At 59.8% G+C, this 57,671-nt stretch carries 49 protein-coding genes and 2 pseudogenes (1 of these 51 running past the window's edge); 24 read left to right on the forward strand and 27 right to left on the reverse strand.

All coding sequences use genetic code 11. The features are described 5' to 3' along the window. Window positions 1–295: 295 nt before the first annotated feature. The 6 genes and pseudogenes from EWR20_RS04360 to EWR20_RS04385 all read right to left on the reverse strand — a co-directional run. Window positions 296–514: pseudogene (locus EWR20_RS04360) on the reverse strand (tyrosine-type recombinase/integrase); the annotation flags it as partial. A 426-nt stretch (window positions 515–940) separates the two neighbouring features. Beyond that, on the reverse strand, window positions 941–1,600 hold the full coding sequence (locus tag EWR20_RS04365; RefSeq protein ID WP_165000951.1) for an Ltp family lipoprotein: 660 nt from the start codon (window positions 1,598–1,600) through the stop codon (window positions 941–943). An 858-nt stretch (window positions 1,601–2,458) separates the two neighbouring features. Beyond that, window positions 2,459–3,325 (reverse strand): hypothetical protein, encoded by an 867-nt coding sequence (locus EWR20_RS04370; protein ID WP_129359440.1) that lies wholly within the window; start codon window positions 3,323–3,325, stop codon window positions 2,459–2,461. Between the two features lie 495 nt (window positions 3,326–3,820). After that, entirely contained in the window at window positions 3,821–4,525 is a 705-nt protein-coding gene (locus EWR20_RS04375; protein WP_129359441.1) for a benzoate/H(+) symporter BenE family transporter, read from the reverse strand. 529 nt (window positions 4,526–5,054) lie between these two features. Next, window positions 5,055–5,666 carry a hypothetical protein gene (locus EWR20_RS04380; RefSeq protein ID WP_129359442.1) on the reverse strand — a complete coding sequence of 204 codons (612 nt, stop codon included), beginning with the start codon at window positions 5,664–5,666 and terminating at the stop codon, window positions 5,055–5,057. Between the two features lie 175 nt (window positions 5,667–5,841). Then, entirely contained in the window at window positions 5,842–6,915 is a 1,074-nt protein-coding gene (locus EWR20_RS04385) for a GmrSD restriction endonuclease domain-containing protein (protein ID WP_129359443.1), read from the reverse strand. A gap of 316 nt (window positions 6,916–7,231) precedes the next feature. On the opposite strand from EWR20_RS04385, the gene EWR20_RS04390 reads away from it, so the two are divergent. Further along, complete coding sequence (locus EWR20_RS04390; RefSeq protein ID WP_129359444.1) at window positions 7,232–7,696, forward strand: SRPBCC family protein; 465 nt, start codon at window positions 7,232–7,234, stop codon at window positions 7,694–7,696. 263 nt (window positions 7,697–7,959) lie between these two features. After that, window positions 7,960–8,568: an ANTAR domain-containing response regulator gene (locus EWR20_RS04395; RefSeq protein WP_371811982.1), complete on the forward strand. Its 609-nt coding sequence runs from the start codon at window positions 7,960–7,962 to the stop codon at window positions 8,566–8,568. 67 nt (window positions 8,569–8,635) lie between these two features. Here the strand turns inward: EWR20_RS04395 and EWR20_RS04400 are convergent, their stop codons facing one another. Next, complete coding sequence (locus tag EWR20_RS04400) at window positions 8,636–9,106, reverse strand: hotdog fold thioesterase (RefSeq protein WP_366150735.1); 471 nt, start codon at window positions 9,104–9,106, stop codon at window positions 8,636–8,638. A 130-nt stretch (window positions 9,107–9,236) separates the two neighbouring features. Between EWR20_RS04400 and polA the strand changes: the two genes are divergently transcribed. From polA to rpsA, 3 genes are all read left to right on the forward strand, one after another. Then, the gene (gene polA, locus EWR20_RS04405; RefSeq protein WP_129360104.1) at window positions 9,237–11,903 is read left to right on the forward strand and encodes a DNA polymerase I; all 2,667 of its coding nucleotides are present in this window, start codon (window positions 9,237–9,239) and stop codon (window positions 11,901–11,903) included. 27 nt (window positions 11,904–11,930) lie between these two features. Next, window positions 11,931–13,277, forward strand: a complete 1,347-nt coding sequence (locus EWR20_RS04410) for a GNAT family N-acetyltransferase (protein ID WP_129359445.1) — start codon at window positions 11,931–11,933, stop codon at window positions 13,275–13,277. Window positions 13,278–13,520: 243 nt separating this feature from the next. Then, window positions 13,521–15,023, forward strand: coding sequence for a 30S ribosomal protein S1 (rpsA, locus tag EWR20_RS04415; RefSeq protein WP_129359446.1), 1,503 nt, complete (start codon window positions 13,521–13,523; stop codon window positions 15,021–15,023). A gap of 180 nt (window positions 15,024–15,203) precedes the next feature. Here rpsA and EWR20_RS04420 read toward each other — a convergent pair whose 3' ends face one another. After that, a complete protein-coding gene (locus tag EWR20_RS04420) occupies window positions 15,204–15,866 on the reverse strand; it encodes an IMPACT family protein (protein WP_129360105.1) in 663 nt (220 codons plus the stop codon). Window positions 15,867–15,987: 121 nt separating this feature from the next. On the opposite strand from EWR20_RS04420, the gene coaE reads away from it, so the two are divergent. After that, entirely contained in the window at window positions 15,988–16,602 is a 615-nt protein-coding gene (gene coaE, locus EWR20_RS04425) for a dephospho-CoA kinase (RefSeq protein ID WP_129359447.1), read from the forward strand. A 3-nt stretch (window positions 16,603–16,605) separates the two neighbouring features. On the opposite strand, the gene EWR20_RS04430 is transcribed toward coaE, so the two are convergent. The 3 genes from EWR20_RS04430 to EWR20_RS04440 are packed head-to-tail and all read right to left on the reverse strand — an operon-like array spanning window position 16,606 to window position 20,292. Continuing rightward, window positions 16,606–17,490 carry an NAD(P)-dependent oxidoreductase gene (locus EWR20_RS04430; RefSeq protein WP_129359448.1) on the reverse strand — a complete coding sequence of 295 codons (885 nt, stop codon included), beginning with the start codon at window positions 17,488–17,490 and terminating at the stop codon, window positions 16,606–16,608. Between the two features lie 30 nt (window positions 17,491–17,520). Beyond that, the gene (locus EWR20_RS04435; RefSeq protein ID WP_129359449.1) at window positions 17,521–18,876 is read right to left on the reverse strand and encodes a four-carbon acid sugar kinase family protein; all 1,356 of its coding nucleotides are present in this window, start codon (window positions 18,874–18,876) and stop codon (window positions 17,521–17,523) included. Between the two features lie 24 nt (window positions 18,877–18,900). Then, complete coding sequence (locus EWR20_RS04440; RefSeq protein WP_129359450.1) at window positions 18,901–20,292, reverse strand: GntP family permease; 1,392 nt, start codon at window positions 20,290–20,292, stop codon at window positions 18,901–18,903. Between the two features lie 134 nt (window positions 20,293–20,426). Between EWR20_RS04440 and EWR20_RS04445 the strand changes: the two genes are divergently transcribed. From EWR20_RS04445 to uvrB, 4 genes are all read left to right on the forward strand, one after another. Continuing rightward, window positions 20,427–21,134, forward strand: coding sequence for a FadR/GntR family transcriptional regulator (locus tag EWR20_RS04445; protein WP_165000952.1), 708 nt, complete (start codon window positions 20,427–20,429; stop codon window positions 21,132–21,134). Beyond that, window positions 21,131–22,096 carry a D-erythronate dehydrogenase gene (gene denD / locus EWR20_RS04450; RefSeq protein WP_129359452.1) on the forward strand — a complete coding sequence of 322 codons (966 nt, stop codon included), beginning with the start codon at window positions 21,131–21,133 and terminating at the stop codon, window positions 22,094–22,096. Before EWR20_RS04445 ends, denD begins: the two co-directional genes overlap by 4 nt. Window positions 22,097–22,296: 200 nt before the next feature. Beyond that, entirely contained in the window at window positions 22,297–22,791 is a 495-nt protein-coding gene (locus EWR20_RS04455) for a hypothetical protein (protein ID WP_129359453.1), read from the forward strand. A 223-nt stretch (window positions 22,792–23,014) separates the two neighbouring features. Beyond that, window positions 23,015–25,162, forward strand: a complete 2,148-nt coding sequence (uvrB, locus tag EWR20_RS04460) for an excinuclease ABC subunit UvrB (RefSeq protein ID WP_129359454.1) — start codon at window positions 23,015–23,017, stop codon at window positions 25,160–25,162. 91 nt (window positions 25,163–25,253) lie between these two features. Here uvrB and EWR20_RS04465 read toward each other — a convergent pair whose 3' ends face one another. Then, window positions 25,254–25,859 (reverse strand): NAD(P)-dependent oxidoreductase, encoded by a 606-nt coding sequence (locus tag EWR20_RS04465; protein ID WP_129359455.1) that lies wholly within the window; start codon window positions 25,857–25,859, stop codon window positions 25,254–25,256. Window positions 25,860–25,964: 105 nt separating this feature from the next. Here EWR20_RS04465 and EWR20_RS04470 point away from each other — a divergent pair, with 105 nt between their 5' ends. Further along, window positions 25,965–26,351, forward strand: coding sequence for a winged helix-turn-helix transcriptional regulator (locus EWR20_RS04470; RefSeq protein WP_238147583.1), 387 nt, complete (start codon window positions 25,965–25,967; stop codon window positions 26,349–26,351). Window positions 26,352–26,441: 90 nt separating this feature from the next. Here EWR20_RS04470 and EWR20_RS04475 read toward each other — a convergent pair whose 3' ends face one another. After that, a complete protein-coding gene (locus EWR20_RS04475; RefSeq protein WP_129359457.1) occupies window positions 26,442–28,013 on the reverse strand; it encodes a metallophosphoesterase in 1,572 nt (523 codons plus the stop codon). A gap of 11 nt (window positions 28,014–28,024) precedes the next feature. Further along, window positions 28,025–29,362 carry an MFS transporter gene (locus tag EWR20_RS04480; RefSeq protein ID WP_129359458.1) on the reverse strand — a complete coding sequence of 446 codons (1,338 nt, stop codon included), beginning with the start codon at window positions 29,360–29,362 and terminating at the stop codon, window positions 28,025–28,027. A gap of 265 nt (window positions 29,363–29,627) precedes the next feature. On the opposite strand from EWR20_RS04480, the gene EWR20_RS04485 reads away from it, so the two are divergent. Beyond that, window positions 29,628–31,235 (forward strand): long-chain-fatty-acid--CoA ligase, encoded by a 1,608-nt coding sequence (locus EWR20_RS04485; RefSeq protein WP_129359459.1) that lies wholly within the window; start codon window positions 29,628–29,630, stop codon window positions 31,233–31,235. A gap of 85 nt (window positions 31,236–31,320) precedes the next feature. Next, a complete protein-coding gene (locus EWR20_RS04490; protein ID WP_129359460.1) occupies window positions 31,321–32,346 on the forward strand; it encodes an LLM class flavin-dependent oxidoreductase in 1,026 nt (341 codons plus the stop codon). A gap of 75 nt (window positions 32,347–32,421) precedes the next feature. Here the strand turns inward: EWR20_RS04490 and EWR20_RS04495 are convergent, their stop codons facing one another. Continuing rightward, window positions 32,422–32,694 carry a hypothetical protein gene (locus EWR20_RS04495; protein WP_129359461.1) on the reverse strand — a complete coding sequence of 91 codons (273 nt, stop codon included), beginning with the start codon at window positions 32,692–32,694 and terminating at the stop codon, window positions 32,422–32,424. 274 nt (window positions 32,695–32,968) lie between these two features. On the opposite strand from EWR20_RS04495, the pseudogene EWR20_RS04500 reads away from it, so the two are divergent. The 7 genes and pseudogenes from EWR20_RS04500 to EWR20_RS04530 all read left to right on the forward strand — a co-directional run. Then, window positions 32,969–33,946: pseudogene (locus EWR20_RS04500) on the forward strand (TerC family protein); the annotation flags it as partial. Between the two features lie 247 nt (window positions 33,947–34,193). Further along, window positions 34,194–35,393, forward strand: a complete 1,200-nt coding sequence (locus EWR20_RS04505) for a TerC family protein (RefSeq protein ID WP_129359463.1) — start codon at window positions 34,194–34,196, stop codon at window positions 35,391–35,393. Between the two features lie 159 nt (window positions 35,394–35,552). Further along, on the forward strand, window positions 35,553–36,761 hold the full coding sequence (locus EWR20_RS04510; protein WP_238147584.1) for a M20 family metallopeptidase: 1,209 nt from the start codon (window positions 35,553–35,555) through the stop codon (window positions 36,759–36,761). After that, window positions 36,761–37,078, forward strand: a complete 318-nt coding sequence (locus EWR20_RS04515) for a hypothetical protein (protein WP_129359465.1) — start codon at window positions 36,761–36,763, stop codon at window positions 37,076–37,078. Before EWR20_RS04510 ends, EWR20_RS04515 begins: the two co-directional genes overlap by 1 nt. Continuing rightward, entirely contained in the window at window positions 37,075–38,529 is a 1,455-nt protein-coding gene (locus EWR20_RS04520; RefSeq protein ID WP_129359466.1) for a sodium:solute symporter family protein, read from the forward strand. The genes EWR20_RS04515 and EWR20_RS04520 overlap by 4 nt, the downstream gene beginning before the upstream one ends. Before the next feature lie 68 nt (window positions 38,530–38,597). After that, window positions 38,598–38,912 carry a hypothetical protein gene (locus EWR20_RS04525; protein WP_238147585.1) on the forward strand — a complete coding sequence of 105 codons (315 nt, stop codon included), beginning with the start codon at window positions 38,598–38,600 and terminating at the stop codon, window positions 38,910–38,912. A 39-nt stretch (window positions 38,913–38,951) separates the two neighbouring features. Next, on the forward strand, window positions 38,952–39,896 hold the full coding sequence (locus EWR20_RS04530; protein WP_129359467.1) for a fumarylacetoacetate hydrolase family protein: 945 nt from the start codon (window positions 38,952–38,954) through the stop codon (window positions 39,894–39,896). A 329-nt stretch (window positions 39,897–40,225) separates the two neighbouring features. Here the strand turns inward: EWR20_RS04530 and EWR20_RS04535 are convergent, their stop codons facing one another. The 12 genes from EWR20_RS04535 to EWR20_RS04590 all read right to left on the reverse strand — a co-directional run bounded on the left by EWR20_RS04535 (window position 40,226) and on the right by EWR20_RS04590 (window position 52,294). Beyond that, entirely contained in the window at window positions 40,226–41,674 is a 1,449-nt protein-coding gene (locus EWR20_RS04535; RefSeq protein ID WP_129359468.1) for a PTS ascorbate transporter subunit IIC, read from the reverse strand. A 19-nt stretch (window positions 41,675–41,693) separates the two neighbouring features. After that, window positions 41,694–41,984 carry a PTS sugar transporter subunit IIB gene (locus EWR20_RS04540; protein WP_129359469.1) on the reverse strand — a complete coding sequence of 97 codons (291 nt, stop codon included), beginning with the start codon at window positions 41,982–41,984 and terminating at the stop codon, window positions 41,694–41,696. Between the two features lie 31 nt (window positions 41,985–42,015). Beyond that, complete coding sequence (locus EWR20_RS04545) at window positions 42,016–42,459, reverse strand: PTS sugar transporter subunit IIA (RefSeq protein WP_129359470.1); 444 nt, start codon at window positions 42,457–42,459, stop codon at window positions 42,016–42,018. 18 nt (window positions 42,460–42,477) lie between these two features. Next, window positions 42,478–43,206, reverse strand: coding sequence for a GntR family transcriptional regulator (locus tag EWR20_RS04550; protein WP_165000953.1), 729 nt, complete (start codon window positions 43,204–43,206; stop codon window positions 42,478–42,480). Window positions 43,207–43,993: 787 nt separating this feature from the next. Then, window positions 43,994–45,421 (reverse strand): FGGY-family carbohydrate kinase, encoded by a 1,428-nt coding sequence (locus tag EWR20_RS04555; protein WP_129359472.1) that lies wholly within the window; start codon window positions 45,419–45,421, stop codon window positions 43,994–43,996. Beyond that, a complete protein-coding gene (locus EWR20_RS04560; RefSeq protein ID WP_129359473.1) occupies window positions 45,418–46,965 on the reverse strand; it encodes an FAD-binding oxidoreductase in 1,548 nt (515 codons plus the stop codon). Before EWR20_RS04560 ends, EWR20_RS04555 begins: the two co-directional genes overlap by 4 nt. Before the next feature lie 52 nt (window positions 46,966–47,017). After that, window positions 47,018–47,794: an SDR family oxidoreductase gene (locus tag EWR20_RS04565; protein ID WP_129359474.1), complete on the reverse strand. Its 777-nt coding sequence runs from the start codon at window positions 47,792–47,794 to the stop codon at window positions 47,018–47,020. A gap of 106 nt (window positions 47,795–47,900) precedes the next feature. Continuing rightward, window positions 47,901–49,169 carry an MFS transporter gene (locus tag EWR20_RS04570; protein ID WP_129359475.1) on the reverse strand — a complete coding sequence of 423 codons (1,269 nt, stop codon included), beginning with the start codon at window positions 49,167–49,169 and terminating at the stop codon, window positions 47,901–47,903. A gap of 233 nt (window positions 49,170–49,402) precedes the next feature. Then, window positions 49,403–49,990 carry a glycerol-3-phosphate responsive antiterminator gene (locus tag EWR20_RS04575; RefSeq protein WP_129359476.1) on the reverse strand — a complete coding sequence of 196 codons (588 nt, stop codon included), beginning with the start codon at window positions 49,988–49,990 and terminating at the stop codon, window positions 49,403–49,405. 291 nt (window positions 49,991–50,281) lie between these two features. After that, window positions 50,282–50,809 (reverse strand): formaldehyde-activating enzyme, encoded by a 528-nt coding sequence (locus EWR20_RS04580; RefSeq protein ID WP_129359477.1) that lies wholly within the window; start codon window positions 50,807–50,809, stop codon window positions 50,282–50,284. Between the two features lie 63 nt (window positions 50,810–50,872). Then, window positions 50,873–51,247, reverse strand: coding sequence for a hypothetical protein (locus EWR20_RS04585; protein WP_129359478.1), 375 nt, complete (start codon window positions 51,245–51,247; stop codon window positions 50,873–50,875). 147 nt (window positions 51,248–51,394) lie between these two features. Beyond that, the gene (locus EWR20_RS04590) at window positions 51,395–52,294 is read right to left on the reverse strand and encodes a LysR family transcriptional regulator (protein ID WP_129359479.1); all 900 of its coding nucleotides are present in this window, start codon (window positions 52,292–52,294) and stop codon (window positions 51,395–51,397) included. A 108-nt stretch (window positions 52,295–52,402) separates the two neighbouring features. Between EWR20_RS04590 and EWR20_RS04595 the strand changes: the two genes are divergently transcribed. From EWR20_RS04595 to dnaE, 4 genes are all read left to right on the forward strand, one after another. Beyond that, window positions 52,403–53,170, forward strand: a complete 768-nt coding sequence (locus EWR20_RS04595) for an enoyl-CoA hydratase/isomerase family protein (protein ID WP_129359480.1) — start codon at window positions 52,403–52,405, stop codon at window positions 53,168–53,170. A gap of 76 nt (window positions 53,171–53,246) precedes the next feature. Further along, the gene (locus EWR20_RS04600) at window positions 53,247–54,575 is read left to right on the forward strand and encodes an MFS transporter (RefSeq protein ID WP_238147586.1); all 1,329 of its coding nucleotides are present in this window, start codon (window positions 53,247–53,249) and stop codon (window positions 54,573–54,575) included. 48 nt (window positions 54,576–54,623) lie between these two features. After that, window positions 54,624–56,153, forward strand: coding sequence for an AMP-binding protein (locus tag EWR20_RS04605; protein WP_129359481.1), 1,530 nt, complete (start codon window positions 54,624–54,626; stop codon window positions 56,151–56,153). A gap of 115 nt (window positions 56,154–56,268) precedes the next feature. Then, window positions 56,269–57,671: the start of a DNA polymerase III subunit alpha gene (dnaE, locus tag EWR20_RS04610; protein WP_129359482.1), read on the forward strand. It continues 2,071 nt past the right edge of the window; only the first 1,403 of its 3,474 coding nucleotides appear in the window; its start codon is at window positions 56,269–56,271; its stop codon lies off the right edge, out of view.

Here is a 57,671-nt window from a genome sequence, read left to right on the forward strand (position 1 = left end):
GGGGGGGGGGGGGCTCCGAGGGTGACGGGAAAGTGGGCGTGACCGTCTGACGGTCACGTGACGGTCACACGGGTGATACATGGTGAGACGTGACCCGAATAAAACCTTGATATTTCGGGCGTATTGGACGCCCTGAGACATAATGAAACCCCGCTTTCCCGCACTCAAAATGCGGATCCTCACGGAGTGTGGGTTCAAGTCCCACCTTGGGTACTAGTCAATAAAACAGCGGACATAGCGTGGTACAAACTTTACTACGCAAGGCCCGCTTTCTTTGTCTCAGTTAGTCATTCGGCTACTCTCCGATCGCCCTCTCCACCGCGTTGGCCGCCTCCCTCGACAGCTCTGGCAGAACGTGCGAGTACGTGTTCATCGTCAATTGAATCGTCGAATGCCCGAGAACCTCCAACACCACATGGGCCGGGACGCCCTGCACCAACATCACCGTCGTCGCCGTATGGCTCGTGTCATGCAACCGGTATGGGGGCGGCTCTGCGAGTTCGAGGATCTTCTCCCACTCCCTTTGGCCGGGATTGTGCGAAACCGTACATCGTCAGGGCTGACCCGATTTTCGGTGTCCTCAACAGACTTCCCAACATGCGTGATCGACCCAACATCGACTCGGTAGACTGCTCGTCACGGTGACAACATCGAGTCCTCAAGAGGCCCTGGCGTGAGCGAGCTGGTCAGGACGCTATATGGGCGAAACCACCCCAACAGAGTTTGATAGACACTGCATCGACTTACACGCTGCGAGCGTTGTCGTCCGGTTCAAGGACGGAGACGTCCAGGCAAGAATTGAAGAGTTTCTGCCGGCAACTGAGCTCAACCTGGATCGAGCTGCTTCAGGGCAGACTGTTGCTGAGCTTGTCTAACGCCTGAATATTGAAGACCCCCACTCACCTTCATTGGTGGGTGGGGGTCTTTGTGTTGAACGTGCCTATTGGTCGAGGTGCTGTACGGCGTAGTCTGCTTCCTCCTGCGTGAACTTCTCGCCATACTCCGAAGTCAGCTGATCGCGGACCGCTTCAGGCGACATGTTCTGCTGAGTTTGGTAGTCCTTGGCCTTTGCCAGTGCGTTGGCATTCCAGTCTGCATTCATGTTGTCGATGGCATACTGTGCGGCTTCCGGGGAGAACTTCTCACCGTACTCTGAGGTCAACTGGTCGTAGATTCCTTGCTTCGACATGTGCATCATCTTTGAGTAAGTTTCCCCCTTTTTCAGCGCCGACTTGTATTCCTTCGGAACTGATGAGCCGGAATTGTCCGACGGAGTCGATTCCTCACTCGGTGCGCTGGCTTCGCTGGTCGCCTGGGGGGCTTCTGCTTCATCAGTGGCAGTGGACTGCGCTTGTGTCTCAGAGGATGAGGCAGCGGACTGGGAGCTGGAGGTCTTGTTGCCGGAATCGCTCGAGTTGTTGCCTGTTATTGCGGAGATTATTGCCCCAATGATCGCGATAACCACGATGAGTCCGAGGCAGCCGAGGCAACCAAATAGACCCTTGCGCTTCTTCTTCGGCGGTTGGTAGTTGCCGTTTTGTCCTTGCCATTGCTGGTTGGGGGACTGGTTGCTCTGAGGCTCGTTGGGGTAGGTTCCCACTTGGTGTCTCCTAGGTGTAGAGGGATAATAATCTGAGTATAAGCAGTGTGCCGAGTAAATGGAGACTGTATGCCTTTTGAGGCGACGGCGACCGAAAGCCTCTGCCGGTTCGACGACGGTCGCAGCGGGCGACGCGGTGCGATGTTGACTCCGGAACCACACGGAATTGAGGCGCAGCAAACCGCGTGAGTGGACATGTGTGGCACAGAAAATATGGCCTGGATTCAGGCGCTTGTAGACCAGAACGTGGTCTTGGTGGCGGTGATTTCAAGGGACCCTGACAGCATGGGGTTGGCCAATGAAAGAGACCCCCATGCACCGTTTGGCGCAAGGGGGTCTTTTGTGCCAATCTGGCCCTAACATGAGCCAACAGGGTGGTAAATCGCCAAATTGGCACTGTGTCGGTGGGTCCCCTCCTCTCTACGCGCTGAGGAGGGGACCCGGCATCACACGAGATGTCGACTCGGTACATGGAAGTCAAGCTGACACATAGCCGACTTCCCCGAGACGACGGTAATATATTACCCCAAGTTGCCTATATATTTCGGTGATTTGGGGCACTGTGTTATGAGGGCGATCCAATGGCCGAATCTGCAATCAAAAGTGATGCCTGGCCCGTTGAGCGCGCGGGAGACCCCTTGTTCTCTTTTCATTTTGTAGCGTCAGCGCTGTTTTCTCGCTTCAACGTCTGTTGATGAGACCCCTCAACCTGACGGCGGTGGTTCAGTTTTGCATAAAATTTGCCGGACGTGGGGAAGGGCCCTGCTCGGTAGAACATGGGGTTGGGTCCGATTCTCTCAAACGGAATTCAGCCCATGAGGCGTTTATTCACGCCAGTTTGTTTTGATTGCCCTGAATCTATTTGAATCCGAGACGCCAGGTGGCCGTGCCATCTGGGTTGACGGAGGAATGGTCCCCGTTCGGGCAGATGTCTTGAAATTTGAGCTTGAGATCCTTGAATACTGCTGTCTCTTTGGTGCCGTCCTCGGTGGTTGCCTGGGGGCGTTTAAGCAATACTTCGTAGTAGGGGAACGCTTTTGAGTTGCACTTTCCTTTTTGGGGATGTCGGCGGTAGTCCTCGTGCCAGGATTCTATGTCGGTGGAGGATATGCCTGCTGTCTCATCTAAGATTCTGTAGGCGCCAGCGCTGTATTCCTTGTGGGTAACGGTGTCGATGACTTTGCCACGGAAGGTGTGGTCCTCTTTCGTGAAAGTCAGAGTCAAATCGTATTGTGCGCCTGGGGTGAATGGGATATCCGATGCGCAGGTCACACCATCATCACCGTCGGCCCCGGGGCGACAGAGATCGGTGTCAACCGGAGCGGCGTTTTCGTTGAAGGAACTGAACCGGACGGAGACTTGGCGATGGCCGTCCTTGGTCGGTTGCATCGGTTGCAGGCCGAAATACCCGGTGCTGTCGGCCTCGGCGTATTGAAATTCATTTGAGAAGAAGAACTGGCGAAGATCGGGTGAATCCTTAATGATCATGGGGAAAGTTATGTCTTTAAAATGGTGTCGGGGCGTTTCGAATATTGGCCAGGTTACTCCGTGACGGTCGATGGTGGGGTCTTCAAGGGACGGTTCCTCGGTGTAGACTGTTGTCTTACTGTTTTGATCGTGAACGCTATCTGGTTCGAATTGGGTGTAAGCCTGTGTGGGCGTGGACGTCGCAATGGGAACAATAAGGGTCAGACAGAAAATTGCCGAAGTGATTTTCCATTTCATAAATATCAACTCCAATGCTGTATTTGTCGTACCGAGCTATGTGCTGGGCCTTGGCCACGCCAGGCGGGGCCCGCGAGAATGAGCATAATCTAACTTTCCCTGAATGGTGTGATTGGTGTGATTGGTGTGTCGTGTGGCTCGTTCACAAATAGAATAGACATTATATATTGTCAATTTTTGACTTTAGGAATTTTGATAACTTTACTGTTGGTTTATTGAACGTGATGGGAAGGCGGCGTGGCATTCGATGGTCCGGTCGAGGAGTCACCTGACGTGTGTTCGTCACGGAGTCCTCGTTGACCGCCGGAATCAGAATCGCGCTGAGTGCGATCTTGACCAAAGCGGATACGTGGCCAGGTCCCTGGCAAGGAATATCTGGTGTCGACTGACGACGCGGTGCGGTGATTCGAGGCCACGGCGGGCCCCCGTAGGAAGCCGGCCCGTTCGGTGGGACTCAGTTTGCAGGTTTTCAGGATTCAGAGGGTCGGGACAAGTTCAGTGACTGCCGATTTGGGGGAGCGGGGGTTGATTCCAGCATTCGCGGATACCGCTGTGGCTGCCGGCGCACGGTTCCCGCTGGGATTCGCTTTTCTCGTTCGAGGACAATCTGCTCGACGGAGATGCCTTGGCGGGGTCCGACGGGTCGAGCGCGGTTGAATAATCTCCAGGCTCGAGGAAGCGCGATGTCACGCATCTGATCAGTAAGCCCCAGAAAGCGGTGTGCATATTGAAGAGGTCGAAGCCGGAAATGGTCACGATGAACGCGGCCAGCGCCTCGGAGGTGCGATGAGTCGCACATGAGGCGACGAACGCCTGACGGAGCGCCTGGAGGGGGTAATCGTCGGATTCTCGGACGTAGAGCCAGCCGTCCATCTTGTCGGTTCGAAGGAATTCGAAAACAATTTCAGGCACCGACGAGATCTCTGGAGCGAGGGGCCAATTTTCCCGCCGGCCCGATCTGATAGCGGTGATTGTCCGTTCGAAGGAGTACGTGCCGAGGTTCGAGGCGGCGTCTCCCAGGTTGTTCAGCGCATCCTCGGTGAGATCGCGATCTAGGTTCCGATTTCCTTCGAACGCCAGCTCTGGGCGCGGTTGCGGGTCGCGCCAAGGATCTGCAATGCGGTGGAAGCGACGACCGCGGTGGAAACGATGGACATCGTTGCTCTTCTCTGATGCGCGAAGATTGTGATGGCTACTCACGGCAATCTAGGCCGACCACCCGGCAATGTACAGAACAGGAATCTTTTTCTTAAAATTCTGATTGCATAAATAACTAAATTTCCGGGTAATCCAGGCCACAATGCGGATCTTCTGATTATGGGGTGTCAGGGGTGCGTGTTCGGGGGAGGTCGCGTCCGGGAGGTCTGGAATCGGGACTCCTAGGCTTCGCTGTTGCTCACGCCGTGAATATCGGGCTGTCAGTTTCCGTGTCAGAGGGAGAAACGCGCTCGCTGGGCCATGCGGGTAAACTCCGAGGTCGGCTGCGCGTCGGCACGCCACGGGGAGGGAAGCGACGACCGCAAGGTCGATCCGCCATGCTGTTCGATTGCTCGAATACCTTCTAGCCCGTTCGCCCCTTGGGTTGTATGTCTGACCGAAACTCGATTTGGGAAATTATATGTCGGAGCCAGAGGCCAGTTTTGTGCAGGCCTCGTGCTCCGACAAACGGACCGTAGCGATATAGTGATTTGTTGAGTCGTACTGTCCTGAAATACGCCTATTTGTGGGACTAAGTAAGTGTGCTCTTTGTTTTTTTTGTGCGCACCACTCCGTCGACTTTGACCGATCTTATGGCGTGTGTAGTTACTGTGGCCCTGCAAAGGTTTTGAGGCCCATTGGCCACGAACTCCATCCCGGAAGTGGTCAATAAGATGCGGTTTCTCCCGTTGTACTCCCAGGTCCCGTGATAGGTGGTGGTATAGGCTCTGAATCCGTTAATTGTGGGTGCAGTGGAATCGTAAGTCGGGGTCGACCATAAACCGTTGTTCCGCTGCGCTCTCCACTTAAGGTCGCCGAGGTTCGTGGGGAAGTAAAATATTATCTTGGCGTCGGTGGCTTTGCTTGAGGCTTGTGCCTCCTCGACCCAAAATCCCCCTCTGGGGTAGTTCGCGACGTTGGAAATCCGGATGATGTTGTCGGTATTGAAGAAGCACTCACTCTTTACCTGCATATTCCCGCTGACCCGTGGGGTGGGTTGTGCGTTGGAAACTGCGTGACTAGGTACAAAAGCTGTTGCTGCCACTACGGGTGCTGCCCACATCGCCCCCTTCGCTAGGACCCTTCGGGAAACTATATTTTTGGCACGTGTTTTCATGGAATCCTTCCAGTGGTATTCGCCCATATGGCGAATCTACTTTACGGAAGAAGTTTTGATAGTCAAAAATTTAATAGCTATACGATCAAATGCTGAATATATAGATATGCGATCAAAAGCACTCGATGGGTCCCTGTTTGCCGCCGCGAAATCCTCCGAAGAAGGTGATGGGCCCCCATTCCACCAGGAGAAATGCAGTAGATCAGCCTTTTGTCTCGCATGCGACGCCGTCGCCGTCGCGGTCCAGGGCTGGCCGATATCCGGGGGAGTCGGCGTACAGGGGTGCTGCTCCGGCGGCTCGAGCCGCCGTGCAATTCGCGTAGTAGGCACCTTCCTGGGCGGGTGCAGCAGGTTCCGCGGGTGCAGCGGGTTCCGCGGGTGCAGGTGCGGCGGGCTCGACCGGAGCGGGAGCCGGAGCCGGTGCTTCGGTGGGTGTCGGTTGCTCTGATGCAGGCACTTCCTCCGGCGCGGGGTCTGCCGTTTGCCCGACCTCCGGAGCATCGGTACCGGACGGCAGGACTTCCCCGGGGCATCCTTCAAGAATGCCTTCGATGGCGTCCTTCTCGGCCTTCGTGACCCACAGATGGTAGTTGGTCTTTACCGCGATCTGCCGCGAAACGTAGTCGCATCGGAACTGTTTGTTGGACGGCAACCAGGTGGCGGCGTCACCGTCGCTCTTGCCTTGGTTCGTGGGGCCGTCGACGGCGAGGAGGTTCAGCGGATCGTTCGCCAATTGCTTCCTCTCCTTGCTGGTCAGTTGTTGAGCGCCTGTCTGCCATGCGTTCGAGAGGCTGACCACATGATCGATCTGGACCGCGCTGCTGGTGGACTTGCCGGCAGTGAAGGCGATGTCCTTGCCGGTGTAAGGGTCCACCAGGTTGCCCGAGGTCACTTTGCAATCCTGTGTGCCGGGCTTGTAGGACACCGCGGACAGATCGCGGCTCAGAACGTCGTTGCGCGTATCGCATCCGTTCTGGTCGGTGTCAGCCCACGCGCGGCCGAACTTTTTGCGCTTGTAACCCGTCTTCGGCGCTTTGCCCTTCACGGGTAGGGCTTCAAGTGCGGTGAGGGCGTCGTCGCCGGTTGCTTGGACATCGGAGACCTCAACGATCGGCGTCGTGGAGGGAGCTGCCGATGACTCCGCGGCGGCTTCGGAAGAAGCGCCCGTTGCGCAACCGGCAAGGGAGAGAACAAGGGCGACGCCGGCGCCTGCGATTCGCATTCCGCGACCGTGTCGAGAAGCGAATTCGGGCAGGGGGGATCTATGCAAAGACATGGGTGGCTCCAAGTGAAGTGAGGGACATTCGAAGTGTATGGGCAGGACACGCCGGAAACCGCATCTGACACGAACTCTTTTTGTCGTGTCCGGGGGGTATCGGCTGTCCGATTGGTTCATCCCGATGCGTCAGCCGAATGCAGCGGCTCACCCCGCGGACCCCGTCACTGCCGCAGTCGCCGAGGCTCTCGCCCTGGAAATCAGCTCTTGGCTGATCGTCAAGCGTGGTGGCGGCCACTAGGGTTGATGGTGTCCAGGTTTCCGCCGAAGGTCATTCCGACGCGGCAGCCACTGCAGTCAAGCAGAGGAGAACCATATGTCCGAGACGACTTCGATTACCGTTTCCCGCTCCATCGACGAGCCATCCGACAAGATCTTCGACCTCCTGAGCAATCCGGAGCGCCACCATGAATTCGACGGATCCGGCTACGTCGTCTCCGACGACAAGACCGACCGTATTCAGAAGACGGGCGACGTCTTCCGTATGAATATGAACGGCCCGCACATGGGCGGCGATTACAAGACGGACAATTACGTCACGGGATTCGACGAGAACAAGCTCGTAGCCTGGCAGACGGCACCTGCCGGTGAGGAGCCTCCGGGCTGGGAATGGACCTGGAGCCTGGAATCCACGGGCTCGTCATCGGCCGACGTGACGTTGACCTACGACTGGTCCAAGATGGATCCCAAGGCCGCCGAAGAGCTGGGCATGCCCTTGGTTTCCCAGGAGCAGTTGGAGGAGTCTCTCGAACAGCTCGCCAACGCCGTCTCCGGCGAATAACCCTGCCGACTCAAGTTTTTGGGTAGGATCACGAGCCCGGTGCCGCTTCGAACGAAGCGGCACCGGGCTCTGTTCTCTGCGTTCGCTGCCCCTTGGCGTGAAGCAATGTTCACAGGCAGCCACTCTGACGAGCACGGATTGACCAGTTGGACGTAAACTAGCGTTTGAGTAAGGACTTTAAGTCCGAGCCGCACGGCGGCACGGACAACTACGTGACGTTAGAGGAGAACAAGGTGACAGAGCCGACGCCCGATCAGGAGAATCTGGACCTCGAAGTGCCCGCTCCGGAAGCGGAGCAGGTCGACAAGCGCAGGGTCGTCGTCGCAGAAGACGAAGCCCTGATCCGGCTCGACATCGTGGAGATTCTCAAGGACCAAGGGTTCGACGTCGTTGCCGAGGCCGGCAACGGGGAAGAGGCCGTGGAACTGACGAAAGAACATGAGCCCGACGTGGTGCTCATGGACGTCAAAATGCCCAAGATGGACGGCATCAGCGCCGCAGAAGTGATTGCCAAGGAACGCATCGCCCCCGTGGTGTTGTTGACCGCCTTCAGCCAGAAAGAACTCGTGGATCGGGCCACGGAGGCGGGGGCAATGGCCTACGTGGTCAAGCCGTTCACCGAGAATGACCTGATTCCTTCGATCGAGGTGGCAGTCAGCCGCTTTGAGCAGATCAAGGCACTCGAGAAAGAAGTCACCGGTCTCAAGGAACAATTCGAAACCCGGAAGTTGGTCGAGCGAGCCAAATCGTTGCTCACCACCAAAATGGGCCTCACCGAACCGGAAGCATTCCGCTGGATCCAGAAGACCTCGATGGATCGCAGGCTCTCCATGCGAGAAGTTGCGGAGACCATCGTTTCCCAGGTCGCTTGAGCTACCTGATCAGGGATTGCCAGGGCCGTAGCCCGCTATGCGTCAAGCGGCTCGTGCGATCTCGGTTCTAGCGGCGGTCGACCAACAAGTTCGTGATCCGTGCCGTCGAGAGGCGACGGCCGGCATCGTCGGTCATCACGACCTCATGGATACAGAGCGTTCGCCCGACGTGGATCGGCGTACACGTGCCGGTGACCCATCCGCTCGAAGCGGCACGTTGGTGCGTTGCGTTGATATCCACGCCCATGGGCTGTTTGCCCTCTCCTCCGGCCAAACCTGACGCAACAGAACCGAGAGTCTCCGCCAGAACCAAATGCGCCCCGCCGTCGAGGAGCCCAAACGGTTGTTCATTCCCCTCAACCGGGAACTTGGCGACCATGAGGTCCGGGCCCATGGTTTCGAAGACGATCCCCAACTTCTCCGCCAAACCGCCCAAACCGTTCCGAGCGAAGCGTGAATGGTACTGTTCCGGCACTCCTGCCCTGATCAGAGAATCGGTATAGGGGTTATTCGTCATCGTCTCGCTCAAACTCGTCACTGCCTGTGATTAGGATTGGTAGGTGACTTCCGCATCCGAGACAACGCCCGCCGAGGAGGCCACCGTGGCCGAGCATACCCCTGAACCCGCCGATCCCGCCGAGAACGCAGGGGAGCGCAAACGACTCCTCATGATCGACGGCCACTCCATGGCATTCCGTGCATTCTTTGCGGTGCCCGTGGACCGTTTTTCCAACTCCGCTGGGCAGCACACCAACGCAATCCACGGCTTCACGTCGATGCTGCTCACCATGGTCCGCCAGCTTCAACCCACTCACGTGGCCGTGGCCTTCGACCTGAGCGGGCCGACATTCCGGTCCGAGGAGTACACCGAATACAAAGGAGGACGTGCCGAGACCCCCGAGGAATTCTCCGGGCAGATCGAGTACATCCAAAAGGTACTGGACACCCTGAACATCCCGTGGATCACGGTCGAAGGATTCGAAGCCGACGACATCATCGCGACCGGCTCCAAATTGGCCGAGAACGCGGATGCCGATACCGTCGTCGTCTCGGGCGACCGGGACGCTTTCCAGCTCATCTCTGAGACCACTCACGTGCTCTACCCGACCAAGGGGATCTCCGATATCCCGCCGAGGACGGCAGAGGACATCGAGGAGAAATACGGCGTCGGGCCGGACAGGTACCGTCACGTCGCCGCGCTGGTGGGGGAAACCGCAGACAATTTGCCCGGCGTACCGAAGGTTGGACCGAAAACGGCCAGCAAGTGGATTAATCAGTACGGGGATTTGCAGTCCGTGATTGACCACGCGGACGAGATCGGTGGGAAGGTTGGAGAGAACCTCCGTGCCCACCTCGATGACGTCCGTCGCAACTTCCGTCTTAACGAGCTCAAGCGCGACGTCGATTTGCCCGTCACCTTCGCCCAGATGGAGCGTCGGGAGCCGGACCTCGAGGCGATGGATGAACTGTTCGACGAGCTCGAATTCAATCGCCTCCGCAAGCGGGTCCGCGTGGACCTGGTCAAGGCCGAACCGGAACCTCAGATCGAGATACCCGGGCGTCACGAAATTCTCACGCCGGACGAACTGGCGCAGGTCGTCGCCGAGCCGGGAACATCTCTGGCTCTGACGCTCGAGCAGGACTACCGGGCAGGCGATGTCCTGTTCCTGGCCACGCGTGAGTCCGTCGGATCTGTGCGTCTGGAACAGGCCGATGCCAATCTGACCGAGGCTCTGTCTTCCACATTGAACGACCGCGCGGGCGACCTGCTGGTCTCCGACCTCAAAGAGCTGGTCAAGGCGTTGCGAGAGCTCGGTTACGAGCTTCCCGACGCCGGCCGGGATCTCGCCCTCGAAGCTTTCGTCCTGCGCCCCGGAGCACGCGGATACAGCCCTCAGGAACTTGCTGCCGAATTCACGACTTACGATTTCGGTACCAAACTCAAGAAACCGACCGCCGCGGCGCTGAAAAAGGAATCCGAGGAATCGAGGGAGAAGAACACCTCGGTAAGCCTCGATCGTTTCGCCTCTGCTGCCTGGCTGATGCACGAAGCCGCAGATGTAATAGCCGAACGCCTGGCCGAGCACGGGTGGGCCAAAAAGATCTTGGATGATATCGAGGTCCCGTTGTCGCATGTCCTGCTCGACATGGAGACCAACGGGATCGCGATGGACGTGCAAGAGCTGGACACCCTGCAAGGGAATTTTCAGGCTGAGATCGACACCGCGCAACGCAACGCGGATCAGGTGGTCGGAGAAGCCGTCAAACTCTCCTCGCCCAAACAGTTGCAGACGGTCCTGTTCGAGACCCTGGATCTGCCCAAGACGCGCAAGATCTCCTCGGGGTACACCACCGACGCGTCTTCGTTGCAAGAGCTCATGACCAAACTCGAGCCGGGCACCAAGGGCCATGATTTCATGGGGTATCTCCTGCGCTACCGCGAGTTCACCAAGCTCCAGCAATTCGTCACCGCGCTCAAGGACGCGACGACGGCGTCGAATCGGGTGCACACGACATTCGGCCAGACCACGGCGGCCACGGGACGGCTCTCCTCGATCAATCCGAACCTCCAGAACATCCCGGTCCGGACGGCCGAGGGCAAACGGATCCGCAATTCGTTCGTCTGCGGTGCCGAATACGAGACTCTGTTGACGGCGGACTACTCCCAGATCGAGATGCGCATCATGGCACATCTGTCCCAGGACGAGGGTCTGATCGACGCCTACAAATCGGGGGAGGACCTCCACCGATTCGTGGGTTCGCAGGTTTTCGGTGTCGCCCCGGAAGACGTCACCTCGGAAATGCGCTCGAAGGTCAAGGCCATGAGCTACGGGCTGGCCTACGGTCTGTCGAGTTACGGTCTGTCGAAGCAGCTGAACATTTCCGTGGACGAGGCGCGCGGGTTGATGAGCAACTACTTCAAACGTTTCGGCGCAGTGCGCACATACTTGCGTGAAGTAGTCGATGAGGCCAAGAAGGTCGGCTACACGGAGACAATGTTCGGCCGCAGGCGCTACCTTCCGGACTTGGATTCCTCGAACCGTCAAGTGCGGGACAATGCGGAACGTGCCGCGCTCAACGCCCCGATCCAGGGCTCGGCCGCCGATATCATCAAGATCGCGATGCTTGGCGTTGACCGGCGATTGCGCGAGGAAAAGCTTTCGACCCGAATGGTGCTTCAGATCCACGATGAACTCATCCTCGAGGTCACCGAAGGGGAATACGAGGCGGCGGAGGCCATTCTCCGCGAGGAAATGTCCAACGCCGTCACACTCCGGGTGCCCCTCGAGGTCCAGGTGGGTCACGGACGCTCCTGGAACGACGCCGCTCACTAGCTGAACCGTCAATCGAAGAGGAACCACATGAGTTTGAAGCCTTTTGAGATCAGAGAAGCACTCGGTGCCGATGGCAAGGCCACCGAGGCCTACCGGCGTTTCCACGGGCGGGTGCAACGCGGCTTCCACGAAGACCCGGGAACGCGAGACGTGCAGGACTACCAGGCACAGGAGTATCAGCACGAAGGATTCGTCTACCGAGGATACGAAGAGACAGATCCGGCACCCGAATGGGCCGGTACGACCCCGAGGCCAGTTTCGACGATCGTCGGCTTTCCCCGGGCCATGAACGTAGGCGCTGCAACCATTGGAACGTGGGCTATTTCGGGTGTAGGTGTTGCTTCCTCCCATCGGCGCCGGGGTCTCCTGCGGACGATGATGACCGAAGAACTCCAGACTGCCCAGCGTGAAGGCTTTGCTCTCTCGGCGTTGACCGCTTCGGAAGGCGGAATCTACGGACGCTTCGGGTACGGGGTGAGCACTCGGTTCTGCGACTACGAGTTGGATATTCGGCGTCGCCCGCAAGTGCTGGCCAGCGCATTGGAGTCGACCGGAGCGATCCGCGGCAGCGTCCTCGAAGCCGAACCGCTCAAAATGTTGGGGCTCGCGGAAGAGCTGGCGCAGAGGATAGTGCGGATCCGCCCGGGCCAGGTGAATCGGCTTCGGACTCACATCAAGGACACCCTGGGAATCGTCGATCTGCACAACAACTCGATCGAGGTGGCGCGTAACCGAGAGGCTTTCGTCTATAGCGGGGTTTCGGGGCCCGAGGGCTTCTTGGTCCTTGAGCACCAGGGGTATGAGTCGGACCCTCCTAGGGCGAAGATCGTGGACTTCCAAGCCGCCACGTCAGCCGCTTCGGTCGGTCTATGGAACCACCTTTTCACGGTGGATCTGTTGGACGTCGTCGACTTCAAAGACGCTCCAGGGATGGCATTGTCCTCGATCTTGCAGGATCCCAGGGCCGTGAGGTCCAAGGGCGAGGCCGATCTCATCTGGACCCGTATTCTGGACGTGGTCAAGGTTCTCGAGGCACGTTATTACGGTCGTGACGGCGAGATCGTCCTGCTGGTTGATGATCCGCTGGGTCTGATCACCGGCGCTTATGCCCTTGAAATCCGCAACGGTGCGGCAAAGGTGACTCCGGCCGACGGTCTGGGGACACCGGGCCAGCGTGGGGACCACGCAAAGGACGATTGTGCCCTCTCGCCTTCTGCCGCCAGGGTGCGTTTCCCCGCGGACCGGTTGGCCTCTGCGGTATTCCGGGGCTGCGCTCTTGAGGCTCAGTACGGAGTGGTGCTCGGAGAAGGGGCCGAAGAAGCCGCAGAAATGTTCGCGGTCAAGAGCGAACCGTACTGCGATTTCGGTTTCTAACGACGCCCACGAGACGGATCTTTCTCGCGGAAAGCAATCATTCGCCGAATCCTCCGGGAGGTTCCGCAGACATCGGCGTGTTTTGGGCTTTTACGCGTTGACCCGACTTGCGTCAAGCCATAGACTTAGTGGGCGCACCATGTGCGCGCAGTCCAATAAATGTTCGGCTTCGTCCCTAGACCGCCGCAAGGCGGGTCGGAGTCGACCGAGTAAGTAATCTATCCACATCGGAGCCCCTACTACATGACCACCAACACCCCGCAGGTCGCGATCAACGACATCGGAACCGAAGAAGAGTTCCTCAAGGCCGTTGACGAGACCATCAAGTACTTCAACGACGGCGACCTTGTTTCTGGCGAAGTTGTCAAGGTTGACCGCGACGAAGTTCTGCTGGATATCGGGTACAAGACCGAAGGCGTCATCCCGTCCCGCGAACTTTCCATCAAGCACGACGTCGATCCCGGTGAAGTTGTTGCCGTTGGTGATGAGGTTGAGGCTCTCGTCCTGACCAAGGAGGACAAGGAAGGCCGTCTGATCTTGTCCAAGAAGCGCGCTCAGTACGAGCGTGCCTGGGGCGACATCGAGAAGATCAAGGAAGAGGACGGCGTCGTTACCGGCACCGTCATCGAGGTCGTCAAGGGCGGCCTCATCCTGGACATCGGTCTCCGTGGCTTCCTCCCCGCATCCCTCGTGGAGATGCGCCGCGTTCGCGACCTGGCTCCTTACATCGGCCAGGAGATCGAGGCCAAGATCATCGAGCTGGACAAGAACCGCAACAACGTGGTCCTTTCCCGCCGTGCATGGCTCGAGCAGACCCAGTCCGAGGTTCGCTCCTCGTTCCTCAACAAGTTGGAAAAGGGGCAGGTCCGCACGGGCGTTGTCTCCTCCATCGTCAACTTCGGTGCATTCGTGGACCTGGGCGGCGTGGACGGACTCGTTCACGTTTCCGAGCTGTCTTGGAAGCACATCGACCACCCCTCGGAGGTCGTCGAGGTCGGTCAGGAAGTCACCGTCGAGGTTCTCGAGGTGGATCTGGACCGCGAGCGTGTTTCGCTTTCGCTCAAGGCAACCCAGGAAGATCCGTGGCAGACCTTCGCCCGCACTCACGCGCTGGGTCAGGTCGTTCCCGGTAAGGTCACCAAGCTGGTTCCCTTCGGTGCGTTCGTTCGCGTCGAAGACGGCATCGAGGGCCTCGTGCATATCTCCGAGCTGGCTGTCCGCCACGTGGATCTGGCCGAGCAGGTCGTCTCCGTCGGAGATGAGCTCTTCGTCAAGGTCATCGATATCGACCTGGACCGCCGCCGCATTTCGTTGTCCCTCAAGCAGGCCAACGAGGGCGTCGATCCCGACGGCACCGAGTTCGACCCGGCCATGTACGGCATGGCCGCGGAGTACGACGAGCAGGGCAACTACAAGTACCCCGAGGGCTTCGACCCCGAGACCAACGAATGGCTCGAGGGTTACGAGACTCAGCGCGCAACCTGGGAGCAGCAGTACGCTGACGCTCAGGCTCGCTGGGAAGCCCACAAGGAGCAGGTCCGCAAGGCCCTGGCCGAAGATGCCGACGCAGCAGCAACCGCCGCAACCGGTTCGGCTTCGTCTTCCTCCTCTTCGTCGTCTTCCTCCTCGAATGCAGCTCCGGCTCCGTCCAGCTACTCCTCCGAGGTTCCGGCAGCCGATTCCGGCACACTGGCTTCGGACGAGGCACTGGCTGCACTGCGCGAGAAGCTCACCGGCAACAACTAAACCGGTAAAGCTCCCGTAGCGGGATTGCTGAGACGAATGGCCCCTCACCGTACGGTGAGGGGCCATTCGCGTTCCCGGGGCAAAACTCAACGGCCGGCGGAAGAGACAGTTCCGCTCCTTGTCTTTTTCACTGGATGCATCCTCCAGCCGAATGAGCGGTCGCGGTGCGAAGGACGTTATCTACCGATCGACCCATTCCGTGCCGCCCCACACCAGATTCAATTCCCCCGACGACGCCGATGCGAGAAGGTTTTCGGCCTCGTTGAGTTGGGCTTCTGTGTCCGTGACCGCGATATTCAGCGTCGCATGGGAAGCGCCGTAGTCGGTTCCCAGAACCGCGACTGCAGATGCGCGAAGCTCATTCTCGAGGCGGCCAGCCTCCGCGTGAGGCATGTCGATCCGACCCTGCCGAAGTCTCTGCCTGGAAGCAAAATGCGCGGCGTCGAGCGCCCGTACGGTCGCGTCCGTATAGGCTCGCACCAAACCGCCGGCACCCAACTTGATTCCGCCGAAGTACCTGACCACCACCGCGCACAGGTCGGACAGATCGGTCACCGACTCATCGTCCTGCCTGGTTCGGTGGGAAATCAGTGCCTGGAGGATGGGGATCCCCGCGGTACCTGCCGGTTCACCGTCGTCGGAAGAACGCTGGATCTCACGGTCCGCTCCGAGGACGAAGGCCGAACATACGTGCCGTGCATCGTGGTACCGCCTTCGCAACAATTCGATGTACGCGCGGGCCTGCTCCTCGGTTTCGACGCGGGCCACGTGTCCGATGAACTCGCTCTTCTTGATCTCCAGCACGGTCTCGACCGGCCCGTTTCCGGACAGGACGGTGTACATGCGGGCGCGGGTTTCGAAAGAATCGGTCACTCATCCAGTCTATTCCGGTCGATTCGGATTACCGTGCCCGCCGACGGATAAGGTGGGGAACGCAAGTACGCGGTAGGAGAGGAAGCGACCAATGACAGATTCGGTCAAGCACGTGGGCCTGACGGGCGGCATAGGTTCCGGCAAGTCGACCGTCGCGCGATTGCTGACGGACCACGGGGCCGTCCTGGTGGACGCCGACGCGATCTCCCGTGAGCTCATGGTCGCCGGCTCGCCGGTTCTGGACGAGGTAGCACAAGAATTCGGTCCTGACGTCCTGGACGAATCCGGTTCACTCGATCGGGCCGGGCTGGCCCGTATCGTGTTCGGCGACGACTCCGCGCGCGAACGCTTGAACGGGATTGTGCATCCAGCGGTCCGGGCCGAATCGAAGCGCCTGGTCGATGAGTCGACCTCGAAATCGGGGTTCTCCGGCGTCATCGTCCAGGACATTCCGCTTCTCGTCGAGACCGGCCAGGGAGACAAATTCGACGGTGTGATCGTGGTCGAGGCTCCGGAGCATGTGCGGATCGAACGGTTGGTCTCGACGCGTGGGATGAGCGAGGATGACGCCCGAGCCCGCATCAGGTCCCAAGCGACCGACGACCAACGGCGGGCCGTAGCGACCTGGACCATCGACAATTCAGGAAGCCAGGAAGAGACCGCCGCACAGGTCGATCGCCTGTGGGGGGAGTTGACCGACGGTTAGGGCTCAGCGGTCCCGTTCACGGAGCATCTGGTAGACCACGGAGTCGTCCTTGCGGCCGAGCCCTTCCCGGCGACCTCTCAAGTACACCTGCTCCGCCGCTGAAGCGAGCGGAACCGGCTGGTCTGCGGCCCGGGCCGCGTCGGTCACGAGCCCCATGTCCTTGACGAAAATATTCAGGGCGGACCGGGCTTCGTCGAACTCCTCGTTGACCATACGAGATCCCCGATCCTGGAACATGAAGGATTGAGCGGCTCCGCCATTGAGCACTTCGTGGCACTGAGCGACGTCGAGCCCCATCGAATCCGCGAGAGCCAGGGCTTCCCCCGCGGCGGCGATGTGCACTCCGCACAGCAATTGGTTCACGACCTTGAACTTCTGGCCGTCGCCCGGCTCCGGTCCGACCACCGGGCAATTCGAACCCAGGGCGTCCAGCAGGGGCTTGACGGAAGCGACGTCTTTGTCACTGCCGCCCACCATGATGAGAAGGTCGCCCGTGCCGGCACGGGCAACGCCGCCGGAGACGGGCGCGTCGACGATGTGTTGGGTCAACGGTTCCAGAGCCCGTGCAGCACGCTGCACAGCGGCCAGGCCGACCGTGGACATGATGAGGAGCGTGGTCCCGGACGAAAGAACATCAGCGATGCCGTCCTCGCCGAACAGCACCGCATCCAACTGAGGTCCCGTCGCGACCATGATGACGACAACGTCCGCACCCATGGCAGCCTCACGGGCCGAATTCGCGGTATCAACGAGCGGTGCGACCGATTCGAGCACGGCCGGATTCAGATCGAATGCCGTGACCGCGTGGCCTGCTCGGGCCGCGACCGTGGCCATGGGGGCGCCCATCGCGCCCAGTCCAATCCAACCGATGGAACTTTTCTGATTCATGTTGTCCGTTCTGTGATTCGTGGCGATTGTTCAGCGTGAGGCGGCCTGGAGGCGCTCGATGACCTCCGCGAGAGCATCGCGGCTGCCCACGTTTCCGGGGAAGACCACATAAGGGCAGTCTCGAACATTCTCGGGAGCGTGTTCCGGTTTGAAGAGCGAAATCTGACCGGGGAAGAACTGGCCCTCAACCCTCGCGAGGCGGATACCCAGGCCCCGATGGGCAACTTCATGGGAGGTGATTCCTCCTTTGGCGACGATCCAGGCTGGGAGAGCATCGCGGCTCCTTTCCACGACCTCTACCACCGCATCGGAGACGCTTCTGGCAATGTCGAGGGACTCGGCCGGGTCCGAAGTCGAGACGAGTTTCCGGCTGGTGTAGACGGCGACGTCGTTGTTCTTCAGGCCCTCTCGGATCGTCTGGACCGTCCGGTTCAGGTGGTGGTCCCGTCGGCTCGGATCGAGAAGCTGTTCCACATCGATTTCGATTTCGGTCAGGCTCCCGCGTCGCTGAATTTCCTCGAGCTGTTGCGTGGTGAGGCCGACGTGGGAGCCTACCACCACAAGGCCGTGACGTAGTCTGTCGCCGCTCAGGGATATGTCCGACGGCCCGAGAATGCGGGGCTCGGTTTGACCGGCGAGAGGGCGGACAAAAGACGGACCGCACCGTGTGACGAAGTGATGTCCACGAGCTTCCAATTCGGTCACGGCGTCGACGACGACCTCCATGTCCGAGTAATCGGTCGCGTTGACGACGACCCACGTTCTGTTCGAGGCTCCGGCGAGAATCTCGGCAACTTTTTCCCGCCCTCCGGAGCGGATGTCGTCGAGCGAGAGGCTGAGGACCTCGGAAGCCTGGACCGTACCGTCGGATTTTTCCTCGAGGAACTTCGTGAGGTCGGAATGATGGTAGCCAAACGTTGCGTCCCGTGCGAAGTCTGTGTCCTCGACTCTTCGCGCTGCCCCGTCGACCTTGGCGTAGTGGACATTGCCTTCCGTGAAGCGGCCCGCTTCGATCATCGCGGGGCAGAACAGGAACGCGTCGACGTCGACGCCGTGCTCGGAGAGAACGTCGGCCAGCGCATTGGGCTCCGCAACCACGTGACCCCTGAGGGTGGAGTCCGACCGGGAGACCACGTGCAGAGGCGTCTCATCACTCTGGGGCGAGGCTTCCAAGAATTCACTCAGAGTCCTGCGGTTCAGCGAGACCGCGGCGTTCTCTTCCAAGGCCCGAGTATTGGTGAGTGTGAAGCACGTGGAACCCGGCTGTTCCAAAGACCCCGTGAGGATTCCGGGGTCTTGTTCGAAGGCGACGGGAACATCGTGGACGCATTGCGAACCGGTGGGGTCGTCGTCGAGAACGAGCAATCGTCGGGGTGAATTAAGCATGGTGAAACTCCTTCGGAGAAGAAATCAGGCGAGGGTGGAGACCACCGGCCACATGACCAGGGCCACGAAGAAGCCGACGATCGATGTTGCCGTGGTCAGAACCGTGTAGGACTTGAGCCCCGTTGCGGTGTTGACCTGGTTGTATCGGGACCACACCCAGAACAGGGAGTCGTTGACGTGGGAGAGGGCCATCGAGCCGATGCCGATGGTGACCGCCACGAGTGCTACCTGCAACGGAGCGAGACCGAGCGATGCCACCAGAGGCGCGACGAGTGGCGCGGTGGTCAGGGTCGCCACGGTTGCGGAACCCTGGGCCGCGCGAATCAGGGCTGACATCAACCACGCCATCACCAAGATGTGCAGACCCGTACCGGCCAGGGCATTGGCGACGGCGTCGGCGACTCCGGTTTCTTGGAGCACATGCCCGAAGGTGCCACCGGCTCCGGTGATGAGGATGACCGCTGCTACCGGCGGAAGGGAGGAGTTGATGACGTCCTCGGCCTGGGTCAGCCCCCAGCCTCTACGGTAGCCGAGGACGACGGTTGCGATGACGACGCCGATGACGAGAGCCATCGGAGAGGCCCCCACGAAGGAGAAGAACTGAACGACCCCGTTGTCCGCAGGCAGAGTCATGGAGGTGATGGTTTGGGACATGATCAGAACCAGCGGGATCAGGATCATGAGAATCACGACCCAAGCGCGCGGCGGATTGTCGACCTTCGGGAAAGACTGGGTCGATTCCTCGTCGAAATCCTCACCGGCTTCCTGCATCTCCGCCGCCGAGATGGCCGGGACGGGAGAAAATACACGGCGGGTGATGAACGGGATCATCAGTTGCGAGGCGAACCACATGATGATTGCCGGAACCAGTCCCAGGAGGAGCACCATGCCGATATTCGCGCCCATGACCTGCGCTCCGCCCACGATGCCCGGGTGCGGAGGAAGCACCACGTGCACCGTCAGGAGGCCCATGACGGTGGGGAGAGCGTAATTGAGCATGTTGCCTTGAAGACGGCGTCCGACCGACAAGATGATCGGCATGAGGACGATGAGGGCGACATCGACGAACACGGGGATGCCGAAGATGAAAGCGGCCGCCCCGAGTGCCCAAGGAGCTCGGTTGGGACCGAATTTGGTGAGCAACATCTTGGCCAGGACATCGGCTCCGCCTGAGACCTCGATAATGCGACCCATCATGGCACCGAGCGTCACGATGAGAGCAACCGACCCGAGGGTCGAGCCCATGCCGTCTTCCAGCATGGGGACGATCTTGTCCAGAGGAACTCCGGCGGCCAGTGCCAGGCCGACCGAGACCAGGAGCAATGCGAGGAACGGGTGGGCTTTTGCCTTGATGATGAGCGCCAGGATGACGACGACAGCGGCCAATCCCAAAAGGACGAGAGTTACCGGGGACATGAAATCTCCATCGACTTCTACTTCCGGCCAGAGTGACGCGAGCCATCACTGGCTGTGATCAGATATCTGATAAGTGTAGCTTTTTGTGCAATACTGTCAACCAGTTCACACATGCGTCTTCCAAGGAGTCACCAGTGGTGAAGAATCTCGCCGACCACGTCAGTCGATCGATCCTGGACCGGATTGCCCAAGGTGTCGTGTCCGTGGGAGACGAATTGCCGCCCGAGGGCGTCCTGGCCGACGAACTCGACGTCTCCCGACTGACCATTCGCGAAGCGATCAAGACGCTCGCCGGGCGAGGGGTGATCACGGTGAAACACGGCAAACGGAATCGGATTGCCCCCGTCGAGAACTGGGATCTGCTCAACGTGGAGCTGATGGAGTTGCGCGGTCGGATGCGCGGCGAGAGTCGAAACCTCGTGGAGCAGTTGACCGAGGTCCGCGAAATCGTGGAAATCGGAGCAGCCGAACTCGCCGCGGCGAGGATCACTAACGAACAGCTGAAGCTCATGCGGGAGCAGGTCGAGATTATGGTCGAGGTCGAGAACAGCGACGGCGAACCCGACGTCGCTCGCGCTGTGGAAGCGGACATCGCATTTCACGGGGTAATCATTGAGGCCGCAGGCAACGAATATCTTGCCGCGACTTACCGTCCGCTGGAAGAGGTTCTGCGCGCCGTGCGCATGGAGACCTCGTCGACGCGGAAAGTGCGCAACGACGCGATCCATTGGCATACAGAGATTTTGAAAAAGCTGGAAAACAAAGACAAAGAGGGCTCGCGCGAGGCCATGAGGTCGCACATGCGCCAGACCATGGGAGCCGTCAGAGAGGAAACGGAATGAAGATCGTCGTGACCGGGGGCGCAGGGTTCCTTGGGAGCAGGGTCATTGCGGAGCTGCTGAAGCGACAGGATGCTGGGAACCTTGGGTTTCGTTTCGATCGCATCGTGTCTCTGGACTTGGCCGAGAATCGGAGCGAGGACGCTCGGGTGAGCTCGGCGGTCGGGGACCTCGCCGACCCGGACCTGCTGGCCGAGATCATTGGCGAGGACACGGTTGCCGTCTACCACCTGGCCGCGGTGCTGTCGGGCGGGTCGGCGGAGAACTTCGATTTGGCTCTGCGGGTGAACCTCGACGGGACGCGCGAACTGTTGGAGGCGGCCCGGAGGGCAGGCAATCGGCCCCGTTTCGTGTTCACGAGTTCATTGGCCGTCTTCGGTGGTCAGATGCCGGAAATCGTCGAGGACACTTGGGCCGAACAGCCCGATTCGACGTACGGGGCTTTCAAAGCCATGGGGGAGCTGCTGGTCAATGAGTACTCACGCAAGGGATTCGTGGACGGCCGGATCTGTCGTCTGCCGACCATCTCGGTCCGGCCCGGCAAGCCGAACTCTGCGGCGTCGTCCTTCGCTTCGGGAATTATTCGGGAACCATTGAACGGAATCGAGTCCGCGTGCCCGGTACCCCATGAAACCCGGATGTGGCTCTCTTCCCCGGATGCCGCCGTGTCCAACCTCGTCCACGCGCTGGAAATCTTGGGAGAGGAGATCGGTGCGTGGCGCGGTATGAACATCCCCGGCATCTGTGTGACGGTCTCCGAGATGCTTGCTTCGCTCGAACGCGTCGGTGGCTCACGGGCCAGGGCCCTGGTCACCGATCAACCCGACCAACAGGTTATGGACATCGTGTGCTCCTGGCCGGGTGAGTTCGCGGTGGATCGTCTCCTGGAGCTTGGCTTCGTCCGGGACGACAACTTCGACGACGTCGTCCGACAGTACAAGCAAGAGTTCATCGACCAGAGCTGAGCTCGGGCTCTGCCCCAGGAGCCGGTTTGCCCAACGCAAAATCTAGCTACGTTCTGTTCTTTGCCCTAATCCAGGTCCTGGCCCAGTCATGTGGTGTTCTCCTGTTTGACGTCGGGTTGTACGCCAGCCCCCGTCTGGCCCGGGTTCTTGCCACAGCGAGGTGAATGGCCCAGGGAACTCTCAGCAAATACAGTGGTTGCATGCGTATTTTGCCGAAAGTAGCCGTCCCGTCCCTGGCCGTTCTTCTCCTTGCCACCGGGTGTGGCGGTTCGACAGGTGCCAGCTCTTCTGGGTCGCCGACGCAGGGTTCCGCCTCGTCCAGCGAGTCTTCCTCGAGTCCGGCTGAGAATCCCACCCCGACAGGGGCGTCGGAGTCTGCGCCGGCAGGCCCGGGTTCGTTGACCGTGACCACCGGCGACGGTGAACAGCAGTTCACTCCGAACGTGGTTCATTGTGCTTCCGGCGATGGCAGTATTCGACACCTGATGGCCAGCGTTGATAACCAGCCGCCATTGCTCAAGGTCGAGGACGAGGGCGGTTTGTTCGTGATGTACAAACCCCAGCAGCAGGGGAGGCCATATAAGGCCAAGCAGCCGGAGGGGATTCAATACACCGCTGATGGGATAAAGGCCGATCATGCCAACGTTGGCGGTGCCACGATCAACGGTCAACTGCATTGCACCGACGGGGTCTAGGCCCGGGTAACTTATGCCCTGGCATCCTCCGAGTTGATGAATCTGACGCTGCCTGACTACTCCGCATACGGTTCGCGAACCGGCCTGTCGTAGACAGTGCTGGCCGGCACCCCGACGTGGGAAGAACCGGGACGCATAGGGGAGGACCGTCGTAGGAAGGAGAAGACATCAGCCTCAGGCGGATCTATCGAACATTCTTACGAATCGGAGTAGCCTGGGGCGTATGAGTCTGGCACAGGAGATCAACCGCGTCGTCGCGCCATTTGAGGTCATTTCCGATTACAAGCCCGCCGGTGATCAGCCACGGGCCATCGCCGAATTGACCGAAAGAGTTGAAGGCGGCGAGAAGGACATCGTTCTCCTGGGTGCCACGGGTACCGGCAAGTCCGCGACGGCGGCCTGGCTCGTCGAGGCGGTTCAGCGGCCCACGCTGGTCATGGTCCAGAACAAGACCCTCGCGGCCCAGTTGGCCAATGAACTTCGTGAGCTCTTGCCCAATAACGCGGTCGAATACTTCGTTTCGTACTACGACTACTACCAGCCCGAAGCCTATGTTCCCCAGACGGACACCTTCATCGAAAAGGACTCTTCGGTCAACGATGAGGTCGAGCGTTTGCGACACTCCGCGACCAACGCGTTGCTGACCCGACGCGACGTCGTCGTGGTCTCCACGGTGTCCTGCATTTACGGTCTCGGCACGCCTGAGGAGTACGTCAACCAGATGGTGACGCTCCGCCAGGGGGACGAAGTCGACCGCGACGACCTGCTCCGTCAGTTCGTCAACATGCAGTACGCACGCAACGACATGGACTTCCACCGGGGTACTTTCCGCGTTCGTGGAGATACCGTCGAAATCATCCCCATGTATGAGGAGAATGCGATCCGCATCGAGTTCTTCGGGGACGAAATCGAGTCGATTCATACTCTTCATCCGCTCACGGGCGAGGTAATCCGGGAAGAGAATGAGATGTACGTCTTCCCCGCCTCGCACTACGTGGCCGGTGCGGAACGCATGGCTCGTGCGGTCGAAGACATCAATAACGAGCTGGGGGAGCGTCTCAAGGAACTCGAGGACCAGAACAAGCTCGTCGAGGCGCAGCGGCTGCGAATGCGCACGACCTACGATCTCGAGATGATGGAGCAGATGGGCTTCTGCAACGGTATCGAGAACTATTCGAGGCACATCGACGGACGTGGGGCCGGCTCGGCCCCGCACTGTCTGCTAGATTATTTCCCCGACGATTTCATGCTCATCATCGACGAATCCCACGTGACCGTGCCCCAAATCGGTGGCATGTACGAGGGAGACATGTCCCGCAAACGTACGCTCGTGGAGCACGGCTTCCGTCTGCCGTCCGCGATGGACAACCGTCCCCTCAAATGGGACGAATTTCTGGAGCGCATCGGCCAGACGATCTACATGTCGGCCACCCCGGGCAAGTACGAGATGTCTCAAGCGGACGGGTACGTCGAACAGATCATTCGCCCAACCGGTCTCGTGGATCCGGAGATCGTCGTCAAACCGACCAAGGGGCAGATCGACGATCTCCTGGACGAGATCAGGCAACGAGCGGGCCGGGACGAACGCGTCCTGGTGACGACGCTGACCAAACGGATGGCCGAGGATCTCACGGATTACCTCGTCGAGCACGGGGTCAAGGTCCAGTACCTGCACTCCGACGTCGATACCCTCAAGCGCGTCGAACTCTTGCGTTCCTTGCGTCTGGGCGAATTCGATGTCCTGGTCGGCATCAACCTTCTTCGTGAGGGCCTGGATTTGCCGGAGGTATCGCTCGTGGCGATCCTGGATGCGGACAAGGAAGGGTTTCTGCGTTCGACGACCTCGCTCATTCAGACCATCGGCCGTGCTGCCCGTAACGTGTCCGGTCAAGTCCACATGTATGCGGATAAGATCACCGATTCGATGGAGACGGCGATCGAGGAGACGAATCGTCGTCGGGAAATCCAGGTCGCGTTCAACAAGGAGCACGGCATCGATCCGACGCCGCTCCGCAAACGCATCGCGGACATCACCGATCAGATCGCCCGCGAAGAAGAGGATACCCAGGAGCTCTTGGCCAAGCGCGCCGCGGCCAATGATCACACGGCTCCGGTCAAGGGCAAGGGCAAGAAGTCCAAGTCCGCCGACGCCGATCGGGACAACGCGACGTTGGCTGCCGTCGAGAAAATTCGCAAGGACGGTCTGGCGGCGGCTCCTGCCGAGGACCTGCTGGAACTGATTGAGCAAATGAACGAGCAGATGCGCAACGCCGCGGCCGAGCTCCAATTCGAATTGGCGGCTCGATTGCGTGACGAAGTCTCTGACCTGAAGAAAGAACTGCGCCAGATGCAGCAGGCGGGTCACGCCTGATCTGACGGTGGGATCACGCGCGGACGTCTTGAGGGCCGGTTCGGATGACCGGGCCCTCAGGGGGGGGGCGTCGGAGAACGCCCAAGCGGTACTAGTTCGCCACGGTGAAGCGTTTGCCCTGATGCGACTGCGATTCGGCCTCATCGACAATTGCGACCGCGAAGTCTTCGGCGGATACCGAGTCCCCCGCGGGCCGGTCCAGTTCGGTCTTGTATGCGCCGGTTCGCTCGCCCGGGGCGATCATCGGCGCGGGAGCCAGCATCGTCCAGTCCATACCGTGTGAGGACACGTAGTCACGGTAGACCTCCGCGAAAGCATCAGCTTCCGTCTTGAACTGCGCCGGGAACCCCTCCGTGTCCTTGAGCATAGTGTTCTCGTCGGCGTAGAGAGCGCCGGCGCCTCCGACCACAAGGAACTTGCCCTCTGGCCCTGACGCCAACAGATTGCGGTGGTTCTTGATGTCGTCGGCGTAGTCGCCGGTGCGGCCGCTGACCACGGTGATGACGGTGTAATCGTGTCCGGCAATGACCTCGGTGACCGCGGCAGTGTCCGCGAGATCCAGCGCGCGGGCCGACTGAGCGCCTTCGACCTCCTTGCCGCTGCGCGAATACGCGTCCACGGTATGTCCCCGCTGAGCGGCTTCCGCGACGGTGCGGTATCCGACCATTCCTGTGGCTCCAATGACTGCGATCTTCATGATTCAACCCTTTGCTGGTAGATGTGCCGGCGGCTCTTGCCGACCACGTACCCAAAGAGTATCTTTTTGATACCGAGTACCTCAAGGAAACTAAGGAAAGCAATTTTGGCTACAAATGTCTCTTCCCCGGAACGCGAGTTCGACATCATGGACCCGCACTGTCCGTCGCGGACCGTGCTCCGTCACGTGACCGATCGTTGGACGCCCCTCATCGTCACCAGCCTGGGAGAGGGGCGGATGCGGTTCACGCAGTTACGGGACAGCATCGGGGGAGTGACCCCAAAGGTACTGACACAGACCCTTCGATCGATGGAACGAGACGGTCTCGTCACTCGCCATGCGGCCGGTTCCGTGCCTCCGCGGGTCGACTACGAGCTGACGGAACTCGGCCGGAGTCTGGCCGAGCCCATCGACGCCATGCGCCGCTGGGCGGAGAGCAGCGCGGAGGCCATTATTCGATCCCGGATGCATCACGACTCCTCGAAGGTGTGAGGTCTCGCCCCTCGATCGTCTGCCGCTGGCCTAAGGATACGCTCACGGTCTCGACCGTGCAGGCCGGGCGCCGTGAGGCACGCAAGTGCGCTAGATGGCTACGAGGAGGTCAACGTTGCGATCATCCCGTGTGCCCTCCGCATGCAGTCCACCGACGGAACCTGTGTCGTTTGCGCCGAGCTCCCGATGCAAGGCCGCCAGGTTTTCGAGCCCACGCGTGGAGGTCGGCGACTCGGGGATCTGCGAGTCGACCATCGTCGTCCGGATGCGTACCACACTGTCGGATACGAAGATCTGAACTCCTCGGAATTGCACCGGCCACTCCGAAATGGCGGCCGTGGAGACCTCCCAGAACCCGTTCTCGGGTGCGCGTCCGGGTCGCGGCGTCACCTTGTTGACGTGCGTGTGGCCGGAGAGCCACAGGACCACGTTCGGGTAGCAATGAAGTAGGGCCTCGACGTCGTCGGCCAGATGCAAGGTGCCTCGCGAATCGCCGATCCCGTAGTCGTTGTTCAGCGTGGACAGACCGTGATGTGAAGCCAGAACTACGATCCGGCTTTCGGCGGCGGACGCGTCGAGCTGATCCCGGAGCCACCGGAACTGCGTATCGTCGACGCATCCGTCCACGTGACCGGCCGTATTGGTGGTGTCCAGCACCAGGATCCGCACGTCGTCGTTCGGATCGTGGGCGTAGTAGGTCACGCCGTCGTGCAAATTGACATCCGTGAATCCGTGGCCGCGCGGCGAACCGGGAGAGTCGAGGTGTGCTCTGACGTAGTCACTTTTGCTCCATACGGTTCGGCCATCCGAAGGGTCGATGTCTTTCGTGGGTCCGCGCGTGGACCACATCGGATCGTTGACGTACGCCGGGGTCTTGGCGCCCTCCGGGGCCGAAGCGGCGTCGAGCTCAATCGGCTTGCGCGGCCCCGACAGGAAATCGTCCAAACCCGCGGGAAGCGACGCCCGCCCTTGGACCAAGCAGTCGTGGTTCCCGAAACAGGTCAACCAGGGCAAACCCAAGCCGTCCGTCCCAAAAGACCTCGTTGCTTCGGACAGCGCGCCCGGAGCGTCGGGAAACCCGAATTCGGTCTTGTACCTGTCCCGGGAAGACGGCTCCGGGTTGTAGTATTGCGGATCGTCCATCCCTACCGGCGCATCCTGGAACTCCCGTGATCCTGCGGCCGGTTTGACGACGCCGCCCGTCAAAGACCGCAGGTACGCCTCGATCTCATTGCGTTGCGAGGAATCGGAGTTGTCGCCGGTCGTGAGCGCCAGGTCCCAAATATCCGGTTGGGCTTCGACCAGGGAATTCATCGCTCGAACCATGCCTTCGATCGCGTGGTACTGCAAGAACTCCTGAGGCCGGTAGGAGGGAGTCATCCCCTTCCAGTCCGGCTGGCCGTCGAGCTTCTGCAGGAACTCGAGTCGGGCGGGAGAGGCCAAGTCCGCCAGCTGAAAATCGGTGAAATGGACCAGGCCCAGGACCTGCGTGCCGGCGTCGGGCCAGGCGGCATTGGCCGGCATCAGGTCCGTGCGCGCGGTATGCGGCTCGCCCGGACCGGGGTGGAGACGGCGGAAGGGAGCGGCCGCGTCCGGAATGACCCGTCGCGAACTGGTGGTCGCGAATCCCTGGGACGTTCCGGCGTTGTCCCGGTCAGACATGTGCTTGCTCCTTACGAGTTGATTTCTTCCAGGCCGCGATTCTTGGTCTCGGGGGCCATGAAGACGCAGATCAGCAGTCCCGCCAACCCTACGGCCGCGAAGACCCACAGAGCCACGTTGTTGCCCCACGCGGCGACCATATTCGGAAAGGCGACGACGCCCAGGATCGAACCGATACGGCTTACTGAGGTCGCCAATCCGGATCCCGTGGCTCGGAGCTCGGTAGGGAAGAGCTCCGTCGGGTAGACGAAGTTGAGGATCCCGCCTCCGGAATTTGCGAAGAGAACCGCGACGCTGAACAGGACGATCAGGAAGATCAGGTGCGGGTTCACGGTCAGTGCCAGAACCGCAAGGGATACCGTCAGCCCGGCAAAGGACGTGATGATTAGCGGGCGCCTTCCCCATGAATCCACGAGGTTCATGCCGATGACGGATCCGACCAACCCCAGCACGGCCACGATTCCGGAACCCACGATGACCGCGACCTGGTTTCCCTGAGTGAACGGCGCAAGGATGGTCGGGGTGTACATCGAAATCCCGTAGTAGGCCGTGGCATAGCAGAACCAGAATCCACAGACGAACAACGTCCTGTTCCGCTGGCGACCCGTGAAGAGACTCAGTAGACGTGCCGTGCGGGCGGGGGCGTGAGCAGGGCGGGTGGCCTCGGCCTCGACCTCGTGGTGGCTCGGGCGCACCCCGGTGACTTTCTCGACGACGTCCTTGGCGTCCTCGAACCGGCCGTGGGCGACCAACCACCGTGGAGATTCCGGAAGCGTCACACGGAAAATGAAGACGACCAGGGCGAAAATTGCGCCGATCAAGAGCATTGCTCTCCAAGCGAAGTCGCCCAAAGGCAAAGTCAGGAGACCGACGAGGTAGGCAACCACGGCCCCGACGAACCACATGGCCCCGAGAGATGTCGAGAGCTTGCCGCGTCCGTTCTTCGGCGCGAACTCGGAAACCAGGGTCGCGGAGATCGGGTAGTCCGCGCCGATGCCGATGCCCAGCAGAAAACGGAAGACGACCAACCACCAGAGGTTCGGGGAAAACGCCGTGAGGACGGCGAACAGGACGAACGCCAGGAGGTCGATGACGTACATCGCTTTCCGTCCGAACCGGTCCGTTAGGTTGCCCAGTGATACGGCACCGATGAAGGAACCGATGATGGCGCTGCTGGTCAGGATGGATTTTTCGCCGGCATCGAGGCCCCATTCGCCGACGATCATCGGCATCGCAACGGCGATGATCGTCAGATCGAAGCCATCCAGGAACACCCCGCCCGCAGAGAGGAGGGTGACTTTTCGCTGGAACCTGCGTGTTCTCGGGCTGTCGAAGCCATCGAAGTTCATCGGCGTTTCCTTTGAATCGGGGAGTGCGCTGATTCGCACCTGACTTGGTGAATGCTAGGGGACCGCCGGGGGCGGAAAGGGAGCTGGCATCAAAGAAGAGGTACCGGCTTTATGAATTGTTGGTGAAAGCAGGAAAGTCTCGAAGGGACTGCACAGCGTCATCAACCCGTATAGTTGGACAAAATTTAGGGCGTGGGTCACATCATAGGTGATGCACGTGGCGCCGAGGAAAGGGGCACCATTGCTCTACGGACATCCGTCAACCATGGCTGACAATTACCAACTCAATGTGACGACCATGCTCCGGCACGCGGCGCGGACCTTCCCGGAAACGGAAGTCGTCTACAAGGGAGCAGCCGGTACATGGGAGCGTTCGAATTACGCGACCGAAATCAAGCGCGTATCTCAAATGGCGCACGCTTTGGCCGAAGCAGGGGTCCAGGCGGGCGACGTCGTCGGCGTCATGGACTGGAACTCGCGACGGCACATGGAACTGTACTTCGCCCTCCCGGGACTCGCGGCAACCCATCTGCAACTGAACCTCAAGCTGTCCCGCGAAGATCTGACGTACGTGGTGAAGCACTCGGGGGCGCAGTGGGTCGTGGTCGACGAATCCCTCCTGCCGATCGCAGAAGGAATCCAGGGGGCCGGAGACGTCAGGGGATGGATCATTCTCTCGGACCGGAGAGGGTCCGAGATATCGACGAATTTGGCGAACCCGATTTACCTCGAAGATCTCATGTCCACTCAGCCCCAGGAGTATGCCTGGGAGGAGATCGAGGAGGCGACCGCGGCCTATGCCGGATATACGACCGGAACCACCGGGCGTCCGAAAGGGATCTTCTACTCACACCGCGCCGTCTGTCTCCACGCTTGGGCGCTCCACACGTCGCTGAGCTTCACCCATCGAGACTGTTTGATGCCGGTGACCCCCATGTTCCACGTTATGACCTGGGGATTCCTCCACGCGGCCGTCTTGGCGGGCTCGAAACTGGTGATGCCCGGCCAATATGCGGCTACCGAAGTCGAAGACCTCGCCGAAGCGTTGGTCCATGAAGAGGTGACGATCTCCAACGGTTCGCCCGCGATCTGGACCCCGATTCTCGAATACTTCCGCCACCGCCCCGAAGCCGTGGATCTCGAAGGGTTGCGTGTGGTCGTGGCCGGTTCCGAACCTGCGCTCGCGCTCATGAAAGGCTTCCAGGAAACCGCGAACGCTGACATCGTCCATGGTTACGGCGCCTCGGAGACCTCGCCCATCGTGGCGATCAACTGGATTCGCAAGCGTTCGCTCGAAGGGCTGAGCGACGACGAATGGTGGGATCTGAAGCGTTCGCAGGGTCTGCCGAGCGCCGGTACGGACATCAAAATCGTCGCATTGGACGGCACGGAGCTCCCGCACGACGGCGAGTCCGCTGGCGAGGTCTATTACAAAGGCCCGTTCATCACGCAGGAGTACTTCAATCGTCCCGAATCAGCGGATTCATTCGCCGACGGATGGTGGCGATCCGGTGACGTCGGGGTGATCGACGCGAACGGATACCTCAAACTGACCGATCGCCTGAAGGACGTCATCAAATCCGGCGGTGAGTGGATTTCTTCGATCGATATGGAAAACGCGATCCTGGACAATCCGCGTATTGCAGAGGCGGCCGTGATCGGGGTTCCGGACGAGAAATGGGATGAGCGCCCCGTGGCGTATGTGGTCCCACGCGGCGGAGAATCTGTCGAGGCCGATGACGTCCGGTCCACGCTGTTGACCAGATTCGCCAAATGGCAGCTGCCGGACAAGGTTGTGGTCGTCGACGAACTTCCCAGGACCTCCGTCGGCAAGCTCAACAAGAAGAAGCTTCGGGCCGATTACATCTCGTGACCTTCCGCAGGAGGCAGGCGGAATAGTTCGGTACGCTCACGGTTGAGATGTAGATACGCACTGTTTCCGGTTCTCAAGGAGTCGCATGCCTGCCAACGGTTCTCCCCTCAAACACCTCGGATTCCTCCACATCGCTCCGTTCAGCCCGGAGAACCCGTCCCAGGGGTTCGCAGATGCGATCGACCTTTTTCGCCACGCCGAGACCCTGGGGTTCGACTCGGGGTGGTTGCGTACACGCCACATGCAGTACGGGGTCACGGCTCCCGGCGTCATGCTCGGTGCGTTGTCGCAGGCCACAGAGAGGATCGAGCTCGGAAGCGCGGTGATTCCCCTCGAATTCGAGAATCCGTACCGATTGGCCGAGGACCTGGGGGTTGCTGATCTTCTGACCGGCGGGAGGCTCCGTCCCGGGCTGAGCGTTCATCCGCCGCGCTTCGATGACGCCGTGAACAGGACCGTATTCGGTCCGGGCTGGGAAGCGGATGATTACGGGTACGAGAGGATCATGCGTCTGATCGGCCTCCTCCAAGGGAAGAAGATCCGCGACGTCGGACCGTACGAAGGCTTCGGCGGGAACTTCGATTCCGAGACGGTTCAGCCTCTCAGTCCGGGCCTGGTCGAGAGGCTCTCCTACGGTTCAGGGTCGTTGAAGTCCGCACGATGGGCCGGCGAGACGGGCCTGGGCTTGTTGGTGAGCAACATCGGTTCGACGGAGAACGGCATCCGCGATTTCGATGCCGCCCAGGCCGCTCTGATCCGTGCTTATCGTGAGGCCCTGCCGGAGCAGAGGCCCGGCCGGGTCGCGCAAGCGCGCGTCGTCGTCCCGACCGATGAGACCTCACCTGAACAGCGCGCTCGCTACGAGGAATACGTCCAACGTCGCACGCCTCGAACCCGAAAGGTCTTGGGGGAGAAGACGATCATAGCGATGGACCGGATGGGAAGCACCGGACAGATCGTCGAGCAGCTGAGATCCGATCCCTCGTTCGAGGCCGCAGACGAATTCATCGTGGAGCTGCCGTTCGAACTCGAGCCCTCGGACTGGCGGCACATTCTCGAACAATGTGCGACGAAGATCGGCCCGGCACTGGGGTGGGAGCCACGGCTCTAGAAGCGGGTTTCGGGGTCGTACACAAAACCCCCGGGGTTCTGCCCCCGGGGGTTCTCGTGCGTTCTATCGGAAGATCTATTTGGACAGCTGCGCGCGATCGGCGCTGTGGGAACCCTCGATGGCTTGGAAATGCTGCAGTTCTTCCTTTTCGGCGCGGGTTGGTTTGGCGGCGGCGTAGATTCCGGCAAGGGCCAGGAGGACGGCCCATACGAGCAAGAACCCGATGGTCCAGTCAACGAACTGGCCGACGGTTCCGTCGCTGGGAATGCTCCAGACGAAGAATGCGGCTCCGGCGACGAAAATTGCTCCGATGATGTAGCGGCGGGCGCGGATCCAAGGAGTGCTCATGGGACTGGTGACCTTCTCTCGAAATCGGTGGGTGACCTCGCTATATAGGGTACCGAATCATCCCGAATGCGGCGCACTCGAGCCGAAAACCTGCTCGGAAGGCGCGGGGATGCCTGTACAGTTGCACTCTGAGCAAGGGAGTATCCCCTCGATCTCGTGAACGTCAGCACGTCAGGTGCCGAAGCCTGGCCGGGCACGAGGCTGCAGCCCCCGTGATACGGGTGTGAGCGGCGGGAGAGACTTGTGAGGTTTTCCGTGCCCACAAGGAGGCTTTGTGGAAGTTTCATCTCTTCAATGGATCGTGACGATCGTCGTGATCCTGGCCCTGCTCGCTTACGACTTCATTTTCCACGTTCGCAAGCCTCACGAGCCCACGATCAAGGAAGCCGCCCTGTGGACTTCGTTCTACGTCGCGGTTGCCCTCCTCTTCGGGCTCTTCATCTTCTTCTGGGACGGTGGAGACTTCGCCGTTCAGTACTACGCAGGATTCGTCACGGAACAAGCCTTGTCCGTGGACAATCTGTTCGTCTTCCTGATCATCATGGCCTCTTTCAAGGTCCCTCGGGCCGACCAGCAGAAAGTCTTGCTCTTCGGCATTGTCGTCGCACTGATCGCGCGAACGCTTTTCATTTTCATCGGTGCCGCGGCCATCGATCGATGGGCCGCGCTGTTCTACGTTTTCGGTCTGTTCCTGATCTATACCGCGGGTAATTTGGTCAAGGACGAGGTCAAGGACGGCGGGGACGGCGACGAGGCCAATAACGTGATGGTTCGTTTGGCGAAGCGCTTCCTCAAGACAACGGACGAATACGACGGTGACAAACTTTTTACCGTCGAAAACGGCAAAAAAGTCATGACGCCGATGCTTCTGGTCATGGTCGCGATCGGCCTGACCGACATCATGTTCGCGTTGGATTCGATCCCCGCGATCTTTGGCCTCACGCAGGAGACGTACATCGTCTTCACGGCCACGGCCTTCTCGCTCATGGGACTGCGTCAGCTGTACTTCCTCATCGATGGGCTCCTGGATCGTTTGATCTACCTGTCCTGGGGTCTTGCCGTGATTCTCGGTTTCATCGGAATCAAGTTGATGCTCCACGCGCTCCATGAGAACAACCTGCCGTTCATCAACCACGGCGAGCCGGTACACGTCTTCGAGATCACCACAGGGATCTCCCTGGCCGTGATCGTGGGCGTGCTTGCCATCACGGTGCTGGCGTCGCTCTACAGCCCCAAGGGCAGGGCCTTGCGGCGGGAAGCGCGAGAGAACCCGGCGGAATGAGATCGTCCGGGAGGCGAGGCACGGAGCACATGGACTAAGGACCTGGCCTCCCGTAGGGTTGTCTAGTGAAGCAAGGGAGTATCCCTCAAGACCGTGCACGTCAATACGTCAGGCGCAGAAGCCTGGCCGGGTACGGACCACGTCACAGGGCGGCATCGGCCGTCGGCACACGTGGGGGAGAGACTTGTGCCGTTCAACGCACGCACAAGGAGTTCCTGTGGAGATTACCGCTATTCAGTGGGTCGTGACCCTCGTGGTCATTCTGGCCCTTTTGGTCTACGACTTCTTTTTTCACGTGCGCAAGCCGCACGAACCCACGATCAAGGAAGCGGCCGTATGGTCCGCGGTCTACGTGGGTATTGCTCTGCTCTTCGGGCTGGTGATCATGGCCTTCGACGGTGGTCAGTTCGCCGCAGAATACTACGGCGGGTACATCACCGAGAAAGCACTGTCGGTCGACAACCTTTTCGTCTTCCTGATCATCATGGCCTCGTTCCAAGTGCCCCGAGCCGATCAGCAGAAGGTGCTTCTCTTCGGCATCGTCTTCGCCCTGATCGCCCGAACGGCCTTCATCTTCGTGGGTGCGGCCGCGATCAACGCTTGGGCCTGGGTCTTCTACCTGTTCGGTATCATCCTCTTGCTGACCGCCGGGAACCTGATCAAGGGTGAGGTCGCGGACACCGGAGACGACGACGAGGCGAACAACATTATTGTTCGGCTCGCCAAACGCTTCATGCACACCAGTGAGAACTACGACGGTGACAAACTGTTCACCCTCGAAAATGGCAAGAAGGTCATGACGCCGATGCTGCTGGTCATGGTGGCCATCGGCGGCACCGACGTCTTATTCGCTCTCGACTCGATCCCCGCGATCTTCGGTCTCACCCAAGAGCCCTACATCGTCTTCACGGCCACGGCCTTCTCGCTCATGGGCCTGCGCCAGCTGTACTTCCTCATCGACGGTCTGCTCGATCGTCTGATCTATCTTTCGTGGGGCCTGTCCATCATTCTGGCGTTCATCGGTGTGAAGCTCATCCTGCATGCGTTGCACGAGAACAATCTGCCCTTTATCAACGACGGCGAGCCGGTACATGTGATCGAGGTCGGTATCGGAATGTCACTGGGCGTGATCATCGGGGTCCTGGTGCTGACGGTCCTGGTTTCGTTGTACAGCCCGAAGGGCCGCGCATTGCGCATCATCAGCGGCACCGAGAAGGCCGCGAGCGACTATCTCGACTTGCCGGAGGACGCCTCGGAGGAGAAGCGTTCCGAGCTGCACGGGCGGCTCACGGAATACCAGAAGAAACTTGCGGGACTTCCTGATCGCACAAAGGACCAGTTGATCGACTCCGAAGCCAAATTCCGGGATCTGCTGACCCGGGCTCATGGGCGGCACCAGGACCACCTAGAGAAATAGGCCGACCGACGCGGGTTCGCGTGGGCGGGGCGGGGATGAATCCCCTCCCGCCCACGTCGTGTCGAGGTAATAATTGCTCTGCCACGGCGAGGCATTTCTGTCGCCGCACTCCTCCTGCTTAGTCTGACTATGTTTCAGATCACGATTCGAGGAGGCGCAGTGGTTGCGCAAAGCGTCGTCGCCGACGTCGAAGAGACGAAGAAGTCCGCCCAACGAACCGCCCAGAGTGTTTCCGGCGAGGTGCTGTCCTTGAGCCACAGCATCCATGCGGAACCGGAGGTGGCTTTCGAAGAGGTCGAAACTTCCCGGAAAATGGTCGATCTCCTGAAGCATCACGGATTCTCGATCGAAACCGGAGTCGCCGACCTGGAGACCGCCTTCGTCGCCAGCTACGGCAGTGGCGAGCTCATCATCGGCATTTGCGCCGAGCTCGATGCGCTGCCCGGGGTGGGGCACGCTTGCGGGCACAACATCATCGCTTCCGCAGGTGTGCTGGCCGGTTTGTCACTCGCTTCGGTGGCCGATCGGATCGGAATCACCGTCAAGGTTTTCGGGACCCCTGCCGAAGAATTCGGCGGAGGCAAGATCTTCATGCTGCGCGCGGGAGTGTTCGACGGCGTCCACGCCGCCATGATGGTCCACCCAGGGAGCGAAGAACACGCCAGCCACCTCACACGGTCCGTCGTGGATCTGGAAGTGAAGTACACCGGCCGTCCTGCTCACTCGGCCATGGCTCCCTTCCAGGGCATCAATGCTGGGGATGCCGCAACCGTTGCGCAGGTCGCCATCGGCCTGTTGCGTCAACATCTTAGGCCCGGCGAACTCGTGCACGGGATCGTGACTTCCGCGGGCGATGCTCCCAACGTGGTGCCACATCACTCGTCGCTGCTCTACGACGCTCGCGCCAACACGATCGCAGAGCTCGAAGGCCCGGGCGGGGTCAAGGAGAAAATGATCCGCTGTTTCGAAGCCGGAGCCGTGGCCACAGGCTGCGACGTCGAGATCAAAGACGAATGGCCCGCATTCTCGGAATTCCGCAACGACGATCCCATGGTTGCCGCCTACCGGCGCAACGCGGAAGCCCTCGGACGGGTATTCACGGACGCCCCGATGGACCAGCGCATCCGCGAGGCCGGATCGACCGACATGGCCAACGTATCCCTCGAAATTCCGGCAATACACCCCAGCATTTACGTTGAGGCGGACGGTGCGACATGTCACCAGCCCGAATTCGCCCAATACTGCGTCAGCCCGAGCGCCGACCGGGCCGTGATCGACGGCGGTACGGCGATGTGCTGGACCGCGATCGATATGGCCGCCGACCCCGATCAGCGTCAACGTCTGTTGACCGCGCGAACGGAGTCCTGATGAGTGCCTCCGAGCAAGCCACGGCGGGCCGTCGGCGGAAAGCATCGACCGGTCGCAAGACACTGTGGTGGTGCGTGTGTCTGGCTCCCGTGCTCGCCGCGTTCGTCCTCCAATGGCTGCCCATCCTCAACGGACCCCATCTGTTCCTCGGCCTGCCGACGATCATGTGGTGGACCTGCATCCCCGGAAGCCTGATGATCAGTTTGGTCTTGGCGATCGTGGAATTCACTCGGACGGATTCTTCCTACGAAGAACTCCTCGACCACCAAGCCGTGCGGCGTGCGGAAGCACAGGAAAACCGGGGTGAGCAGTCATGAGCACCATCGCATGGGTCGCCTTGGGCGGAATCCTCGTCATTGCTCTGCTCGGCTTCATGGGTCGACGCAAACCCGATCTCGACCTCGCGGAGTGGACCGTCGGCGGGCATAAATTCGGCGTAGCCACCACGTGGCTGCTGCAAGCCGGAGAGGTCTTCACTACCTTCACTTTCCTGGGAACCGCCGGACTCGTGGTTTCCGGCGGGGCGGCATCGTTCTACTCGATGCCCTACGTCCCGCTGGGCTATCTCGCGCTGTATTTCCTGGCCCCCAAGATCTGGCGCATAACCCGCTCCCGTGGACACCTCACGCAAGCCGATTTTCTGGAAGACGCGTATTCCTCACGCGCCTTGGGAATTCTGGTGGCGATTTCGGGCGTCGTTTTCTTATTGCCGTATCTCCAGCTCCAGATCACGGGGCTTGGCCTGATCGTCCAGCTGGTCACGGGCAACCATTCGATGGGTGCGTGGTCGATGGTGATCGCTTTCGTCCTGGTCGTGGCATTCGTCCTGTGGTCCGGGCTGAGGGGAGTGGCGACCACCGCGTATTTCAAGGACGTACTGATGATCGTGATGCTTTTTGTCATCTGCATCGCGGTTCCCATCCACTACACCGGCGGCTTCACCAATGCTTTCGAGATAGTTCGGGAAAAGATGCCGGAGATGCTTTCGGTCCATGGCACACAGGAATACGGGATTCCCTGGTACATCTCCAACATGGCGATCAGCGCCATCGGCGTGGCCTTTGCGACCATGCCGCACAACTGGCCCCCGATCATGTCCGCGCGGAATTCCACGGTGCTCCGACGGAACTACTTGTGGCTTCCTTTCTACAACACCTTGATCGTGATGCCCCTGGTCGTGGGGTATGTGGCTCTGGTGGTTCTGGGAAGCAACGCGGATCCGGACAGTTCTCTGCTGGAGCTGGCCTCGGGAATGTTCCCGGATTGGCTGATGGGCGTTGCCGCCGTGGCCGGAATCGCGACGGCGATGGTCCCTTCGGCCTCGTTGCTCATTGCCATCAGCACTCTGGTCTCCCGCAACCTGGCGCGTGCCCGATCCGAGAAAGCCCAGTTCACAATCACGCAGATCACGGTCGTCGTGGCGACCGGTCTGGCCCTATTCCTCTCGATCGTAATGCCGGACCTCTTGGCGAATCTCTTGCTCCTGACCTTCTCTGGATTGGACCAGCTGGCCCCCGCGATCGCGGCCGCATTGCTACTCCGGAAGAAGATCGGAGCCTCGTCGATTCTGGCGGGCGCGGTCGTGGGGCTCGCGATCGTGATCGGATACACCTTCTGGTGGACACTGCCTTGGGCCATCAGCGAAGGGATCATCGGTTTGGTCGCGAACGTCCTAGTGGTCGTGGTCTTCGAAGCCATCCGCCGGAGCACCCGCAAGGCTCCTGCCGAGGCGCCGATCACGAGGGTCTCGGAGGTCCTGGAAAGCTGACTCGCTTAAGTTGTCAGTCGCCCTTCCTAGGATTCGAATATATATTCGAATAAGAGCTAGGAGGCGTTGTGCTCAACACTCAGGTTATGACGACGACGGCCGGGCAACCCCTGCGCGTGGAGATCGACGGTCATCGCTACAGGGTAGCGGCAGACCCTGTCCGGTGGTACGAGCGACGGGCGTGGTGGACCGAGGTCGACCGCGCCCCGAAAGATTTGTGTCCGTACCTGGTGGATCGAGAGATGTGGCAGGTCCAGGTGACGGTGGATCTTCCGGCTGGGGCTCGGCGTCGTCGGGGCGCGGTGAAGGATGACGAGCTGAGGACCCTGCATCTGGAAAGAAATCGCGTCACGGGTGGATGGAACGTGGTGGAGAACCTGTAGCCTGAAACGGAGTTTTCTGTCACGTGAGGTGGTTGAGCGATGAAACTGGGGCGCGCGTACGTCGAGAGCCTGTTCGATCAGCAGACCGGGTTGTATACCTGGGTGGAGGTTGCGGGCAAGCGCTATTATCTGCGGGATGTCGGTCCAGCCAGCGTGGTGGACAGCAGCCTGTTCAGAGAAGGCTCAGACGAGGCCCGGGAGAAGTTCTATTCGAATCTCGGCCAGGGCGAATTGCCTCATGTGCGTTCGATGATCGATGTGCTGCCCATGCAGCCCGGGAAGATTCTTTGCGTCGGGCTGAACTACCATGATCATGCCGAAGAAGTCGGGGCGGAGTTGCCTCAATACCCCACCGTCTTCACCAAATTCTCGAATTCGCTCGTGGGTCCGGATGACCCCATTGCGATGCCTCCGGAGTCAACCAAAATCGATTACGAGGCCGAACTCTGTGTGGTTATCGGTCGGTCTGTGCGGCGTGTCAATGAAGAAGACGCGCTCGGGGCCATCGCCGGTTATACGCTGCTCAATGACGTCTCCGTCCGCGACTGGCAGGGTCGAACGAGCGAATGGTTCCAGGGGAAGAATTGGGACTACAGCACGCCTTTCGGGCCGCACATCGTTTCCAGGGACCAGGTCGATCCGGTTCAGGGGCTCAAGATCGAATGCCTCGTGGACGGGGAGGTCATGCAATCCGGCACCACCGCCAACATGATTTTCACCCCGGCTCAGATCGTCTCGTATCTCAGCACCTTCATGACTCTGGAGCCCGGGGACATTATCGCCTGCGGAACCCCCGCCGGCGTGGGTATGTCCAAGAAGCCCCGCCGATTCTGGCTCAAAGCTGGTCACAAGGTCACGGTTCGTGTGGAAGGCATCGGGGAAATCACCAATGAGTGCGTTCCCGAGCCGGAAACCGTGGAGCACTTCAAGAACAAGGCCTGGTGGGGCCCCGGTGTTGCTTCCGCATCACGGGACGGTCACTGACCCGCGGTTGAGCCCCTCGAGGCACCCTTGGGTGGCTGGCCGGTTCCGTTGCGGCCGTCGGGGGAGTCGCCGTTTTCGGTGAGGAAGTCCGGTTCCGCTTGCAGATGCAGCTAAACGTTGACTCCGAAGTCATGCCGTTGGAAGAGACGGCCGCCGAGTAGGACGAGCGCAGAAGCTCTTACCTGACCGCGACCGCCTCTGCCTGCATTGGCCCGCATGTCCGGAGCGTGCTGACGTGCCTGAAACATGAGAAAACGACGCCGCCCAGTCCAATAGTGGAGCGGGCGGCGTCGTTCGTCCGTGCCTGATGTGTTTCCTAGAAGCCGCTGCTAGGAAGCGGAATCGGATGAGTCCGCGATGTTGGAGGAGCGAGTTTCGGAGGAATCTGAGGTTGCGCTGCCTTCCGCCGCGTGGTCGCGTGCTTCCCGCTTCTTTGCGGCGCGCCCGATGCCGAAACTCGTGCCGAACAGGGCGAGCAGAGCGACCAGGATGCCCACGATGATGAATGCCTTGCCGCCGATGCCGAGCCAGCCGAGGTAGAGGCCGATGACGCCGTAATCGGAATCGCCGAAGGTCGCGTTCGCATTGCCGATGTCGCCGAGTAGCGGTAGGAGCAGCAAAGGAACCAGCGTGATCAGGATGCCGTTGGCAAAGGCGCCCAGAACCGCACCGCGGCGTCCGCCGACGGCATTACCGATAACGCCCGAGGCGCCCCCGGTCATGAAGTGGGCGACGATACCGGGGATGATCACGGCGGTGCCGAGCATGCCCAACACGCCCATTCCGATCAGGCCTGCGACCAGCGAGGACAGGAATCCCACCATGACCGCGTTCGGCGCGAACGTGAAGGTGATGGGGACGTCCAAAGCGGGTTTGGCATCGGGCACCAATTTCTCCGAGATGCCCTTGAATGCCGGAACGATCTCGGCCAGGATCACGCGGACGCCGGCCAGGATGATGAACACGCCGGCGGCGAATTGACCGGCCGACATGACCGCCCAGAGGATGTAGTTCTGCCCATCCGAGATGTTGTCTTGAACGTAGCTGGGCCCAGCAAACAGGGCCACGACGATGAATATGATCCCCATAGACAGGGCCACGACGACGGTCGAGTCGCGCACGAAGCCCAGGGACTTGGGTACCTTCAGCTTCTCGGTCGAGTTCTCCGGGTCACCTTTGGTGAGCCGAGCAACGAGGCCTGAAAGTGCGATGCCGAAGCCACCGGTGTGACCCAGTGCCACGTTATCTTTGCCGGTGACTTGCCGCATAAAGGGCTGGACGACCGCGGGCGAAACGGTGGTGATGATGGCCTCTGCGATCGAACCCCACAGGATGGCCTCCCATGTGCTGAAGCCCGCGACGATCAGGATCACCGCTATCATGGCCGACTGGTACAGGGCCACGTGCCCGGACAAATAGATGTACTTGAACCGCGTTATCCGGGCCAGGATGACGTTGACGACCATTCCGAAGAAAAAGATCAACGCTGCGGCGGTGCCGTATTCCTGCAGCACCGGCCCGACGATCGCCTCGTTATTGGGGACGATGCCTTGAACCCCAAAGACCTCGGAGAACATGTCTCCAAAGGGGTCGAGAGCAGCTACGACGACGGCCGCACCGGCCGAGAGGACCAGGAATCCGACGAAGGTCTTGACCGTGCCCTTCATGATGTCTGCGCCGGGTTTCCGCTGCAGAAGGAGCCCGACCAACGCGATCAGCGCGACGAGGATAGATGGTTCAGAGAAGATTTGGACGAGTACATGGAGCGTGCTGTTCATAATGGAATCCCTTTCACGCCTAGTCGCTTAGCGGTATGCCAAGTCGAAGGCACGTTTCCTTGACCTTCAGGTCGAGTTCGTCCTGATCAATGATCGAATCCAGGATGACGACGTCGTCGAAGCCTGAAACCGAGTTCTCGAGGTCCTTTCCAACGAAGAAGACATCGGCGTCAGTGGGACCTGCCGAACCCAGGTCTGCGTGATCGACCTCGACGTCCTTGGCCCCGATCTTGTCGAGTGCCGCCTGGATGTTCATTTCAACCATGAAAGAGCTGCCCAAACCGGAGCTGCACATTGCCATGAATTTCATCGTGATGTCCTTTCGTAGGTGGTTTGGCCGGTTAGTTGGCCGTGAGGAGTTTTAATATTTCGTGAGGATCGTTAGCGTGCGTCAGACCGTCGCGCTTGTTCCCATTCCGCAGGATTGTCGCGAGGTCGCGGAGGGCTTCCTGGTGTGCGGAATCATCGGCCGCGGCGAGGAAGATGACCGTGCGGACGGGGTGTGCCTCGTCGTCATTGAGGTTGACGGGATCACGGAGCGTGAGCACCGAGAACGCGGTCTTGAGAGCACCAGCTTCGGGCCTGGCGTGGGCGAGGGTTATGCCAAAACCAAGGTCCATGTAGGTCCCGCCCGGCTCCTGAATGTTCGCGATGACCTGATCAATGTACGATTCGCGGATGGCTTCTGCCTCGAAGAGAGGCTGGCCCGCTCTGCGAATCGCCTCCTGCCACGAGGCGACGTCGTCGACGAGCACCCGATCGAGGGTGAGTTCTTCCTTGAGCATCAGATAATTCCTTCCGGGTTAAGACCTGCTAATGAATAGGAACTGGGGAGATGCCTGCTTGTCGGCGTAGATCGTTTCGGTGCAGACCTCGGGCGTCTCGTCGTCGGCGTAGAAAGTGATGAAGGTGCGCAATCGGGTATCGGCTGCCTGAATGCCAAGGTGTTCGGCCTCCTCCCGGGTCACGTCGGTGAGCTGGGCATTGGCTCTTCCCCAGCGCGGGGTAAAGCCGAATTCTTCGGAAAGGACCGCCTGGAAGGATTCCTGGGCAAAGTTATGGTCGAGGATGCCGCGGTATTTCCGAGCGCTCATCCAGCTACGTGTCAGATGGTCGATGCGGCCTTCGACCGAGCGAACGCGATCTAGGCGAAGGAGGGGCTCTTGGGGTGAGAGACCCAAGGAACTGGCCAGGCCGCTCAACGAGGTGGTGATCCCTTGGAAGAGGACCTTGGACGTGACTTTGATGCCCTGGCCCGTCATTTGCGCATAAAAACCCTGGGAATCGACTACCTCGGGCGGGTGAGTTGGTGAAGCACCTTGCGCGCTCACGAAGGTTCCGCGGCCGTGTTGCCTGGTCAGGAGGCATTCATCGACGAGTTCCTCTATCGCTCGACGAATGGTCACGCGGCTGACCTCGTATTGGCGGCACAGCTCGGCTTCGGAAGGGAGCGAAGTGCCGGCGCGGAGTTGGCCGTAGTCGCGGCGAATGGCCTGTTGCACTCGCTGATACTTCTTTGCCGCGGCCATCATGAAGCCTCCCCGTCGACGTACTTCAATACAAGTCATTATAATGACTCGTATGGTCATTGGGTAGGGTTTCAGCACATTGGTTGGATGGCGTGCTCTGACGCGGTGCCTGAGGGGGGCAAGCCTTCACGGTGGGTTACTTCGGATGTTTTTCCGTTTCCTGCCGGTGCCCTTCCGCGGCCGAGCGAGACATAGGAGCAGTGAAAATGCATTCTCATCGCAAGTACGAAAGGTAACTATGCCGCAGACTCGGCCCTATGTCTTCAGCGAAGCCGTGCCGCCCTGGATGGTCATGGCTCCTTCGATCTCCAATTCCCCAACAAGGTAAATCGCGGCCGAACTGACCACCCAGGGCCTGACACTGAACGTTGGGGCAGGCGCTAGGACGCGCACGACCCTACGGGGATTGTTGTTCAACATGGTGGGTACGGCTGCGGAGCAAGAAGCAGAAACTCTCACCGAGCCAGGAAATACACGTGGTTCAGTTCTACGGGGGAGGGAAGGCAAAAGGCCGCTGGGAGCACGGAGCTGTTCGGGATAGCGCGACCCACGGCCTACCGAGCTGTTCAGCGAGCCGGTCTTGGACAATGGGGGTCCACAATACTTAACTCAAAAAACGGCAAGTACCCCACAGGGGCACTTGCCGTTTCTGGTGAGCGAGAATTCTCTACAGCTGGAGTCAGGGCATTGAAGGAAATCTGAAGTCTCGGAGCCAAGACGTGGAAATGACTTCGACGCTACTGGGGCAGCGCCTGAGATGTACCTAGGTGGAGCCGTTCTTTCCGCATGGTCATCCGAAGAGGTTGGAGGTTCTGCCGTACAGAGGATCCGTTGCAGCACGAATATCTCGATACACCCTACCGAGCTCGTGATATGTCTGGGCGTTGTCTCGATTGGGAAGGACTTCATCCGCGGTGATTGCGAGCTGTTTTGTCGCGGCATCAAATGAGTTTGCGAGTCCAGTACCGACCACGGCACAGATCGCGGCGCCTCTGCTGGCGGCACTCGCCCCAGTCATGCGCACAGTCGGTAGACCGAAGACGTCCGCAATGATCTGGACCAGTAAATCAGAAGAAGACCCGCCGCCAGTCAGGACAATGCGCTGGAACCCCCTATCGAGTTCTTCGGACATTTCGTCTGCCCGCTGCTTCATGGTCATTGCGATGCCCTCAAGAATCGATCGGAACATGTGTCCTCGGCCGTGCCGTGCATCGAAACCGAGCATCGATCCCTTGCGGTAAGGCTCATCCACTGGGGCGAGCCAATCAAGTACCGTCAAGAGCCCGTCGGACCCCGGCGAGACTGCTGCGGCTTCACGTCCCAGCATCTGCTCAACGGATTCTCCACGAGCAACCGCGGCATGAGCGGCCTCAGGCCCCAATAAATCGCGCATCCAGCTTACGGTCCACATGCCACGGCGGATGCCGTTGCTTTCATATAAATAAAGCCCAGGTTCCGAAGCGAAATTCGTCCAAAATGACTCCGATTTCTTGACGTTATCGGTACCGACTGCCATCGAAGCAATATACGTACCAGTCGAAATCACCAGATCTGATGGATCGCGGAGGCCGGCTCCCAGCGCTTCTACCGCTTTGTCGTTAGCGGTGGCGATGACTGGTATTCCTGAAGGAAGGCTCATCGCCGTTGCCGCAGTCTCCGTGAGCCGGCCGAGTTCCTCACCCGGCTGAACCAGTTCAAAAAGCATGTTTCGCGGGATACCAGTCGCCTCGTAGCCCGACTCGTCGCCGGTCCATTCCCAGGTATCGGTGTCGATCGGCCACATCCCCTGGTAATTTGCCGACGTATCCTTGAACTTCCCAGTCATGCGGTGCGTTATGTAGCCCGACGAGCTGGTGACGTACGCGGCGTCATTGGATTCTCGGTGGTAGGGACGGCTGACACGTTCGTCCATCCAACTCATAACTGGCTGGGCAAGAGATCCGTTGGCCTGCAGGACAACGCGACAAAAGCGAATCGTGCACAGACCGATTCCCTTGATCTCCTGCAGGTCACCTTCAAAGCCAGCGACGGCACGCCGGCTGGCTTCTGCAATGGAGTCCCACAAAACGTCGTCAGGGTATTCAACAGTTCCCGGGCGAGGCGAATCGGTCGCAGGAAGCGGCACTCTACCTTCCGCACAAGGCCTGCCGTCTTCGGCATAGATCGTTACTTTCGATGACTGCGAACCGTTGTCTATTCCCATTATGTAGCAAGTCATGAAGCTGAATCCTCGCGGCCTCGGTTCTCTGATGCCCACTGGTCCAGTTGTTGGTCAGGGTGCGCTGCTGCTGCCTGAATAGCGCCCTCGACGGGAATAATGGTCCCCGAATTCATGACGCCATTTGGGTCGAACGCGTTTTTGAGAGCCGTCAGGATCTGGTACGCACTTCCATGCTCTTGCTGGGTCCATGGCGAACGATATTTGCCGATGCCGTGATGATGGACGATCGATCCACCATGGCGAAGTGCTTCCTCAACGATGATGGCGTTGAGAGGAATGTGGTATTTTTCGATCTCCTCTTCGGGCGATGCATCGATGTGGTAGTCGTAGACAAAGTACATGTTGGTACCAGTCTGGTAGCTATGCGAGGAATGACCACCGAGCATGGTCAAATCCTTGGCATAGGGGTACTCGTTTCGGATGCGACGGATTACCGCATCGTAAAGGTCAGTGACCTGGGACCAGCTGGCTGATACTTCCGTCGTGTATCCAAGGCGTTGATTATCAAGCATCGCCTTCTTCTCGGCTTCGATCTTGTCCGGGCCCCAGTTGAGGTTTTGGAACCACTCCTCGATAAGGTCTGGGTTCACGTCTTGGTGAACGTGTTGTCCCAGAACTCTTCTAATCTCCGTACTGGTTGCCTCGACGATGCTCTTGGGGCCTTCAGCTACGAATATGACGACGCATTTGCCTTCGCTGAAGTGGGAGAAGTGCTGGTTGGCGTCCTCTGGCGAGTACAAACGGGCTACAGACGGCCGGAAGCCGTTAGTGATGACTTCGCGCAGGATCGCCACGCCGGTGCTCATGTCATCGACGAGAGCTCCGTGAAATTCATCGTTTTCCGGAAAGTAGCGGAATACTTTGAGAGTCACTTCGGTGATCACTGCCAACGCGCCCTCGTTGCCGATCAGCACGTGGCGAATATCAGGGCCAGCGGCTCGACGCGGAACGGACTTGATCCGGGCAGTGTGTCCACCCGGGAATACGGCTTCAAGGCCCATGACCATGTCTTCAATGGCTCCGTACAGGGTTGAGAACTGACCGATGCTTCGAGTTGCGACCAGACCGCCGTACTGAGCCAAAGGTTTGGACTGAGGCGAATGTCCTGTCGTCAGTCCCTGCTCACGGAGTTGGTCTTCAAGCGTTTGGAGTTGGACACCGGCTTCGACCGTAACCTGCATATTTTCCGGATCCACCGAAAGCACCTGGTTCATCCTAGAAATATCGAGGACTATGGTGTTCGAAACGCTGGTTTCGAGGCCGCCTTCGGTTCCAGTGCGCCCACTGCGGGGTACGACATTAATCAGGTACCTGTCCGCCAGCTCAAGAATGGCGACGACGTCCTCGGTGGAGGTTGCATAAGCGATGGCAACCGGCAGCGGAGCATTGAAGATCTCGTGTACAGATTGGTACTTCTTGAACCGGTCAACGCTGGCTTCTTTGAGAGCGGTTTCGTTCGTTTCAATGCGTTCGGACGGGAGACGATTTCCTAGTTCGGCAAGAATTTCCTGGCGGTTGAGGGGAGAGCGTGAGTCGATCATGATCTAGTGGACCTTTCTTGGTGTGGGGAATAGATGTGTTAGGCCGGAACAGTCAGCGGACGAGGTAGCCGCCGTCGACGGTCAGGACGTGGCCGTTGACGTAATTGGACGCTCGCGACGCGAGGAAGACGACGGTCCCCATCAGGTCGGCAACCTCGCCCCACCGACCTGCTGGAATGTGCTCAAGAACGCGACGACTGGCCTCGGGGTCGGCACGGGTCGCGGTGGTGATGGCGGTCGCGAAGTAGCCGGGTGCGATCGCGTTGACTTGAACGCCGTACCCGGCAAGTTCATCACAGTAGGCCTTGGTGAACCCCACGATTCCGTGCTTGGTTGCCGCATAGGCCGGGGACCCCTGGCCGCCGAGAAAAGCGAACAGTGAGGCGATGTTGATGATCTTGCCGGATTTCTGTGCAGTGAAATGTTCGATGGCCGCGTGGGAAAGGGCAAAGGGGGCCGTCAGGTTGAGATCAAGCATCGGATCCCATTGTGAGCGATCAAAGTTCTCGACGTTTGCCAACTTGGAGATTCCAGCTGAATTAACGATGATATCCAGACCGCCCAGACGGTCGATCGCGGTAGAGATTACCTGCTCTGGTGCTTTATCGGATGTTATGTCGATTTCGAAAAATTCATATTTTTGCCCGGTTTCCTCGATGAGGTGTCGGGTCGTGCCATCGTCATCGACGATGCTCGGTACGAAAATGTCTGCTCCTGCTTTGGCCAGTGCGAGGGAGAAAGCTTGTCCCAGACCGGAGTTGCCTCCGGTCACGAGAGCGACCTTTCCCTGAAGAGAAAAGTGATCGAGGGAAAAATCAGTTATTTCCATGGTGAGGTCCTTTGGATCGTAGGGGGTCGGGTTTGTAAGTATTCGAGATTTCACAGCGCACGATATTCGTCAGGAGATGGTTTACCCAGCTAGTCCGGGGCACTGTTTACGCGGGCGCTGAGATGCCGGAGGTGAGCTCGCGGTGATATATCCGCAATGTGAGCACGCACAGCACTATGCCTACGGCTGCGGCAACGACGAGTACGAGGAACATTGCGGTGAAACCGCCGTGACTAGGGACATGGTTGGATGCATCGCCGATCCACCATGAGGCCAAAGCTGGTAAGAAAGCATCGGGCAGGTACGCGAGTCCGGAGGCAAGGCCAATGACGCCACCGCGTTGCTCGACGGATACGCCGAGCTCACCGATCGACGCCCAGTAGACACCACGAGCAGCGAATACGGCCAAGCTCATGACGATCATCAGAGCCACCGCGACCCATACCAGACTGTTGTGCTGCGGCAAGACCATGTATCCGATGGCGGTTAGACCGACAACTACAAAGGTCAGTAGCAAGAATCGTGGAGTGGACCGGAACACTTTATCCACGAGGACTCCACCGATCGGACCGGCTACAAATTGGAAGACGTATGTGCGAAGGACACCGATCACTCCGATGAGACCCGTCGCAACACCGAACCCGTCTTGCAACAGTGGAGTCAGGTAGCCCATGAGGGTGTAGAAGCAATACATCATCATGACGGTTCCACCGATGAGCCAGGTGTATTTGTTCGTGGCCGCGGCGAGTAGTTGTCGCAGCGTGACCGCTTGGCGTTCCGCCTTATCAAGTTGGTCCTTGCCCTGGTGGACAACCAGGTAAACGCATACCGCGAGCACTAGGCACAGTAACCCGTATATGCGAATCAGAGTAACTACTCCCGCGCTGGCAACGACGGCTTTGGCGACGATCGCGGATCCGATCAGCCCGATGACTGTGGTGGTCAGGCCACGGATGCCCTCGAGAAAACCAAAGAGCCGACCTTGTTGGTCCTCTGAGCCCAGAAGACTCACGGATTTGACCAAGGCGGGCCAGTACAAGCCTGTCCCGAGTACTGCGAACAGGATATGAACCACTAGTACAGGCCAGTAGCCGGGTGCAGTCGAGGCGTAGAGGTCCAGGACACCGGTTCCCAGCAGGGCCACGACAATAAGCATCTTGGGCGAGAATTTGTCAGCAAACCAGCCACCGACGAAGTACATAACGACCGCTACAGTCCCGAAAACAGAGGTCACGGATCCGTATTGCTGAAGAGTGAGTTCGAAGGCCTTGGCACCATCCTCGAGGAACAGAAACCGTAGGTAAGCGACTTGGAAGATGACACCTCCCGTCATGGCGAGGATGACAAAGCTGATCATCCTGCTGGATTGAGTCATGGGACCACTCCTTTGTGGAAGACCGATACGTCCGTCGGTCGTGTGCTTTATGTCGATAGCAGCCACGAGAAGGCACAAAAAAAGAGACCAGGGGCGTAGTCATTCCGCGAACGGACTGACGCCACTGATCTCTTGTTCTCTAACGTGACGGCCAGGAAAATCCTGGCTTATGAAATTTTATGTAAGCGTAGCAGGCGAGGAGGAAAGACGTCCAGGTGCGCCGTTGGAGTCCCTCACATCTTCCACACTTTTTGGTCCGAGGTTGCGATGGCCAGTGCGCCGGCTTCGAGCGCGGCGTTGACCTCCCGCCTTTCACAGACCAGTCCGCCAGCAATGATCGGGGTTGAAAGGTCATCGCGCAGCCACTCGATGACTCGAGGAACACAACCCGGCAGGATTTCCACGAAGTCGGGCTCTCCCTGTTTCATCGTGCGAGGCAGCTGACGATAGGAGATCGAGTCGACGAGGAACGATCGTTGTATACCGATCAGCCCGGCTTTTCGAGCGGCGCGTACGACCGTTGGTTTTGAGGACAGGATCCCATCGGTGGCTGTCGTAGAAGCGAACCAACGGACGGCTTCGTCGTGCGAGGAGATTCCTTCTATGAAGTCGATATTGACCAGGGCGAGCTTGCCCGCGTTTTTGACCCGATCCACGATTCCAGCGATGTCGATGAGTGTTCCATAAAGTATGAAGAACACTTCGCGTTCGGAACGCAGGGCCGCGGAAAGTGACTCCTCGTCTTTGATGCTAGCGATAACGGGGTCGGCCTCGAGAGAGGCCAAGAGGTTTGCGGCATTACCCTTACCGTTGGGCTTCACGTTTTCTCCTCTGATGTTGCCTAGGGGGAGTCTACAGATCTCCTCGGTAGCTATGTCTCCCAGCGTCTGAAGCTTGTCGTATAGAGAACGACCACTCGTATTGCTTGAGGTCTGCTCTTATTGGACACCGGAAGATCCTTGACGTTTGGAATCACGGATCGTCCCGACATGTGGACAGTTGAGAGGCAGCCATCGGATTTGCCTTGATACCGGTTCGTGCCCGTCCGTCGCCTTTAAATGCTGTGCCTACCCCGCGGATGCGAACACGCGGGGTAGGCACAGCGCGGGCGATTAGTTGCCGTTATAGAAGGGGTGGGTCACGGATTCACGGGAGCCTACAAGGCCAAGACGATCTTCTTGACCTTGTCCATTCACGGCCTCACGGAGCGCGGACAAAGTCGCTTCGCGACTTGAGTGGCGCACTTCGGTTTCGTCCGCGGCTTCCGGATCGATCCACAAGGACACCAGAACCACGGTCTCCTGGTCAGCCTCAAGCAGGTCTTCGGCGACCGCATCGAGTACTCCCTGTGATATCCCGACCTGGGCAGCTCCGGAAACGAGCGATTGCTCGAGGTCGGTCACCGCCGGGGTCTTGTTCAGAATCACGGTCGGTGGATTAACCGTGACATAGGAGGGCTGATCCGGTCCCAGGCAGGCCAAGATCGGCGTGAACCCGGACGATGGCGATGTAAAGACCTGGGCGATTCCAGCCGCCGTGGGTGATCCCCGCCGGGCGAGCAGGACGTTAACGTGGCAACCGTTGGGTGCCTTGCCTCCCCATCCTTGCGAGAGCTTTCCGTCGATATCTGACATTGACATGATTTTCTCCTTATCCTGAGCTAAGTAGCTGCCTCCCGGACGGAGTACTCGGCGAATTTCGTCCTACCAAATGGTGGCGGGATGACGGCTGGTCACGAGGTCAAATGCGCAGTCGCCGAAGGGCAGCGGCGGTTCGTCCCGATCCGCTACCACGGTGACCCCACGGGAGTGGGGCAGCTCCGTTGCTTTGGCGACGTTGGGCGGAAACGATCCTGTGGCTACGACCAGCCGAGGAACCGCGGGGACGTGTGCAAGGACCTCGCCTCCGGTCTGAATATCGAGGGATGCTTCGATGGCGGAGAGGCGTTGGCCCAGCATATGTGCATAGCGCCACGGCGGACGCTCCTCGGCGGCGTGGCCTGCCAGCCAGGAGAAGTCCCACCCCTCGATATGGGCGACCTCGGCCTCGGCGATGAAATCCTCGAAAGACGCATCCATGTGGTCAGTATTTCATTGCCCACATGTCACGGTGCCAGTTGTCATTTATAGGAATTCCCCATCATCGTCCGATAACTACGCAAGCTCCTTGACCCGTCTAGTCCGCCCACACTGACCAGGCGAGCAGGCTAAATCCGCGACACGCCACTAGACCAACATGTGCCCGCTCTTCTCAAGGGAGGTCACTATCGCTTTAACAAGTGCGTCGGTGGCCTGGGTGCGACTGTTCCTTGCCCACAGTGCGGAGGTCCTCCAGGTCAACGGCTCGCCGGCCAGCGGCCGCCAGATCAGCTCTGCGGGAGGGGACGACCATGGTTTCGCCTGAAAATATACTCCCCGATTCGCTAGGACGAGTCCATAGGCGAAATCGCGGTTGCGAGCGTTCCGGATGGACGGTGGAAGGAAACCTTCGTCTTTGCAGGTGGTCAGGATCTCGTCGTAGAGAGCGGAGGCCATGTATCTCTGGAACAGAATGAGATGCTGACCTGCGAGTTGGCTGAGGTGTAACTCGTCCTCGGTCGCCAGTGGATGGTCTCGTCTGAGCAATACCCCGACGGGCCTGGCGAAGACCGGACTCGATTCGAAGCCGACGGTACTGACTGGATGTCTGACTACGGCAACGTCGAGGCCACCATCGAGCAGCAATTGGAGCTGTTCGTCAGTATGGCGTTCGCTGATGTTGACGAGGACGCCCGGTTCCAGATGTTTATAGGTTTCGACGAGTACTGCAATTGTTGCCGGGTCCGTGTCCGGTGGCAGGGCGGTGCGAATCTCGCCTCTGGCTCCAGGGCGTATCCGTCGCATTGCTTCTTCAGCGTCCGTGACGCGATCGAGAACTTCACGAGCGTGTTCGAGTAATAGCGCACCGGCCTCGGTGATCTCTACTCCCGTTCTCCTGCGGTGAAAGAGCTCGACGCCGAGTTCATGTTCGAGTTCCTTGATGCGCTGCGACAGCGGAGGCTGAGCCATGTGGAGACGTTCCGCCGCTCTCCGGAAATGAAGCTCTTCGCTGAGTGCGACAAAATATCGCAGATGCCTAACATCCATGGATTCAATATCAACATGATATCGACCACATTACAATTTGGTGTTGGACGACGTCGTTTCCTTGCTGGTCACATTGAGATTGACCTTGAATCGAAGAAAGGAAACACAATGTCGTCAGAGATCCTCACCGAACGCGATGGCGAGGTCGCCATCATTACGCTCAACCGTCCGGAAAAACTCAATGCATGGACCGGTTCGATGCGGAGTGCGCTGATCGAGACACTGCACGAGCTGAAGGACGACTCGTCCTGCAAGGCCGTAGTCCTGACAGGCGCGGGTCGTGGATTCTGCGCCGGTCAAGACCTGGCCGAGTCAGCAGCCATGGACCCAGACGACCACGCCGCCTCGGACGCTTGGATCGACAGCTTCGATGTCCTTTATCGTGCCGTGCGGGACCTGGACCAGATCACCATCGCGGCGGTCAATGGAGTCGCGGCCGGTTCGGGATTCCAGTTCGCCCTGACCGCCGATCTCAGGGTCGGAGATCCCGGTGCCCGTTTGGGACAGCCCGAAGTGCTGTCCGGAATTCCCAGCATCACTGGTTTGTGGGCGATGTGGAGCATTCTCGGCCGGTCGAAGACAACGGAATTCGCCCTCACGGGAGAGCTCGTCGACGCGGACGAAGGCAAGGGCCTCGGACTGCTCAACAAGTTGTCCAAAGCCGGTGAAGCCCTCTCGGAGTCCATCGAGCTGGCCCATAGGATCGCCGACTACCCGCAGGGTGCTCTCGCGATCACCAAGGGGCGCATCCGCGAGCTCGAAGAGGACAACCTCGTCGAAGCGGTCACGGCTGCCAAGGCTGCCCATCGTGCAGCCTATGCATCGGGCGAGCCTCAGCGTGAGATGGAGCGGTTCCTCGCCAAAAAGAAGAAATAAGAGAAATGCTCGAACGCTACGACGGCCAATGGTGTCCGTCCGGCGCAAGGAACGCCTATTATTCGGGAGTGACGTTGTGACTGCTCAGCACCAAGATACGAACATGGATCCTGCGCCGAGTCCGGGCCGACGAAGTCTCAGACGGGTCGCCTGGGCCGCCCTGATCGGAAACTTCGTCGAGTGGTTCGACTCGGCCGCCTACGCTGTGATGGCCGTGACGATCTCTTCGTTGTTCTTTCCGAGCGGCGATCCTGTGGCTTCGTTGCTTGCCACGTGGCTGATCTTCGCCGGCGGCTTCGTCGCCCGGCCGATAGGCGCCGCCTTCTTCGGCCGTTATGGAGATCGGATCGGTCGAAACCGGATGCTGGCGCTGTGCGTCCTGCTGATGAGCGCCGCAACTTTCGTCATCGGCGTTCTTCCCACCTATGCCACCATCGGACTCTGGGCTCCCTTTCTGCTGTTCGTGCTTCGAGCCATCCAAGGCTTCACAACGGGTGGAGAGTATACGGGTTCAGCGTCTTTCATCGTCGAGTACGCCCCGGAAGGCAAGAGGGCGCTTTTCTCAAGCGTCATTCCGCTCACCGTCGGAATCGCCTCGGTGGCCGGGGCAGGGCTCGGTGTACTCATCACCTCAACGCTTTCCGAATCGGCCCTCGCTTCCTGGGGGTGGAGGATTCCGTTCTGGGTCGCTGCTCCGCTGGGTTTGATCGGTTTGTTCATCCGTGCACATGTCGATGACACCCCGGTATTCAGGGCTCTCGAACATCAAAAACAGACGGTTGCGCGCCCTCTGCGGGAGGCCATCCGCGTATGCAAGCGGCAGATCCTCACATTGTTCGGCTACAGCATCACCAACGCGGTGGGCTACTACCTCATGTCGAGTTACATGATTGCCTATATGAGTTCGAGTCTCGGGTACTCTTCCTCGGAGGCAATGCTCGCGAACGTGATTGCGATGCTCGCCTACTCGGCCGCGTGCCCGTTCGTAGCGATGCTGTCTGACAGATTCGGCCGCAAAGCAATGCTGCTCACGTCCTGCATCGGGTTCGTCATCCTCACCGTTCCTGCGTTCGCTCTCATGCCTCTGGGCTTCGGTTTTGCGATCCTGGGCGGCTCGGTACTGGCCATCCTCGTCGCGATTATCGGAACCGCCAATGTTCCGGCCCTCGTCGAAATGTTCCCGCCTGCGGTTAGGTCCTCGAGCTCGGCAATCGGGTACTCCCTGGCCTATGTCCTATTCGGAGGTACCGCCCCGTTCGTTGCGACGTGGCTTGTCTCCAGTACGGGGACATCGCTCGCACCAGGCTTCTATCTCATGGCATTGGCCGTCGTATCGGCCTTCGTCGTCATCTTCCTCTTCCGCGAGACGAAGAACCTCCCTCTCAACCGCACCGAGGTTTATTGACTTATGACCACAACTGCTTCACCTCACAGTCACCAAGGAACCCCTCCAATGCACCACGCCCACGGTTTTGCCGAGAATTTGCAGGACATTGCTTTGTCGAATCCAGATCGAATCTATGCCCGGTTCGATGGCGCACCCGTGACGTTTGGGGAGCTGAACCAAGGGAGCTCGTCGCTAGCCGGGTGGCTCGCCGACCAAGGGGTCAGCCGCGGTGACCGTGTCGGTTTGATGTTGCGCAATTCCCGTGATGCAGTGATCGCGGTCTTCGCCCTCGCCCGGTCAGGATTTGTGTGGGTGCCGATGAATCCGCAGCAGCGGGGGAACGGTCTGGCCTACCTCGTCGACCATTCGGAGCCTCGCATCATCATTGTCGAAGAAGATCTTGCGGGCATTGTGGAGGATTGCGGGGCCTCATACCCTGTGCGCGTTGTGGAACGCAAAGCTGACCGGAACCAGAACGACGAACTCTCCAGGGCTATGAAAAGGCCCGTCGGGAATGAAGACGAGGTTCCGGGACCGAGTGACCTGCTCGCGCTGATGTACACCTCGGGCACTACTGGTCCGCCGAAGGGCGTCATGGTCACTCATGAGATGCTGCGCATCGCCGCTGATGGTGCGCTGATCGCCTCAGCGGGAGGAGACGGGGACGTCTACTTCCTGTGGGAGCCGCTCTATCACGTGGGCGGGGCCCAAGTTTTGCTGTTGCCACTGCTGTCGGAGATCGAGCTCGCTTTTGTCTCGCGTTTCAGCGCCAGCAGATTCTGGCAGCAGACCCGCGATGCGGGAGCGACGCATATTCACTATCTTGGCGGGATCCTGCAGATGCTTCTCAAGCAGCCGGCTTCCGAGCTGGATCTGAACCATACGGTACGTGTTGCCTGGGGTGGCGGCTGCACTGCTGAGATCCATGCGGAGTTCTCGAGCAGATTCGGAGTAGAGGTGAGAGAGACCTATGGAATGACAGAAGGGTCGAGCATCGCCACCGCCTCGGACGGTACGGTCGGAGGAACTATCGGCCGCCCGTTGCCATGGTTCTCTGTAACTATCTGCGATTCAGAAGGGCATGAACTTCCTGCCGGCGAACGCGGTGAGATCGTCATCAGTTCCGAAACCCCGGGTGCCCTCTTCGGGGGCTATTTCCGGGCTGCCGAAGCCACCGCCGAGACACTTCGTGGCGGGAAGCTCTATACGCATGACGTCGGGTCAATCGCGGCCAATGGCGAACTGCAGTACCACGGACGACTCACCGACAGCTTGCGCAGCAAAGGCGAGAACGTCTCCGCGTGGGAGATCGAACACGTAGTCGCCCAGCACCCCGACGTCGAAGATGCCGCTGTCGTTGGGGTTCACTCTGATCTGGGGGAGCAGGAGATCAAGCTTTTCGTCGTGCTGACATGTGGAGCGCAATCGGGTCCAGCGACCCTGTCCGACTGGCTTGCACCGCGTCTTGCCAAGTATCAGTTGCCCCGTTACATCGAAGTTGTCGATAGTTTCGAGAAGACGCCGAGCGAACGCATACGCAAGCATGTGCTCAGCCGTTCCACGGATAACGCCTGGGATCGCGAAGGGGGAGTATGAGCTCGAAACCGGCCACAACCGGAGGGACTCCAACCTTCCGCACGACGGCCCGTTGTGCTCACGGACCCGTGCGTACTGTTTTGACTTAATATTCGAATATATGTTCGATTGAGGCGTGAAGTTCCCGCACTTGATCACCTACAGCGCATACAGCGCGCACTACGGCGTCTCCGCACCCGCTGAGCTCGTCGTTGCCGCCGTGGGGCACGGTGCAACTCACCTCGGGCTGACCGATCGGGACGGTCTCTACGGGGCCGTCAAACACGTTCGTGCCTGCATGGACCACGGCGTCACACCCGTCTTGGGAGTGGACCTCGCGCTCGCAGACCCTTCGGACCGGAAAATCATCGGCCGCATCGTTCTCCTCGCGGACGGTCACGACGCCGGGGCCGGATACGGGGACCTCTGCCAGATCATCACCCGGGCGCACAGGACCAGGGAACGCACAGGGCCCACCCGCCTGGGCGACCGGCCCCGCATCACGGCCGCCGATCTCGGCCGCGCCGTCGCGATGGAAGAAGGCCGCTTCACGGTCCTTCTCGGCCCGGAATCCGACTACGGAAGGCTGGCGGAAGCCCGCAAATACCGCGCGGCCCGGGCCAGCCTGAAGGAGTGGCGCAAACTCGTGGGAGAACGCCGGCTGCGCGTCAACCTCGTCAACCACCTGACCAGGCCGGGGGAGCGCCGGAGCGTGGCGCATGCGGCACGCATGCTCGGGATCGCGGCGGAAAGCCGAGTGGGCGCCGTCGTCAGCAACGCCGTCCGCTACGCGACGGAAGACCAGGCCGTGACCGCGGACGTCCTCGACGCCGCCCGCAGCCTCACCGCGCTTGGGGAGGGAATCCAACAGGTCAACGGGCAGGGATGGCTCAAACCCGCTCAGGACATGGGCTCCATCGCGGCAGAGATCGCTCGGGCCGCGGACGCCGGCGTCACCGCGTCGGACCTCACCGCCCTCGCCGCTGAACTCGCGCACCGGTGCGCAATCGACCCGGCCACGGACATGGGGTACGGGACTCCCACCGTGCCCGAAGCGCACCTGACCGGAGTCACGCGCATGCCCGCGGCCGAGCTCAGAGCCCGCTGCGAAGCGGCCCTCGAACGCGTCTACGGGGCGGAAAAGGACCAGAAGGTCCACGGACCCGGCCTGGCCCGCCGCGACTGGGAAACCCCGCGGGAACGCCTCGACCGGGAACTGCGTACCATCGAGAACCTCGGATTCTGCTCCTACTTCCTGACCGTGGGCCACGTCTCCGGCCTCATCGAATCCCTGGGTATCCGCCACGCGGCACGCGGATCCGGGGTGTCCTCCCTGGTCAACTACCTCCTGAATATCTCGGTCGTCGACCCCCTCGAATACGGGCTGGTCTTCGAACGATTCCTCTCGGACAAAAGATCGACCCTGCCGGACATTGACATCGACGTCGAATCCGCGCGACGCCACGAAATCTACCGGCTCGTCTTCGACCACTACGGCGACCACCGCGTCAGCCTCATGTCCATGCACAACGGTTACCG

This window comes from Rothia uropygioeca (assembly GCF_004136585.1).
Lineage (GTDB): Bacteria > Actinomycetota > Actinomycetes > Actinomycetales > Micrococcaceae > Rothia.

Coding starts and splice junctions, on each gene's coding strand:
- EWR20_RS04370 (WP_129359440.1), bottom strand. CDS start 3,325: ATGAAATGGAAAATCACTTCGGCAATTTTCTGTCTGACCCTTATTGTT.
- EWR20_RS04390 (WP_129359444.1), top strand. CDS start 7,232: ATGTCCGAGACGACTTCGATTACCGTTTCCCGCTCCATCGACGAGCCA.
- denD (WP_129359452.1), top strand. CDS start 21,131: ATGAAGATCGTCGTGACCGGGGGCGCAGGGTTCCTTGGGAGCAGGGTC.
- EWR20_RS04605 (WP_129359481.1), top strand. CDS start 54,624: ATGCACCACGCCCACGGTTTTGCCGAGAATTTGCAGGACATTGCTTTG.
- EWR20_RS04475 (WP_129359457.1), bottom strand. CDS start 28,013: ATGTCTGACCGGGACAACGCCGGAACGTCCCAGGGATTCGCGACCACC.
- EWR20_RS04595 (WP_129359480.1), top strand. CDS start 52,403: ATGTCGTCAGAGATCCTCACCGAACGCGATGGCGAGGTCGCCATCATT.
- EWR20_RS04590 (WP_129359479.1), bottom strand. CDS start 52,294: ATGGATGTTAGGCATCTGCGATATTTTGTCGCACTCAGCGAAGAGCTT.
- EWR20_RS04485 (WP_129359459.1), top strand. CDS start 29,628: ATGGCTGACAATTACCAACTCAATGTGACGACCATGCTCCGGCACGCG.
- EWR20_RS04570 (WP_129359475.1), bottom strand. CDS start 49,169: ATGACTCAATCCAGCAGGATGATCAGCTTTGTCATCCTCGCCATGACG.
- EWR20_RS04580 (WP_129359477.1), bottom strand. CDS start 50,809: ATGTCAATGTCAGATATCGACGGAAAGCTCTCGCAAGGATGGGGAGGC.
- EWR20_RS04420 (WP_129360105.1), bottom strand. CDS start 15,866: ATGTACACCGTCCTGTCCGGAAACGGGCCGGTCGAGACCGTGCTGGAG.
- EWR20_RS04490 (WP_129359460.1), top strand. CDS start 31,321: ATGCCTGCCAACGGTTCTCCCCTCAAACACCTCGGATTCCTCCACATC.
- EWR20_RS04380 (WP_129359442.1), bottom strand. CDS start 5,666: ATGGGCGAATACCACTGGAAGGATTCCATGAAAACACGTGCCAAAAAT.
- EWR20_RS04535 (WP_129359468.1), bottom strand. CDS start 41,674: ATGAACAGCACGCTCCATGTACTCGTCCAAATCTTCTCTGAACCATCT.
- EWR20_RS04555 (WP_129359472.1), bottom strand. CDS start 45,421: ATGACTTGCTACATAATGGGAATAGACAACGGTTCGCAGTCATCGAAA.
- uvrB (WP_129359454.1), top strand. CDS start 23,015: ATGAGTCTGGCACAGGAGATCAACCGCGTCGTCGCGCCATTTGAGGTC.
- EWR20_RS04495 (WP_129359461.1), bottom strand. CDS start 32,694: ATGAGCACTCCTTGGATCCGCGCCCGCCGCTACATCATCGGAGCAATT.
- EWR20_RS04560 (WP_129359473.1), bottom strand. CDS start 46,965: ATGATCGACTCACGCTCTCCCCTCAACCGCCAGGAAATTCTTGCCGAA.
- EWR20_RS04540 (WP_129359469.1), bottom strand. CDS start 41,984: ATGAAATTCATGGCAATGTGCAGCTCCGGTTTGGGCAGCTCTTTCATG.
- EWR20_RS04455 (WP_129359453.1), top strand. CDS start 22,297: ATGCGTATTTTGCCGAAAGTAGCCGTCCCGTCCCTGGCCGTTCTTCTC.
- polA (WP_129360104.1), top strand. CDS start 9,237: ATGATCGACGGCCACTCCATGGCATTCCGTGCATTCTTTGCGGTGCCC.
- EWR20_RS04465 (WP_129359455.1), bottom strand. CDS start 25,859: ATGAAGATCGCAGTCATTGGAGCCACAGGAATGGTCGGATACCGCACC.
- EWR20_RS04410 (WP_129359445.1), top strand. CDS start 11,931: ATGAGTTTGAAGCCTTTTGAGATCAGAGAAGCACTCGGTGCCGATGGC.
- EWR20_RS04480 (WP_129359458.1), bottom strand. CDS start 29,362: ATGAACTTCGATGGCTTCGACAGCCCGAGAACACGCAGGTTCCAGCGA.
- EWR20_RS04440 (WP_129359450.1), bottom strand. CDS start 20,292: ATGTCCCCGGTAACTCTCGTCCTTTTGGGATTGGCCGCTGTCGTCGTC.
- EWR20_RS04515 (WP_129359465.1), top strand. CDS start 36,761: ATGAGTGCCTCCGAGCAAGCCACGGCGGGCCGTCGGCGGAAAGCATCG.
- EWR20_RS04545 (WP_129359470.1), bottom strand. CDS start 42,459: ATGCTCAAGGAAGAACTCACCCTCGATCGGGTGCTCGTCGACGACGTC.
- EWR20_RS04385 (WP_129359443.1), bottom strand. CDS start 6,915: ATGTCTTTGCATAGATCCCCCCTGCCCGAATTCGCTTCTCGACACGGT.
- EWR20_RS04530 (WP_129359467.1), top strand. CDS start 38,952: ATGAAACTGGGGCGCGCGTACGTCGAGAGCCTGTTCGATCAGCAGACC.
- EWR20_RS04430 (WP_129359448.1), bottom strand. CDS start 17,490: ATGAATCAGAAAAGTTCCATCGGTTGGATTGGACTGGGCGCGATGGGC.
- EWR20_RS04565 (WP_129359474.1), bottom strand. CDS start 47,794: ATGGAAATAACTGATTTTTCCCTCGATCACTTTTCTCTTCAGGGAAAG.
- EWR20_RS04435 (WP_129359449.1), bottom strand. CDS start 18,876: ATGCTTAATTCACCCCGACGATTGCTCGTTCTCGACGACGACCCCACC.
- EWR20_RS04585 (WP_129359478.1), bottom strand. CDS start 51,247: ATGGATGCGTCTTTCGAGGATTTCATCGCCGAGGCCGAGGTCGCCCAT.
- EWR20_RS04520 (WP_129359466.1), top strand. CDS start 37,075: ATGAGCACCATCGCATGGGTCGCCTTGGGCGGAATCCTCGTCATTGCT.
- rpsA (WP_129359446.1), top strand. CDS start 13,521: ATGACCACCAACACCCCGCAGGTCGCGATCAACGACATCGGAACCGAA.
- coaE (WP_129359447.1), top strand. CDS start 15,988: ATGACAGATTCGGTCAAGCACGTGGGCCTGACGGGCGGCATAGGTTCC.
- EWR20_RS04550 (WP_165000953.1), bottom strand. CDS start 43,206: ATGATGGCCGCGGCAAAGAAGTATCAGCGAGTGCAACAGGCCATTCGC.